We start from the raw sequence: 57671 nt of genomic DNA, 5'->3' as shown, positions 1-57671 counted from the left end.
GCTGGAAGGCATCCGCTTCAAGTCTTCAGCGCTATTCATGCAGGTCATCGATCATTATGCCGAAAGCCTCAAGCGATCCGGGCTGCACTTTCACGACCTTACCTTTCTCGACCGTACGCTGATCCCGTCGGACCAAATCCACGACTATTTCTACTCGCTGGATCCATCACTTCCGATCCCTAATCGGATGAGCCTAGTCGCCAGATGGCTGCTTGCGGAATTGAAAAGGCTCGAACGCACAGAACGTAACAAGCCTTGGGTGGATGATGAACTGGAGCTTTTGGACAAAGAGGATTTCGTCAAAGCCTACCAGTCCTTGCGCCGAAAAAATCAATATCGCGACGACTCCTTCGACGATTTCGACCGTGAACGTGATCTGCTGGCAGCACGAATCGTGACTCGCCTGTTTAAACCACTTCGCGCCGAGATCCAAGAGCTCGGTTTTATCGACTCACAGGCTGTCTATCGTCAGCTGTTCAGCCAGCCTGAGCTCCTCTCGTCCTTTTTGCCCGCTGCGGATTGCCCTGAAGACTGGACTACCATCTGCGCTCATACTTTAGAGCGGCTCGACCATAAACAGTTAGCTTACGAGGATATCCCAGCGTTTCTTTACTTAAAGGAGCGGCTGGAAGGCTTCCAAACAAACACCCTCGTTCGCCATGTCTTTATCGATGAAGCTCAGGATTACTCACCGTTCCAATTTGCTCTGATTCAGCGCCTCTTCCCGCGGGCCAAGATGACCGTACTGGGAGACTGGAATCAGGCTATTTACGCGCATGCCTACGACAGCAGCAGCTTTGAGGGCGTATCCTCCCTCTACGAGCCTGAACAGACCGAGATGTTTTTGCTGACCAAAAGCTATCGATCTACGCGGCCAATCGTCTTGTTTACCAGACAGCTGATCGCTGGTGGAGAACAGATTGAGCCCTTCCATCGAGACGGCCTTGTGCCAAGTATTACCTCGGCTGCCCATGAAGCAGCGCGAATAGACATGATTCACTCACGCATCCTGGAAATGCAAAAGAACGGTCATCAGACCATCGCCATTATTACCAAGACAGCGGCTGAAGCTGAAAAAGCCTATCAGCAACTGCACGAGCTCATTACGCTCCGCTTGATCAGCAGTCATACGATTTCGTTTGATACAGGCGTTCTGATCATCCCCTCCTACCTGGCCAAAGGAGTAGAATTTGACGCCGTCGTCATCTATGATGCGTCTCGCGCACAATACCAGCATGAGCGGGAGCGAAAGCTGTTTTACACAGCCTGCACGCGGGCCATGCACGAGTTGCATCTGTTCTACATCGGGGAGATCAGCCCGTTTCTTCTGGACATATCTCCTGACAGCTACGTCTGGAATCACTAATCAATTATTCAAAAAGGGGAGCAACAGCGAAAACTCACGCTGTACTCCCCTCTTTCTATAGGGCTGGACTATCCCGCACGATCCATCTGTTGGCTTTGCAGCTTTTGCCGTTTGAGATGCACATTTTTACCAATCCAGTAAAAGATCAGACTAAACACGGCCAGAAAAGCCATGAACAAAAACATGGTCGGCCCTCCGTACGCAAACAGGATCATCCCGCCTACCCACGGTCCGAGAAAGCTGCCTAATTCACTGATGCTCTGCGCTCCATAATACGTACCGCGCATCCTCGGAGGAGTGATCTGGTCAATCTGGGCATACTCGGCAGGAAGAATCAGGATCTCACCCAGCGTAAACACGACCATCGCGGTCACGAATCCACTCCATCCTGATGAAAATGCAAAGCCCACCTCGCCTGCTGCCATCAGCACTGCCCCCACTACGATGCGTGAGAAAAGCGTATAGCGCTCCACAAAACGCGTCATCGGAATCTGCAGCAGCAAGACCGTCAGCCCGTTGACACTCATCATCACCCCAAACAAGGCCACACCCTCTGCGATATCGCTGCGCAAATACTGGGATAAAGTAACTGACATCTGGCCGTGTACGGTCACCAGCAAAATACCGCCGATGACGAAAGCGAGCAACGCAGTATCTCGACTGAGAACCTGCCACATCTGTTTGAGCCCTGGCTTCTCCTCCGCCTCGACCGAGGTCTGGGCTGTTTCTTCGTCACCCACCCCGTACTTGCGACATGCCACGCTCAATGCAACGGCAAAGACAATATAGGAGAATCCAGTCAACCAAAAGGTAAGACCGCTTCCTGCAATCCCCAAAAAAGCTCCCACTACCGGACCGATGGTAACCCCCAGGTTGATCGCCATATACCGATTGGAAAAAACGCGAAATCGCTTATCCTCTGGTGTCAAATCTCCCATCATCGCTTTGGAAACTGTACTGAAGAAGGAGCCTGCCAAGCCTTTCAAGAGACTGATCAGCAGCAATGCCATCGGATGAGAGACCAGTACAAAGGCCATAAACGAAACAGCCATCGCCAGCATCGACAGAATCATCAGCTTCCGTCTGCCGAACAAATCGGATAGAACGCCTCCCAAAAAGCCGCCAAACGTTCCTGCCAACGGCCCCGCACCAGCAATGACGCCAATCATAGCAGGACCAAGAGTCGTCGATTCACTCAAATAAATCGCCAGAAAGGGCATGCTCATCATTTGAGTTAGCATGACAAAAACGGTTCCCCCCATCAATAGATGGACAACGGGATGATAAGCCTGCCATGCTTCTTTTATTTTGTTCATCTGGTGTTTCCTCCAATGGCGAGGAAGGTGCGCAGAAGTTGCGGCAACTGTTCCACGAATGATTCTCGCAGGCTGTAATACGAGGCATTCATATTGCCTGTATAATGCGCACGAATAAGACCTGAACGTCGCAATGCCGATACATGATGATGCACCGTGCTTTTTGCAAGCGAAACCTGCTTTTGCAAATCCCCCAATGTGCAGGGCCGTTCTGCCAGACACCGTAAAATGTGCAGTCGTTTTTCATCCGCAAGACATTGGGTTATCGGTAGCAGCTCCATGAGGGGATCTGCATGCTCCCGCGCTGCGTCTGCTACCGGATACAGACAGGTAGCCAAACCGCGGTAGAAGTCGAGGACGGAGGATTGGGCAGAGTGATATTGCGGAACCAATACGACATGCTGCAATTCCTCTGTCGGTTCAATCCAGATTCCCTTCGTCGCATGATCGATCAACGCTATCGGCTCCATCTTATTGGCCAAATGCGCCAGCTCTCTGGCACTCCTCTCCAGATTGCCCAAAATACGAGGCTCCAGCTTGGAGAAGTAATGTTCATTCCAGCGCCGAAGCAAAGACAAACTGCGGTCGCGAATCTCCCCGAGATTCAAGGGAATCGTCTCGACCCAAGGTGCCAAGCGCTCGTAAATCTCTCCAGGCGGAATGCGTTCCAGCCAATCGAGAAAATCCTCTACTCCCGCTTTGGCTGGGGACTGAGCGACTAACAGAACGATCCGATGGAGCACCTCCCAGCGTTCGTCCGCCAGTTCTTGGGCAAAATCCGGGGGCAGCATTCGTGCAGTTTCTTCCTTCCAGCCCAGCCCCATCGGCAGATTCTTACGTTCCTTTTCATAAATGAAAGCATACAGACTGATCACACATTCATACGCGGCAGACCATTCGATTTTTATAGAATACATTTTATCCATTCGATCACCATCGAACAATTATTTTTTTCCAGTTTATCACATCTCATCTCATTCTGTATAGAAAAAAAGAAAAAGAGCCTGACAGCACATGCCGCAGGCTCCAGAAATTCTATCCTCATTCGTTATTTTTCTTCAGTCAGGCTCAAGAATTCATCGATATCGGCTACCGCCAGGTCCACCGCTGACTGCCAGAATTCCACAGTCGTCATGTCTTCGCCCATATGCTTTTGTGCCAAGTCCTCAACCCGCATCCGTCCTGTATCCTGCAGCAGAGCGTCGTACTTGGCCGCGAAGCTCTCACCTTCCTGCAATGCACGCGCATAGACACTCATGCTGAACAGATAGCCAAACGTATACGGGAAGTTGTAGAACGGATACCCGGTAATGTAGAAATGCAGCTTGGAAGCCCAGAAATGCGGCTCGTAATCAGCCAGTGCATCGTCGTATGCTTCCTTTTGCGCATCCAGCATCAGCTGATCCAGTTCGGCTGCACGCACCAGGCCCTGTTTTCGCTTCTCATAGAAGTTTTTCTCGAACAGGAAACGCGCTTGAATGTTCATGAAGAAGGCGATCACGGATTGCAGCTTATCTTCCAAAAGCACCAGTCTTTCTTCGTCACTGGCTGCATTTTTTACCGCTGCATCGGCCAGAATCATCTCAGCAAACGTCGATGCCGTCTCAGCCACATTCATTGCGTAGTTTTGCGTGAGCGCTGGCAGATGCCACATTACCTGCTGGTGGTAAGCATGTCCCAGCTCATGAGCAAGCGTCGATACATTGCTGGCATTCCCTGCATACGTCATGAAAATGCGGGATTGCTGGCTGACCGGAAAACTGGTGCAAAATCCGCCCGGTCTTTTCCCAGGGCGATCCTCTGCCTCAATCCACGCCTCATCAAAAGCTCTTTGGGCGAATTGGGCCATATTCGGATTAAAGCGCCCGAAGTGCTCCACGATCATGGCTGCCGCTTCGTCATACGAAACCTTTTTGGTTTGAGAACCTACCGGAGCGCCTACATCCGCCCAGCCCAGCTTTTCTACTCCAAGCAGCTTTGCTTTACGATTCAGATAAGCGACTAGCTTATCTTTGCGATTGTTGATCGCCTGCCACATCGCATCCAAGGTCTTCTCCTGCATGCGGCCAATCTCCAGCGGCTCGCGCAGGATGGAATCCCAGCCACGATGGCGATAGAGCGCCAGACGAAAACCGCCGAGGTGGTTGAGCGCCATTGCACACAGCTCTGTTTCCTTGCCCCAGGCTTCCTGCCATTTGGCAAATACATGCTCGCGTACTTTGCGATCCGGATGCGACATCAGATTGGCCGCTTGGCCGACTGACAAGTGCTTCGTCTCGCCATCCAGCTCTACTTCGATGCTGATACGTCCAACGATCGTGTTGTACAGATCTCCCCAAGCGTGATAGCCGTCAACAGCTAGGTCACTGGCGAGTACCTCCTGCTCTGCGGGCAGTTTTTCCTTTGCTCTGCGGCGCCGTTCCTGGAGAGAAAAAGCGATTGGCTGGAGTTCTTCTTCAGTCAGCAAAGCACTCCAGTTCTCTTCGTCTATGGCAAGCAAATGCAGCTCCCAACTGCTAAGAGCTGCAGAATACGAGGCCGAAATGGTTTTCACTCGACCATTCAATTGTTTGGCTGATTCGTCTTTCACATTTTGCGCGGTCAGGCAAGAGATGAATGCACCAGCCTGCTTAATCCGAACAGCCAAACTCTGCACCAGCGAAACGACATGCAGGAATGTCTCTTTGTTCTCCAAATGGAGATCTGCTTGTGCTACCTGTGCCTGTAGAGCAGCGATATCTGTTTCCAGCAAACGAAGAAAGGAGGCAAACTCCTCTGATTCACTTCCTCCTGGAAAGATCACATCCAAATCCCATCGTTGCGGCAATTGATTTTCCATTTCCTTCACCTCAGATCCACATTCTTTCCTTTAAACTTTCCTACACGATAAAATAATTTCTTTACAAATCTACGTAATCCTGCCTGTCTAGTATGCGAAATGTTTGTGCAGATGAACCTGCATCGAGAAGCGTTGTTAATGGCGGTTTTTTTGGGTACTGAAAAAATGACCCCCGATGCATGGCATTCAGGAGTCCTTTCATTCGCCTATTCAACTAAGGGCAGGATCACAGTGTCCCCTATTTCTTTCGTCAGAATTCTGCCTTGTTGTGTATCTGCAGCAGCCAGCAGCCGTTGAATCGGCTCTTCCACCGGTTCTCTGGACAACACAAACGTATCCCAGTGAATCGGCACCATCCACCGTCCGCCACTCTCCAAAAACATCTGCCATGCCTGCTCCGGTGTACAATGTGCCTGCTGATAGGAATCAGGCTTGTAAGCGCCGATCGGCATAAAGACGAGATCAATACTGCCATGCTTTTGAGGGAGATCTCTCATGGAGAGATAGGCTGTATCTCCTGGGTATAGAATGCTTACCCCGTTCTTTTCAATCAAATAGCCTTGATAGCCGTAATTTGTATTCCAAGGGTAGCGATTGCCCCAATGTCGGACCGGAATCGCCGTAATCGTTAGACCTTGTGAGGTTTGTACGCGGTGACCAGGCTCCATTTCCTCTATATTGCCAAATTTCATTCGTTTGATCAGCCTGCTGGTGTTCTTCGCTGTAATGACATACGTCTTCGGATCAGCCAGCTGCCTCAGAGTCGGCAAATCGATGTGGTCCATATGTGCATGCGAAAGCAAGATCAGGTCAATGTTGCCTATCTCCTCACGCGTTAATGCAGGAGGTGTAAACCTTTTTGGCCCAATGCGTCCAAGGCCCGGTACGCGTACTCCCAATCCCTCACTCAATACGGGATCCGTTATGATTTTCACACCATACAGATGAAGAAGAATCGTCGAATGGCCGATCCAGGTAAATGTCACTTCATCCTCTCGCCATTCAGACGGTCTAGGCTTGTGATCCAGCTCTCGGAAAGTCGCTTTAGGCAATTGCGACATGTGAAACCAGTAGCCATATAGAAAAAATCCGATCAGTCCAAGAAAAAGGACTGCAACAATGGCACCAATCCAGGCAAATAAAGTAAATAGCATGCAGCAGCTCCTTTACCAGTACCGAAGTTTCTTCATTATAACAAACGACCTTGTGTAAAGCACAAGAGCATACGGTGGAAACTTGCACTTTCAAAAGAAAAGGGCATATTTGATTTTTCCGTAATGGTGAATACAATTCGTTTTTGAAGCTGGATCAGTTCTGCAGAATCCCCCAGCTTTTGCTGCATGTTTTGGACCAGGGCCAAAAACTGGTCAAGTTGCTTTTGATCCAGCTTGTCGATGGTACGGCCACGTTCGATTTCAAAGACAGCTGTTTGCTCCAGCAATCCTTGGACTTTAATCGTATAGGTTTGTACCGTCCCATCCTGTGCGGTTACCTCACGTAATCGTAATGGTATACGTTTTGGTCGTACCGTCTTGCGCTGTGACGATGACCGGGATCGAATTCGCCCCTACGTTCAGCTGTACTTCTCGGGCTGTGCCGCTCGTCGCAGCAGCACCGTTCACTACAGCCGTCTGGAGAAGTGTACAGGGCACCCCTTTCCCCTACTGTGATGAAGGAATTCTTCCCATAGGTAATACCCATGTAACGAACACTCTGATCCAAATACCAGCTAACGCCAGACATATCTTCTGGATTACTGCCGTACGCACGCCAGCCTTTTTCTCCAACAGCAACGATCTTGTCTAGGTCTGGATTGTACGTGATAGCATGAAACTTCTCCTGCAATCGCCCCATTCTCGAGCTTAAAAGAATAGACGGCATTTGGTTGAAAAGGCAGGGGCATGGGGCTCCAGTTTCGAACTGTTTCAATTCTTCCACATCCTCACCCTAAAAAGTCACTATCTGAATGAGTATAAGGAATCGAAGGAATATCCGAAACTACCGAAAGTTAACCGATTTTTTTCAAAGGTTAATCTGCTGCTTGCAAGCTTCCTGCAAACAAAAAAACAGTTCGATAAGGAATATCCCCCTAGTCGGAACTGCTTTTTCGTTACTTGTTTCTTTTATTAAATAGAAAGCTCGCAATCTCGCTTGCATCATCGATCGAAAAATGCGGGAAATCCCCGTACCGCCCATCCTGCCAACAGACAATTCCCTCCACATGGGTTAGCCTTCTCACAAGCTCTTGATCCTCGTTCTTCCGTATAAGAACCAGCTTGGGATACGCTTCTTGCTTGAAGCCTTCCACCAGAACCAAATCGGCTCCCGCCTGCCCCATCCGTTCGATCAAAACAGCCAGCGGAAGAGGACGTTGCTCGATCATGGCTGTCTTGGTCTGCGAGGTGATCGCGACCAGGGATGCACCTGCCTCCCGATAGCGCCAGGTATCCTTGCCAGGCTGGTCGATCTCAAAATCGTGTCCTCCGTCATGCTTGATGACCCCAACACGCAATCCCTTTTGTTCCAACAGCGGAATGAGCTTGGTTAAAAGGGTCGTCTTTCCGCTGTTGGAGTACCCTACCAGCTGCATGACTATAGGTTGGTTGTAATTTGACACCGCCTACACCTCTTCTCGCCAGCTCGGTGCAGCGTGGACGATCACTTCCACCAGCTCTCCGGCCTGCTTGCCTTTGCCGCCAGCGGGTATGACGATCAGACACTCGCTGTTTTTGAGCGTCCCCAAATTCCCTGCCTTGTCATTGAAATCAGGCTGAGCCAGTAAAAGTCCGTCTTTTGTGGCTAATCTGCCTCTCAGGTAACGCGGATAAGGACAAGGTTTTTCATAGGAAATCCCCAGCTTAGCCTTGATCGAGCGATGTGATACAATCGGTTGGCCACCTTGACGCTGCAAAGCAGGACGGGCAAACAGCTCAAAGCCGACGAAGCAAGCTCCCGGATTTCCCGATAAGGCAAGTACGGGTTTGCCTGATAACAAGAGGCTCGTCGTCGGGCTTCCCGGGCGCATGGCGATTCGGTTGAACAAAAGCTCTACGTCAGGGTCATCGACCAGGGAAGCGATAACGTCATAATCGCCTACCGATACACCGCCACTGCTCACCAGCATATCGACCTCTTGGATATAAGCTGTCAGCTTTTCTTTTGCCCCTGCCAAATCGTCCGGCAGTACCGGATATTGTACGGGGATTCCCCCCGCCTCCGCGATCAGCGCAGACAGCATGGTCGTATTGCTGTTGCGGATTTTACCCGGTGTGAGTGGTTCCTCGATTCCGACCAGCTCGATTCCTGTAGAAAGTAGTCCCACACGAGGCTTGCGGATGACACTGACCTGCGTATAGCCAAACGTCGCCAAAATCGCCAATGTTCCCGCATTGATCCGCTCCCCTGCTTTGGCCACCACCGATCCCATCGCGATTTCTTCACCGCGCCGGGAAATGTTTTCACCAGCTCGCATCACCCGTTTGACGCCTACGACCTCCGAGATCTCACCCGGATTTTCGGTTTGCTCAAACATAATGACCGCGTCAGCGCCAGCAGGCATCATCGCTCCTGTCATAATTCGTGTGGCACATCCCGCTTCTAGAGGGATTATCGGTACCTTTCCCGCAGCGACTGTCTCCACGACTCGCAGACGAACCGGTTGTTCTACTGTAGCATGAACAGTGTCCGCGGCTCTCACGGCAAATCCGTCCAGTGGCGAGCGGTCAAAGGGCGGCATATCGCAAGTGGCAACGATGTCATGAGCCAAGATCCTTCCATACGCCTCTTTGATCTGTACCTGCTCCTCATCCAGCGTTGTCAGCTTATCCAATAGCGCTTGCAACGCTTCCTCCACCGTCTTCATTTGTCGCGAAAAACGCATTTCTGTTCCTCCTTCTGTCTTCTCACCAGGTCGCCTATTCATCCGTAATCAGCCCACGCTCACATCGAGATCTTCTATCCGTTTTTCTACATAATTAAGATCCTTGTTCGCGTTAAACGAATCAGCCTTCTCGACTTTGACTGCCGTGTTGTACTCCGGAATACCTGCGTACATCTCGTATACGCCCTTTGGGATCAATACGTTCCCCTCCGGCCAGTAGACCTGGATATTCCCACGCTTGGTTGCTTCGTATTTGGCTCGCCCCTGGAACGTGCCATGCCTGTTGTACACGACGACATTTTCACCCTCGGCAATCCGCAATTCCTTGGCATCGTCCGGGTGGATCAGAACATCGTAGCGATCTGCATTGTTGAACGGATCGGTACTGCTGTACACCATCGAGTTGAACTGCTTGCCTCGACGCGTCGTGACATAGAAATGCCCTTCAGGCTTCGTCAGATCAGGCACCTCAATCGCAAGCAAATTGGCTCGCCCATCGGCTGTAGGACACACGCCGTCTTCACACAGCCAGGCACCGCCCCATTGGAAGACGTCTCCCCTGTTCTTCAAATGCTGTATTCCATCGTAGTTTGGATTTGCCTTCGCAATCTCATCACGAATCTCTTGCGCCGAAGAAAAGTGCATCAAATGCTTTTTCTCAGGATTGACGCGTGCAGCCAAATCTACGTAGATTTGCCACTCCGCCCGTGCCTCCTCAATGCGTGGGCCTTCGATTTCTGCGCTGAAGTAGACCATTCGCTCTGTACTGGTGGAGGTTCCTCCTCCCGGTTGCTCGTAGCGAGTCATCGCCGGCAGGATAATCACCTCTTCCTTGGCATCAACCAGCGTGGAGGTATTGAGAATAATATCCTGATGCACCCGAAGCTCCACACTCTCCAGACATTTCTTCATAAAATCCGGGTTTGGCATCGTCTCCAAAAAGTTGCCGCCACTGGTATAAAACACCCTGGTTTTGCGTTCATGTCCTTCAGGCAAGAGAGCGTTTTCAATACTAATCCCGACGATATCCCCCTGCCATTTGGGAATCTGAAAGCCCCACAGCTTTTCTATTCTCGTCCAGCTTTTTTCTTCAAAATCACCGCCTGGCAGGCTGAATGGGTCAGCTCCCATTTCACCAGAGCCCTGAACCCCTGAGTGTCCGCGAATCGGCATCACACCGCAATTCTTTCTGCCCAGGTACCCGCGCAGGACCGCCAGATTCGCCACTTGCGAAATATTGTCCGTTCCAAATCGATGCTGGGTCAAACCCATGCTCCAGACGAACACACCAGATTTGGCCTTTGCCAGCAGCACGGCAAATTCTTTCATCCGTTCGCGCGTGAGCCCTGATGACGCTTCGAGCTTCTCCCACTCCTGAATCATGACATGCTTTTTCAACTCCGCCATCCCATTGGCATGCTGCTTCACAAATGCATGATCAATCGCAGATCCGGGCTGAGCTTCCTCCATTTCAAACCAATGCTTCATGACTCCGTTCATAAAGGCGATATCCCCGCCGATGTTCACCTGATAAAAATCATCGACGATTTTGGTTCCAAACAGCGCACTGTCCGCTACAGACGGAATCCAGTACTTTTCCATCGCAGGCTCTTTGTAAGGGTTGATCAAAATGATCTTGGTTCCGGCTTTCTTGGCTGCGTACATGTATTTGGTGGAAACCGGCTGATTGTTGGCAGGCACAGAGCCCCAGAAGACGAGCACATCCGTGCCGATCCAGTCCTGGTAGTTGCAGCTGGAGGCGCCTATGCCCAGTGATCGTTTCAGCGCAGTCTTGCTCGGCGAGTGGCAAATGCGAGAGGCGTTATCGATGTTGTTGGTGCCGAGAAAACGAGCCATTTTGGCTGCGGTGTAATACACTTCGTTCGTGATTCCACGCGATGTCAGAAAGAATGCGAGCTGTTTGGGGCTAATGCCCTTGATTTTTTTGGCGATCCGATCCAGTGCCTCATTCCAGCTGATCCGACTGAATTTGTTTTCTCCCGGTTTGCGCGACATCGGATACGGAATACGGCCCAATTGTCGCAGCTCAACGCTGGACATTTTTTGCAAGGCACTGACGTCCTCAAACCACTTGGGCTCAATAGCCGGCATCGTGTTGAGGCGCAGCACATTGAGCCGCGTCGTACACAAATGGGGGCCTGTCAGAGTCTGATCGTACAGACCGGATACTCCGAGAGCGCATCCGTCGCAAACACCTTGGGTCAAAATCCGGTACGCGTAGCCGAGATTATCTCGATTTTCGTACACGACCTTCATCGTATCGCGAATGTGATGGGGTTTGATCTTGCCGAGTCCCATCGGCATCAATGACGCCCACAGGCTCGGCTGCCAAGAAGTATCCAGCTTGATCGGACCCTCATGTTTCGTTTTTCCCATAGCTCATACGCTCCTCGCGCTAGATTTGCCTACTCCACCTTTTCTTTCACGCTGAACTAGAAAAAACCACCATGAAACCGTCCCCCTCCCCCAGGATAAGAGCGTGTTCACGGTGGTTGTCTACGGCAGGTTCGCTACCTAGTCTCAACGTCGTGTCTGTGTTTTGCGAAGCCCGTTATCTAACCGGTGAACAGGGCCGCTGCTTCGTCTAGACTCAGGGTTCGTTCTTGAACTTCTTTTCAATGTCCCGATCAAAAACGAAAATGGACATCCCGAAATCACGTTCAATGTCAATATCGAGGAATAATTCGACGAATTTTGCCCCCAGGAACTCCTCCATGTCTAATGGTTGGTTGTTGCGGTACATTTCCTTGACCATCTCGGTCCGTGCCGCACGCAAGGTCTGCTTTCCGTCTTCCCAGGTAGCAATAAACTTTTCCACCGGAGAGAGATTGCCCTCCATTTCGCAAATCGCCCAGTTCTTGCAAAACGTGGTGTTGATCTTGCTAGGTCCCTTTCCCATATGACGCTTTCGGTACGCTCTGACCAGATTGCTAAATTCCGCTTCGTATTTATTCATCGTGGCAAGTCACCTTTACTTCTTCATTCTTATTATGACTTTACCATTGATCAACTTGCGAGTTCAACTGAGTTTTCTTTCCGTTTGGCTTCTTCTTGCAGTTTTTTAAGGTCAATTCGGATGACCAGAGAGATTACCAGTGCAACGACGAACATCGCTGCGAATACTGTCATCGTTCCGGTATAGCTCTGGGTGGTGTTGCGAACCCACGCTGCAAAAATCGGACCAGCAAGACCAGCTGCAGCCCATGCAGTCAGAATGTATCCATGAATGGCTCCGAGCTGCTTGGTACCGAACAAATCACCAATGTATGCCGGGATTGAAGCAAAGCCTCCACCGTAACAGGTCATGATGATGAACATTGCCACCATGAACAGGATCGGGTTCGTCATATTTGGCAACAGGAAGAACAAAACAGCCTGGATCAGGAAAAATGCCGTATACGTATTCGGACGTCCAATGTAATCGGAGAGAGAGGCCCAACCAATGCGTCCTCCACCGTTGAAAAGTCCGTTCAGTCCAACCATCAGCGCTGCTGTTGCGACAGACATGCCAACCATTTCTTGCGCCATCGGAGACGCGACAGAGATTACCGCAATTCCACAAGTCACGTTGATAAAGAGCATCAGCCACAGCAAGTAAAAACGGCGTGTTTTGACCGCTTCATTGGCAGTCAATTGGCACAAGTCCTTCTTGATCTGCTTTTTACCTTCTGCTGCATCTGCAGAGAAGCCGGCTGGTACCCAGCCTTTTGGAGGCGGAGCCAGATATTGAGCAGACGAAATCATGACGACAAAATAGATGATACCCAGGATAAAGAACGTATTGGCAATACCTACGCTATTAATCAAGAAGTTCATGATCGGGCTGGCTACCATCGATGCAAAGCCAAAGCCCATGATTGCAAGACCTGTAGCCAAACCGCGGCGGTCAGGGAACCATTTTACCAGTGTAGATACAGGAGTGATGTAGCCAACCCCGAGACCAATTCCGCCAAGTACACCGTAGAAAACGTACAAAAGCGGCAGACTTCCAAGGTTGATGGCCAAGCCAGAACCTACGATCCCGGCTCCAAAAAAGAGCGAAGCCAGAATACCCGCTTTGCGCGGACCGTGTTTTTCTACGTAGTGGCCTAGAAACGCCGCTGACAATCCTAGAAAGAGAATAGCGATACTGAATGCCAGCTGAATTTCAGCCAAATCCCAGCCAAATTGCTGCTGGATTGGTTTGGTAAATACGCTCCAGGCGTACACCGAACCGATGGAAATGTGAATCCCGACCGCGGCCAACGCAATCAGCCAACGGTTTTTCACCTTTTGCTCCATAAAATTCATCTCCTTGGTATAAGTTCTAAGAGTGCCCTAGAGCATCTCTTGAAAAAAAGAAAAACTGCCGGGTTCATCCATTGGCTGTATGTCAAAAGACATGGATACAGCCAATGGATGAAACACAGCAGTTAATCATCAGCAGGAACGCTACATCAGCATCAACAAGCAAGTGTTTACTATTCATTTCAGATTGGCACAAAAGAACCGGCGACAGGGTCGCTATCCCGCGTCAATTTGTGTCCAATACATGTAATAATCATGAAAGTATTGTGACAACCCAAACCTCAAATAGTATACTACCATGTAAGCGTTCACTCGACAATATATTCTCGAAAAAAATAAGTTGGTATATAATCAAAACCGCTTGCATTCCATTTCACTCTAGCTTCAGGGAGGTAAACATGTCAGACCTGACCAAAACGATCCGCAGATCTGTCCTCAAAATTTCAACTGACCAGCACGGTTGGGAAGAGGACGAAATTGTTACGGAGTACCCTCTCACTATTTTTTTGAACGACGAGGAATTTGCCACGATCGTCTGCACGCCGGCAGATTTGGAAGAAATGGTCATTGGCTTTTTGGCTGCCGAGGGTGCCATTAAGCAGTACGCTGAGATCAAGCAGCTCACGATCGACGAGGGGCAAGGCTTTGCCTACGTGGACCTGCATCAGGAAACCATCCTGTCGCAAAGCTTTTATTCCAAACGCCGCATCACCTCCTGCTGCGGCAAGAGCAGACAGTCCTTCTACTTTTTCAGCGACGCCCGCACAGCCAAGGCTGTAGAGGAAGGCATCACAGTCACACCTGTGCAATGCATGAGCCTGATGAAGGATTTGCAATCCTCCTCCGGGATTCACCGCCAGACAGGAGGCGTACACAACGCAGCACTCTGTACACCGGATGGTGTCGTCCTGCAATATTCAGACATCGGACGCCACAATGCGCTGGATAAAATTTATGGAGAATGTCTGCGAAAAGGCATCTCGACTGAGGACAAAATTCTCGTCTTCAGCGGGCGCATTTCCTCCGAGGTATTGCTGAAAGCGGCCAAGATCGGCGCTTCCATCATCCTTTCGAAGTCAGCCCCTACTGAGCTCGCCCTGCAATTGGCAGAAGAGTTGAACATCACGGCTGTAGGCTTTATTCGCAATGACAAGATGAATGTCTACACGAACGCCCAGCGCATCCTGCTGGACGCCTAGCTCATACGGGCAAGCGGGACTGCTTATCGCGGTCCCGCTTTTCTTTTCCTCTCTTCCTCGATGGCCATCTGGTATTCCTCAGGCGTGTTGGCATTGAAGACAGCCCATGGATCAAGCAGGCCAGCAGGCGTTTCATGCACACGCAGCTCAGCCAAGGTACTCATCAGCCGCAGCTGCTTTTGCCGCAGGGCATCCTCCCAGAACAGCTGTGTCCTGCGATGATACAAGGCCACAAGAGGATGAAGCCTTCCTTGCTCCTGCACCGCAATGACATCCCAATCCTGCACACCCTTCGCATAATCGAGCAGTCTATGAATCTGTTCTCGGTCCATAAAGGGAAGATCGCAGGAGAGGACGAGCAGCACCTCTTCCGTCGTTCTTCGAAAAGCAGTGACCAGACCGCTGACGGGGCCAGCTGAAGGAACTGCATCCGGAACAATCGTCACACCACGATAATGCGTGATATCTGCTGGCAGCTGTTCAGGATGATTGGAAACGATGAGGCAAGACAGTTGACACGCTGTCACTTCTCTTGCAAGCTCGGAGATCATGGAGCCTCCCCTCCAAGGCAGCAAATCTTTGGGACGTCCCATTCGGCTGCTCTTCCCACCTGCGAGAATGGCTCCACCAATCAACTCTTCTCTCATTTTTTTCTCCTTTTCACGTATAAAGGCTAGTCGCGTTTCCCCACTATCTTTCTCCTAACTCTTTCCCTACTTCCATTCACTTGTCAAGTGTGTTATTTTTTAAATATTCTCACAACTGAAAAGTCAGCTGCTGCTTCCCTGCTTTTTCTTGCAAGTATGCCTGTGCCACTTTTTCCATTTGTAGGAGGGTATAGCCTTGAGTTTATTACGCGACTTTCAGGAAATCACGCAACAAGTAGCAGAGGCGATTTCTGCCGCTTTGCAGATTGAGACCGAGATCGTAGACGATCAGATGACGATCATCGCAGGCACAGGATACTACGAAAAACGGATCAACAGCAAAGAAGAAGACGGGCAGATCGAAGCCGGGTACCTGTACGGCAGAGTCATCACGACCAATCAGCCCTATTTTATCGAGGATGCCAGGAACGATCCTCACTATGATCCCTCCGTGCTGCAAGGAATCACCCAAGAGCTGGCCGAGCTGTGCTCCCCGATCCAGTACAAGGGACAGGTGATTGGAGTCATCGGACTCATCGCCTTCAATGAATCCCAGCGACACCGACTGATCCACAACCGATTGGCCTACCTCACTTTCCTCCAGCGCATGACCGAGCTTTTGACGAGCAAAATCGCCGAACAAGAAGCGTGGAATCAATGGAAAAAGACGTTTGTTCAGCTGGAGACGCTCATCGAATCCATCCCCGAAGGCATACTGGCCATTGACGAAAACGGCATCATCACAACCTGCAACATGACAGCAGAACAGCTCATCCAGAAGCAAAAACACGAGCTGATCGGCACCCCCTTGCATGCCATTTGGCAGCATTCCCCTATGCTGCAGGTTCTGTCCAGCGGAATCGGCTACATCGAGCAGGAAGAAATCTATTCACTTGAAAATCACGACATGCATTTCATCGTCACCGCCCGCCCCATCCGGGTCAACAGCCGTGTCGCCGGCGTCGTCGCCTCTTTTCGCAGGATGGTAGACATGCGCCGTCTGGCTTACGTACTGACCAATGAACATAAAAACCTCTATTTTTCGGAAATGCAAGGTAAGAGCCGCGCTCTCTCACTCGTCATCAAGCAAGCCGAACAGGTAGCGAGGGGTACTTCCAACATCTTAATCACGGGTGAAAGCGGCACTGGCAAAGGGATGCTGGCTGCTGCGATCCACTCCTCCAGCTCGCGCCGCACGGGTCCATTCATCATCGTGAACTGCGGTGCAATTCCGGAAGCCTTATTGGAAAGTGAGCTGTTCGGCTACGATGCCGGAGCCTTCACCGGGGCCAAGCGCGAGGGCAAAGCCGGCAAATTCGAGCTGGCTGACGGCGGTACGATTTTCCTCGATGAGATTGGCGACCTGCCCCTCCATCTGCAGGTCAAGCTGCTGCATGTCCTGCAATCCAAGCAGGTAGAGCGTGTCGGCTCCAACAAGCTGCGTCCCGTGGACATCCGTGTGATCTCGGCGACCAACAAAAACCTGGAGGAGATGGTGAGTGACAAGGAGTTTCGAGAAGATCTGTACTTCCGTCTCAACGTCATTCCGTTGCATATGCCGCCACTGCGAGAGCGCTCAGATGACATCCCGCTTTTACTGGATTACTTTTTGGCCAAGTACAGACAGCTCTTCAATCATCCCGTCCTCGATTTCACACCAGAGGTCAAAGCTGTGCTGCGCCACTACCACTGGCCAGGCAATGTTCGCGAGCTGGAAAACGCCGTAGAATACGCCGTCAATATGGAAACCTCTCCCTACATCGGTCTGGAAAGCATCCCTGCACGCATCAGACAGCACCAAAGCATCAGTGCGATCGCCACTCCAGGAGAAAGCGAGCTCCCGCTTAAAGAACGAATCCGACGTCACGAACGACAAATCCTCTCCTCCCTGCTGGAACAGCACGGTCAATCTCTGGAAGCCAAAAAGCATATCGCCGAAAAGCTAGAGATCGGACTCGCTACTCTGTATCGCAAGCTGGAAGGGCATAAACTTCTCAATGATGAGAAAGTTTTCTAGTTTTCAAGAAATGGAGAATGGCTGGATTGACTGGTTTGCGCGCTTTTCCGGTTGGAAAAACCTTTGCTCACGTTGGCATTATTCTTGCTAGTCTTAATTTTCAGACATAGGTAAGGGAGGATTCTCATGAGTGGTCTCATGGTAAAGCTGCAGCACCTGGTGAAGCAATTTGGTACTCAGACCGTAGTCCAAGATCTGTCCCTCGATATTGAGAAAGGGGAATTTCTCACTCTGCTGGGACCAAGCGGGTGTGGGAAAACGACCACCCTGCGGATGATCGCCGGTTTTGAGCACCCCACCTCTGGCGAAATCATGCTGGACGGTCAGTACGTTCATAACCTTGCCGCCTATCAGCGTGACGTCAATACGGTCTTTCAAAGCTATGCCCTTTTTCCTCATCTCAATGCTTATGACAACGTCGCATTTGGACTGCGTGTGAAGAAAGTTCCAAAACAAGAAATCGAGAGGCGCGTAAAGGATGCCTTGAAGCTGGTCCAGCTCGAAGACTACGCCCGGCGCAAGCCCGATCAGCTCAGCGGCGGGCAGCGTCAGCGCATCGCTATCGCACGTGCCCTCGTCAATAATCCGAAGGTTCTCTTGCTCGATGAACCGCTCGGCGCTCTCGACCAAAAGCTGCGCAAACAAATGCAGGTAGAGCTGAAGCATCTGCAGAAGCAGCTCGGCATCACCTTTGTCTTCGTTACCCATGACCAGGAGGAAGCTTTGACGATGTCGGACCGGATCGGCGTCATGAACCAGGGCTTTTTAGAACAGGTGGGGACCCCTGCTGAAATCTACGAGCGCCCTTCTACGCGCTTTGTAGCAGAGTTTATCGGCGAGACCAACCTGCTGAACGGAAAAGTTCGGTCTCGTGACCATCAGCATATGCTGATCGAATGCGAAGGGATGCAGGTAAAGGCACCATCAGCAGCCGTCACGGAAAATGAATCGGTCACGGTCGCCATCAGACCGGAAAAATCGGTGCTTTCTCTGGAACCTGCCCACGATGCAGAGGTCGTCTCGCTCAGCGGCAGATTGACAGAGCGGATCTACTGTGGAGGTTCTACCCGCACTGTCGTCACCCTACGTAACGGTCAACAGTTCATCGCGCTGGAAAAGACGGACCAGCTCCTGCCGGCAGCCGTAGGAGATGAATTGTTTGTTCACTGGCAGCCCAGCCACGGGGTGGTGGTCACGCGATGAACCCTCCGGTTATCGAAAGTGCTCCATCACCCGAGTCCCCGGCTAAACCAAAGCTTAAACGCCATATCGACTACGGTAGAGCCTGGACGATTGGGCCTGTATTTCTCTGGATGGTTCTGCTGTTCCTATTGCCGATGGTCCTTGTTTTTGCCGTCAGTTTTTTTACACGGAGCTCCTTTGGGGGTATCGAATTCCCTCTGACGCTGGAAAATTATACGCGCTTCTTTGACCCCCTCTACTTCAAGATCATCTGGATATCGTGTGTTCTTGCCTTTTTTACGACGATTTGCTGTCTCGTGCTGGGATATCCCTTCGCCTACATCATCGCTCGCTCTCCCATGCAATACCGCAACCTCCTGATGCTCCTCATCATCGTACCCTTTTGGACCAACTCTCTGATTCGAACGTATGCCTGGATCGTGCTTTTACGGACAGAAGGCGTCATCAATACCTTTCTCTTGCAGCTCGGACTGATTGAGCAACCGCTCTCTCTGTTGTACAACGAAACTGCCGTCCTGATCGGCCTTGTCTATACCATGCTCCCGTTCATGGTGCTGCCTCTGTACGCTTCCATCGAAAAGCTGGATCGATCACTCCTGGAAGCATCCAAGGATTTGGGAGCCAAGCCCTGGCAAACCTTTGGGCGTGTAACACTGCCGCTCACGACCCCAGGTATATTGGCTGGTTCCCTGCTGGTCTTCATCCCGTCACTCGGCCTGTTTTTCATCCCGGATCTGATGGGCGGAAGCAAGACCATTCTGATCGGCAACCACATCAAAAACCAGTTCCTGACTGCCCGGGATTGGCCCTTTGGATCAGCCAGCTCGATCATCCTCATGGTCCTGACGCTGGTGTTTATCGCGGTGTACATCATGATTACCAAAGACAAACAGGGAAAGGAGCTGGTGTAAATGCGCTTCTCACTGGGAAGCAAGCTTTCCTTTCTCTACGCGTCCCTGATCTATCTGTTCCTGTATATGCCTATCGCCATCCTGATCCTTTACTCCTTTAATCAATCCAAGCTCAATGCGGTCTGGACAGGCTTTACCTTTGACTGGTACCTGAAGCTGATGCAGAACTCCGAGGTTCTTGAGGCGATGAAGACGTCACTGGTCGTGGCACTAATCAGCACCATTGCGGCCACCATGATTGGCACTCTCGCTGCCGTCGGGATGTATCGGTATCAATTTCGCGGTAAGACAGCGCTGGATGCTATGCTCTACCTGCCGATCGTCATTCCGGAGATCGTCATGGGCATCTCTTTACTGGCCCTGTTCTCCCAATTTGAGATTCCGCTTGGCTATTTCACCCTGATCGCCGCCCACATCACCTTTTCCATCCCATTCGTCGTGGTCGTCGTACGCGCTCGCCTGGCTGGATTTGACCGAAGCATCGAGGAAGCCGCGATGGATCTCGGCGCGACTCCTTGGGAGACCTTCGTCAAAGTCACGGTGCCCATCATCGCCCCCGGTATTCTGGCGAGTGCGCTCCTAGCCTTTACCCTATCGATTGATGATGTGATTATCAGCTTTTTCGTCGCTGGTCCATCCAGCTCGACTCTGCCCTTGAAGATCTTCTCGATGGTCAAATTCGGAGTCAGCCCCGAGATTAATGCCTTGTCTACCTTGATGTTAATCGTCACCTTATTTCTGGTCATCATTGCGGAACGCATCCGCATGAGGAAAAATTAGAGAAAGCTTACAGGGGGGCCAAAATGGTAAAGAGTTGGAAAAAAACCATCGCGTATTCTGTAGTAGCCGTAGCGTTGGCTGTGACTGCTGGCTGTAGCTCATCCTCCACTTCAGGTGGTACAACAGCAGACGGGCTGGACAAGGAACTGAACGTATTCAACTGGTCTGAATACCTACCCGAAGCCGTGATTAAAAATTTTGAAGAAAAGCATGGGGTCAAGGTCAACTACAGCACCTTCTCCTCCAATGAGGAGATGCTGGCCAAGGTTTCTGTCGGCAAAGGCATTTACGATCTGACAGTTGCCAGCGATTACTACATTCAACCGATGGCCAAGGAAGGGATGATTCAACCCCTTGATCTGAACAACATTCCCAACTACAAAAACCTGGCCGCTGAGTACATTAACAAGGACCACGATCCTGGCAATCAGTACAGCATTCCTTACATGGGAAATACGGTATCGCTCGGATACAATCCGGACAATATCAAAACAGAAATCACAAGCCTAGCTGACTTGTGGAAACCGGAGCTGCAAAGACAGATCGTGATGGTAGACGACCAGCGCTTTATTCTCGGCATGGTACTGAAGACACTTGGTTATTCAGGCAATGAAACCGATCCTGCCAAGCTGGAGGAAGCCAAGCAAAAAATGCTCGCGTTGATGCCCAATATCAAGGCTTTTGACAGCGACAGTCCCAAGACCTTGATGGTCAATGGCGAAGTGAACGTCGCCTTCGTGTGGGGCGCGGAGATCGCCTTGGCCCAGCGTGAAAAACCGCAATTCAAAACCGTGCTGCCCAAGGAAGGCCTGATGATTTCCTTCGACAACTTCGTCATCCCTGCCGGCGCCAAACACAAAAAAACAGCGGAGGCCTTCATCAACTTCCTGCTGGAACCGGAAATCAGTGCCGAAATCTCGCAGTCCTTCCCATACATCAACCCGAACAAGGCCGCTCACCCGATGATTGACAAGGAAATCATGAGCAACATTGCCATCTACCTACCTGAAGAAGAAATGAAAAAGGTAGAGACGGTAATGGATATCGGTGACGCAATCAAGCTGTACGACCGCGTCTGGTCTGAAGTAAAGAGTTCTCAATAATGAAAAGCAGAAGCCAGGGCATCCCCGGGCTTCTGCTTTTCTTTGCTTACAATTCTAAGTCAATGTCATCGACATTTACGCCGCCCTGGTCGGCATTTTGCGCTCCACGGTCTGCCATTTTACCGCCTTGATAGGCATTCTGACCGCCTCTGTCTGCTGCTTGACCTCCTTGGTCCGCATTTTGGCCGCCCGTACTAGCCGCTTGTCCTCCTTCATCAGCAGCGTTACCTGATGGATTTGCATAAATGTAGATATAAAATGTGATTCCGTCATTCTCTTAATTGCGAAACCAACCACTCGGCTGTACCTGCAGATTCACATTGATCTGCTTGACCTCTGTGTACGCCTCATAGCCGAAGGTCCCTAGCTCGCGTCCGATGCCGCTCATCTTGTACCCGCCCCAAGGCGCTTCGTTGAAAGTAGGATGATACGTGTTGATCCAGGTAATTCCTGCCCGCAGCTTTCGGATGACGCGTTGCGCTTTTGCCCCGTCACTGGTAAAAACCGCTCCAGCCAAACCGTATTTCGTGCTGTTAGCCAGACGGATCGCCTCCTGCTCTGTCGAGAATTTCTGCACGACGAGGACCGGACCAAAGATCTCCTCCTGCACGATTCTCAGATCATTGCGATCGGCCGCGAATATCGTGGGCTCGATGTAGTAGCCATTTTCTCTGCCTTGATCTGTCAGTCGATTTCCTCCGCAGAGAAGCTGCGCTCCTTCGTCACGTCCGAGTTGGATATAGGAAAGCACCCGCTCCATATGCTCTGCTGAGATCAGTGGCCCCATTTCCGTCTCGGGATCGGCCCCGTCGCCTACTACGATTTTTTGTGCACGCTCCACCAAACGAGCGACGAATGGCTCGTAAATGCTTTCCTCCAGAATCAGCCGGGAGCCAGCGGAGCACACCTCCCCTTGATTGGCAAAGATCGCAAACAGCGCATAATCGACGGCGGTCTCAAAATCAGCATCGGCGAAGACGATATTGGGTGACTTGCCTCCCAGCTCCAAGGAGAGCTTTTTCACCGTGTCTGCTGCATTTTTCATGATGGCGATCCCGGTCTCGGTGCCTCCGGTAAAGGCTACCTTGTCTACCAGCTCATTGCGGGAGATCTCATCTCCGACGACGCTTCCCGGTCCCGTGACCAGGTTGACTACTCCAGGTGGAAATCCGGCCTGTTCCAAACATTCAAACAGCATGATGGTCGTTAGTGGCGTCAGATCAGCCGGTTTCAAGACCAGGGTGTTCCCGGCTGCCAGTGCGGGTGCCACTTTTTGCGCGTTCATCACCAACGGGTAGTTCCAGCAGGTGATGGCGCCTACGACACCGATGGGCTCGCGAACGACCATCGCTTGAATCTCATCCGGGACATCATAGGTCTGTCCCTGCGGTTTGGTGCAAAGTCCGGCATAGTAACGAAACTGGTTGACAGCATCCGTCACGTCATAGCGGGATTCACGCAATGGCTTGCCGTTGTTGCGGGTATCTGTCTGGGCAAACTCCTCTGCGCGCGCTTCGATCAGATCCGCTACCTTCCACAGCAGCTCGGCCCGATCCCGTGCTTTGCTCCCCCCCCAACCGCCTTCATCGAACGCATAACGCGCTGCCTCGATGGCTCGCTTCGTGTCTTCACGCGTTCCTTTTGCCGCCAGGGCGATCACCTTACCATTTGCGGGATTGCGTACCTCAAACGTTTCTCCTGAGGAAGAAGCGACCCATTCCCCATTGATAAAAAGTCGGTTTGCCTTGTGTGTCATCAGCCAAGCCTCCTTTCTCGCACGCTCCTGATTAACGGGCTACTTTCATTTCTTTCGCCAGCTGGGCAATCCCTTCCTCGATGCAGGCAAGCACGTAATCCAGTTGCTCGTAGCTGATTACGGCTGGCGGCTCAATCCGGATGACGGTCGCGTTGTTGATCGTACCGCCGACGAGAATTTTCTTGATGAACAGCATTTTGGCCAGCGTATAGCCCAGGCTGTTGTTGGCGAATTCCATGCCGATCAGCAAGCCTTTGCCGCGTACCGCAACCAGTACTTCTGGGTACTGCTGCTTGATTTCATCCAAGCGCTGCATGATGTAATCGCCTTTTTCCTTGGCCACTTGCGGAATGTTGTCTTCGAGAATCGTCTTGATTCCCGCGATCGCTCCCGCGCAGCACAGCGGATTTCCACCAAAGGTGGATGAACCTAACAGGAAGGGGTTCTCTTCCATTTTGCCCCACCATTTTTTCTTTGCGACCATCGCGGCAATCGGCATCACGCCACCGCCGAACGCCTTGCCCAACGTCATGATGTCCGGTACGACATTCCAGTGATCGACACCAAACATGGTGCCTGTGCGTCCCATCCCCGTCTGTACTTCATCGACGATCAAGAGGCATTCGTAACTGTCGCAAATCTCGCGCAGACGAGGCAGGAAATCATCAGGTGGAATGTTGACGCCGCCTTCTCCCTGAATCGGTTCCACGATGACTCCTGCGACGGTCTCTCCAGTCGCGATCAGCATGCGAATCGCCTGATCGACCGCATCGGCATCGCCGTATGGAACGTGCTGGAATCCGGGAACAAGTGGCGAGTATGGCTCGCGGAACGTCGATTTGCCAGACGCGGACAATGAGCCCATCGTTTTGCCGTGGAAGCCTCGCTCCATCGAAATAAAGTATTTCTTCCCTGTCGCCAAACGAGCCAGCTTCAAGGCCATTTCATTTGCTTCCGTACCACAATTGACCAGATAGGTGTGCTGCAGATCCCCTGGTGTAATGGCTGCGACCAGCTTGGATAGGTAGCCGCGCAGAGGATCGACCATCTCCTGACTGTGCAGGGCGTAGCGCTTGAGCTGTGCTTCAACCGCCCTGACTACATTGGGATGGCGATGGCCCAACAGATAGACGCCGTAGCCGCCGAGACAATCGACGTACTCGTCGCCCATCGTGTCGCGAAATACGGCTCCTTCATCCTCCCACTCTACGACGGAGAAGTCGGTAGAGACGGATTTGCGGTGTGTCAGGATCGCCTTGGTTACGTGATTGGTGAAGTTCTCCACGGAATCTGAAACGATTTTTTTCTTCTGTTCAATCGTAAGCGTCTCGCTCTCAATCAATTCCAGCATCTCTGTTGCCATAGCCAGCGACTCTTCACGGGATTTATGATGCATCATATCCACCTTCCTTGGTCTCTATTTTCATTCTTTTATCAAAGCAAGAACGATGCCATCCGCAATGGACCCAGAGAAGTGCGGAAAAAGCATAGAAACGCGAGAAAAATGGACTTCAAATGAGAATCTTTTCTCAAAATTGAGAACGAACATGCATGTAGAAGAAATACCGTTAACACGTTACTAATAGTGTCAATGAACGACTCGTGAACTTCTGCTCCAAACTACACCGATATGCCGACCTTTATGATACGATTAACTGGAATTAATATCCTCATCAGGATAATGATTCAATCCATATTAAGGAGGAATGGGGTATGCAGAAAATGCGTCAATCATCGAAAAGTGAAATCATTATTCCTGAAAATCCTGTTTCACATTTCCTGTTTACCAGCACCAAATCGGCTTGGCTTTGGCTGCTCATCAGGCTGTATGTCGGATATGCCTGGCTCACAGCCGGGTGGAAAAAAGTCCAATCCGATGCCTGGACGGGTGATAAGGCAGGTGAAGCTGTCCAAGGATTCGTGCAAGGATCGCTGGCTAAAGCAGCAGAAGGCAAGGATGTATCCTCCTGGTATGCCTGGTTTTTGGAAAATGCCGTATTGCCCAACGCCAAGCTGTTCGGTTTCATGGTGGCCTACGGAGAAGTGCTTGTCGGCCTGGGCTTGATTCTCGGCCTACTGACAGGAATCGCAGCTTTTTTCGGCGGCTTGATGAACGTCAGCTTTCTTTTCGCAGGGACGGTCAGCACCAATCCGCTGCTCTTTGTTTTTGCCACCTGGCTCGTCATGGCTTGGAAGGTAGCCGGTTGGTACGGCTTGGACCGCTGGGCGCTCTCCTATCTCGGAACGCCATGGACGAGAGCTTCATCCAAAAATCACAGCATGCCTGTCCAGCGATGAGTCCAATATCCTTTGGGCGAGCATACCTCCCCTAGTAGAACAAAAAGAGACTGTCCCCTCAGCTCATTTCTCTTGAGGGACAGCCTCTTGCTCCTTCACACGAAAAGCTTGAAGGATGGCATCTGTAACCTTCTGTTGCTGCTGAATGGATACGTGCATGGTACATTGATTCATTCTGAGTCCTTCTTTCAGGTAAACGTATGTAAACAATGGGCTTTTTGTTATGAATCTCCAAATATGGTATTCAAGCCCTGTTCCGCATTGACGGACAAAGCCAGCTGAGACGAAAACCCTTGGCAAGACATGCAGCCGCAATATTTGGACGCCATCACCTCTGTTTTGGGTCCGGTGAGCAAGTATTACGGGATCGATGGCGGGCACTGGCCACCGAAGGCAATGGTGACGATCGAGAAAGGAAATGTCACCTATGTCGTAACGCTCGGGGTCTCTCTCGTGCCCCAGCCCAAGGTCGAGCAGTATACGGAGACACCGGAACGCTTGCGCAGATTTGAACTTGCTTTTGCATGTGAAACCCACTGGCTGGCCAAAAACGAGAGTCAGCTGCTTGCCTATATAAGCGGACAAACCTCTCTGCCTTGGTCTTATTTGACTTTCCTTGCCCAAGGACACACCATTCCGTGCCAAGAGATCAGTCAGGTGAACAATCTGTTTACTTCGATTCTGCTCGCAAAGCCAGAAAATGCTCCGGCTATTCCTTTTCCGCTCGTGGCGGGTGATCCTGTCAATGTATTATGGATGATACCGATTACTTCCCGGGAACAGCAATTTGCCGAATCAAACGGATCGGAACAGCTGTTTTCAAAGTCAAAAGGAGGTCGCGCGAATGAGTGGATTTTTAACGGGGAGCCCAAGTTTTTGGCGGATTAACGGGATCGATCTGGGCGGGCAATCTAGCCATGCATGTGAAGGAATAAGCGATTTCTATTGACATTTTCCTGAAATAGATTATAATAATTATAAATAAATAATTATTATTAAAAAGGAGAGATTCTACTATGGAAAACAAACTTTTTGAAGCTTTAAATAAACAAATTGCCAACTGGACCGTTCTTTTTACCAAACTTCACAACTACCACTGGTATGTAACAGGTCCTCACTTTTTCACCCTGCATCCGAAATTTGAAGAGTTCTACACCGAAGCGGCTGCCCATATTGACGAATTGGCCGAGCGTGTCCTGACTTTGGGAGGCAAACCTGTAGCCACGCTTTCCGGCAGTTTGAAAGTTGCCAGCATCGCCGAAGCGACTGGTGAAGAAACGGCCGAACAAATGGTGCAAAGCCTGGTCAACGATTTCTCCACCATGGTGGAAGAGCTGAAACAAGCGATGGAAATTGCCGATCAGGCCGATGATGAAGAAACGTATGACATGCTCTTGGCCATCCGAGGTGGACTGGAAAAACACAACTGGATGCTCAAAGCATTCTTGCAATAACCTTCTCATCAGAAAACTTGGCTACGCCAATCTTTTGGCGTAGCCTTAGTTGTACTTATACTATCTTCCGCTAAACATTGAGCGCTTTAGCGCAAATAAACTTTCTGATCGCCCTTGTTGCGTCTTCTTGAAATCGTTTTTTACAAAGAAAATATCAGCTTTCTTCCTGACTTTTCGACTTTCACTTGCGGGAGCAGCTTCAACGTTTTTTGAACGCCGATGTAGGGACTGGAAAACTCGACACCGTGCCGCTCTTTCAATACATCACATAATTCTCCCAATGACATCGGAGACATGTGCTCCCCCAAGATTTCCTTGATTTGCTCCGCTACGATCTGATAATCGTGGCGAATATGCGCCTTTCGCACCTTTATCCGTTGGAGGACATCTGCTGGAATTTCTTCCGCTGCCGCCGCTGCCTCATCTGCATATTCGCTTGCGCCCATTCCTTCTTCCGAATCTAATTCACGAATTCTCATCAGCAGCTGCTTGATGTCGGCACCGAGTTGCTTGTCCTGATCTACATATTGCCTGCGTAGTACCATTCGTTGGTCCAGTAGTGCCTGTAATGTCATCTGCAACGCTTTCCGTTCGTTAAACATTGCGTTGTTCCCCTTTTTGATGAAGTGTACTTTGACATAATCATAATCTATTTGCAAGTCTTTTTTCTACTTTTCAATGACAATTTCCTCCTTCTTTTCTCTCTTCAAGGATCCGTTCCGTTTGCTCTTCTTTTCTTCCTTTTTTCCACATGCTTCGGTACAATATGCTTGTAGATCCACAGAAAGGACTGGCGCACACATGCTAGCGCAGCGATTACGTGCAGCCCGCAAGGCACAAGGACTGACACAGGAGGATTTGGCAGAGCGGGTGTCGACGACCAAAGCCACCATCAGCAATTATGAGAATAACCACAGCACTCCCTCCAATGAGATGCTGATGAATTTGGCTACTGTCCTGCACATCTCAATCGACTGGTTGTTAGGTCGCACGGATGAGAACATCTTCTATGCTCCAGCCGTTCCCGCACAGCGCCGTTCGCTGGACGAGCTTCTGCAAGAAAAGATAGAAGACCCGGACGACTATTTCTTTCTAGACGGGTATCTGGACGCTTCTGCAGAAGAAAAAAAAGAAATCCGGCGATATTGGTACAACCTGAAGAAGCAATGGAAAGAGCACAAGGTAAAAGAATCTCGCCCACCTTCTCTCTTTGAAATCACCGAAGATTTGAAAAAGCGGGATTAAGAATTTCCTTTGCTTTTTTGTGCAAATAAGTAAAATATAGGTATACACCCCCAGCAGCTGGGGTTTTCTTTTTCAAGAATACACGAACATTCGTTCTCTTTGTTGGAGAATTCAAGGGGTGATCAGAATCGAATCCATTTTGAAAAAGATCAGCGAACCGCAAACCTGGCTGGAGGATCGGGTGTATCTCCTCTTGCAGCATCATGGGATCCGAACGCCAGAGCAAATAGACCTGCATCAGCTATGTTCCACCTATAGAATTGAAATCCAGATGATCAATGGGCGAAGTCGAACACACGCCCATCCGATTTATCCAAATCGCTCTATCATCGCCATCGATGAACGGCTGGAAGCTGCCGAGCAACGGGTCAAAATCGCACATGAATGGGGACATCTACTCTTGCATGAAGGCATTCAGCCACAAAACACCGAGTGGATGATCGAATGGCAGGAAGCACAAGCCAATCACTTCGCTGAGCATGTGCTGATGCCATTTTACATGGTTGGCCCTCTACTCATCGGAGTGCCTCGCTACGATGCCCACCACTATCTTGCTCAGCTTTTTCACGTCCCGCTTCCCTTGGCCAAACAACGCTATGATCGCTTTCTTGCCCGGATGCACGACAAGGGCTTCCCCGTCTATATGTAGCCACACTAACAAACAGAAAAAGGGAGATAGGATGAAGCACGTATTTGTTGCCGGCGATGCATACAGCTCGCACTTTTTCGAGATGAACATCGAAGCAGATGAACAGCTCTCCCTCTCGTCCTTCCTGCTGGTTGCCAGCTATCATGTGGCGCGCTTTGCCCTGATCATGCGGGACGATGGATTGCAGGGACTAGGAATCATGCCAGGTGATGCGCTCTTGATCGCAGACCATTCCCTGGAACCCGTCAAGGACAGGCCTGTCCTCATCAGACGAGAAGGAGAATTCATCGTTCGGATTGCTACAGATGTGAATCCGCATGAATGTACATTTACCACGACTCGTGCAGGAGATGCAGCGATTCTTTTGCCTTCTGAGAACATTCGCATCACCGGTGTGGTCTCCGGAATCATCTTCAATCCGGTCCTGCATGCGGCGAAGCAGTGGTAAGTCTCAACGCAAATGGGAGAGCAGCATCCACTGCTCCAGCGCTGCCGCTGTCTGCTGCCACTGCTCCTGGGGCGTAATGGCGGCTGGATGATCCCCTTCCTGTACCCCGTAGCTGCCAAACTGAGCGTGGTTCCCTCCTTCGATACTCATGTATACGGTCTCTTCGGGCAAGTACGTCTTGCCCTTTTCGTAATGCTCCCGATTGACGATGCCATCCCGCGAGCCCAGCAAGGAGAGTACCGGCAATTCTGTCTCACGGAGATCTCCTTTGCGATCGGGATAGGCTCCCAGGAAAAAAACACCTTCAAACCGATCCGGGTGCAGCGAAGCATAGCGGCTTGCCATCGCCCCACCAAGGGAGTGACCTCCGATGACGAACGACTGATTCGGCAGATTTTTGATCAACTGATCCGCTCGCTGAAAATCGGTAACAGCCAGTTGAAACGGCATCCGTGCGATGAACACCCGGTGACCGTACCCGGCCAGAAGTCTTGCCAAAGGTGCATAGCTCTCTGATTTGACCCTTGCACCCGGATAAAGAATAATCGCTGGATCGTAGTTTTTTCCTCCCTCTAAAATGATCCACTCTCCTGTATCCGTGACAGTGATACCTTCTCCTCCCTGCATGGCTTGCATCGCCGCTTCCTCAACCGGGTATGGACGCAGATACCAGATGGCTAGGCAAGCCGCAACAAGCAAGACCAGGATCAGCCCCTGCACCCATCGCCGCCGAAATCGACTCATCGTCATCCCTCATTTCCGTGCTGCTCGTATACTTTGAATGGCCTTCTTCTCTTATTTTGATCGCTATTTGAACAGTTCAAGCAAAAAAGGGGGAAGCGATCTTTACGCTTCCCCCTTTTCTTTTTGTCGCTCGCGAAAGCGGCGCACTTTCATCAGGTTGCCGCATGCCTTGTCATCGCACCAGCGGCGGACCCGGTTGCGGCTTTCGTCGTAGTATACCCATTGGCAATCCTGATTGTCACATATTTTCAGCCTGCGCTTCTCCTGGTGAACGAGGAGATCGGCAAAGGATTCCACGATCCGTGCCATGACCAGATTCCAGCCCATGGTGTCGCTCACCTGCTCCAGCCGGTACTCATTCTCCCGCAGCTCAATCCGTTGATGCGACGGAGCCATCGCCATCACCCGGTTCAGCTCCGCCAAGTCTTCGGAAGTGATGTCTTCTCCCCTCGCTACTGCCTCCACCATCCGCCGCAGGGATATGCGAAGCTCCACTAGTTCCGCGATCTGGGGATCATCTGTAGAATGCGGTAATGGAGCCTGCAGTCCCCATGCTTCCAAAAAGGACTGAAGCCACTCTGTCTTTCTCAGCCTGTCCTCCCTGCGTCCGGAACCACGCCAATCACGCCAGTCACTGTTCAAAAAATCAATGCATAGACTCTCCATTTGAGTTCCCCCATCCCACTCCATAGACCCATTTTCCTTTTCCTTGCATGATACACCAACAAATGGTATATTCCAATTGTAACCATCAAATATCAATTTAGTGGTTACAATCTCAACTAGTATCTTACCTGTAAACCAGATGCTACACAAATGAGGAGGAGACTGATGAACGTCAAAGAGTTGCTCTTGCATGAATGGACGTGTGCCTATGACCAGGAAGACTGGTATCCGCCATTGCGCGATGCCGTATCCGGTCTCGATGCTGCTCAGGCCAGCTGGAAGCCAGCTGGAGAAGCATGCAATACGATCTGGGAAAACCTGAGCCATCTACTGTTCTACAAAGAACGCTTTTTACAACGCCTGTCTGGTTCGAGATTATCTCCTGAAGACACTTCCAATGAAGACACGTTTGCTCCATCTGGAAGTGCCGATGACAACGACGCCTGGCAAGCCACCCTGCAACGCATGGAGCAAGTAAATCGGGAAATCTTTGATAAACTCTCCTCCTTGACCGAAGAAGAGCTTCATCAAGCCCTGCCTACGCATTCCATCCTCAAAAGTGCCATGAGTCTGGTCCTGCATGACGCCTTCCACACCGGGCAAATTGTACAGTTGCGCAAACTCCAGGGTTCATGGCCAGCCCAACGCTCTTGAAGGATTTTCCAGAACCTCCCTCGAATATGCAAATAATTAAGTTTTTCGAAGGGAGGATATAGAATGTCTCGAGTTGTTCTCTTTGAGTTGAACAGTCAGGACCCTGAACGGGCTTCCGCTTTTTACTCTGCTGTATTTGGCTGGCAGGTGGCAGCACCACATTGGGGCTATCGCGAGGTCACGACAGGCTCCGATCAAGAAGCGGGAATCAACGGCGGGATAGCACAAGGTCCCCAGGATTACCCCCACGGGACGCGAATCGTCATTGAGGTTGCGTCAATCGATGCGACAATCAAGACCGCAGTCGAGAACGGTGCTCAAATCGTCCGGGATAAAATGGAGTTCGACGCTTTCTATCTCGCCTATCTCGTCGATCCGGTCGGCCTTGGCATCGGCTTGATTCAGCCAAAATTGTAAATCGATTGTAAAGGCATCCTTTCTAGGGTGCCTTTTTCATATTTACTTGAAATATATACATCTGACTAAACACTTGATTTCAATCAAATTTTTTATATACTTTATGAGTAAAATAATTTCATACATGATATCCTCATCTTTCACGATGAGGATAGAGGTCGCGGCTTTTATAGGATTCTGTACGAGATTCAAAAGAGATCCAGGACTACAGATGAGGGAAAAGCTGCCGAAGCCTGCGGTGTATCTTTTGTACAAGCGGGCTGGGGCTGTACCCGAAAGGGACAGAACTGTCACGTTTGCCTGTCTAAGCTAACGTGTTGAGCTATCTTCCGTGAAGGTTTGGTGGGGATTGGATTATACCGCCCTTGGCCAATACTTGGCTAAAGGCGGTTTTTCGTTTCCGACCTTCCTTCCAGAAAAATGTCCCAGCGAAAGGTCGTGTTTCATCATCATGTCGAATCAACAGCAACTCAATCGAGGATTGAAAGCCCGCCACCTGTCGATGATTGCCATCGGCGGCTCCATCGGGACGGGGCTTTTCCTCGCGAGCGGCGGCTCTATTCACTCTGCCGGGCCGGGCGGAGCTTTAGTCGCCTATATAGCCATCAGTATCATGGTTTACTTTTTGATGACCAGTCTGGGAGAGATGGCATCCTTCATGCCAGTTTCAGGCTCCTTCAGTACGTACGCGACCAAGTTCGTCGACCCATCTCTGGGTTTTGCACTGGGCTGGAACTACTGGTACAACTGGGCAATCACGATCGCTGTCGAGCTGTCGGCCGCAGCACTGATCATGAAATACTGGCTGCCTGACGTGCCATCGATGATCTGGAGTGCCTTGTTCCTCCTGCTTATGTTTGGATTGAATCTATTATCTGTAAAAGGGTACGGTGAATCCGAATATTGGTTTGCTTTGATCAAAGTAGTAACGGTCATTCTCTTTATCATTTTTGGGATACTGATGATTTTTGGCATCATGGGCGGTGAAGCAGTCGGATTCGAAAACTTCACCAAAGGAGACGCTCCGTTTAGCGGTGGCTTCATGGCCATGTTGGGGGTCTTTATGATTGCCGGGTTCTCGTTTCAGGGAACAGAGCTGGTCGGTGTCGCGGCAGGGGAAAGTGAAGACCCCGCTCGCAATATCCCGAGAGCCATTCGCCAGATCTTTTGGCGCATCCTGCTTTTTTACATTTTGGCGATCCTGATCATCGGTCTTCTGGTTCCTTACGACAATCCCAATCTGATCAGCGGGGAACTGACCGACATCGCGATCAGTCCATTTACCATCGTTTTTGAAAAAGCTGGCTTTGCCTTTGCAGCGTCTGTCATGAATGCAGTCATTCTCACATCGGTTCTGTCAGCCGGAAACTCGGGGATGTACGCCTCTACACGTATGCTCTGGAATCTGGCGAAGGATGGCAAAGCGCCGAAGATTTTTGCCAAGCTCACACGGAATGGTGTGCCGATCAACTCCCTGATCCTGACCGCATTGATTGGTGCCTTCGCCTTCCTGGCTTCCCTGTTCGGAGATGGTGTCGTCTACGTCTGGCTGTTGAATGCATCCGGGATGTCCGGCTTTATCGCCTGGCTCGGAATTGCTGTCAGCCACTACCGTTTTCGCAAGGCTTACGTCGCTCAAGGACGCGACCTGAGCGAATTGCCTTACCGCGCGAAATGGTTCCCGTTTGGCCCGATCTTTGCTTTCATCATCTGTATGATCGTGATTATCGGACAGAATTACGGAGCGTTCATGGGTGATACGATCGACTGGTACGGCGTTCTTGTATCCTACATCGGACTGCCGCTCTTCCTGATCGTTTGGCTCGGGTATAGATGGGGCAAAAAAACCAAGATCGTATCCTTGGACAAGGTGGATTTCGATCAGTAGAAAAGCTGGGGATGTTCTATGAAAATAAAGTTTTAGACGGAACCCTAAAAATAAACAGCGGAGATCTAAGAGATGAAATCAAAGTCTTAGACTTCCGCTGTTTTTATTGAACGAACAATCCCGTTTGCTGAATAGACAGCAAATAAGCTTCAATCCACTCGTCAAAGCCTTTAGGCGTTATTTAGGCATCGTCATACTCTCGTGTTGCCGTCTGTCCCCGGAAGATAATCTTCAACAGGAAGGGCGTAATCAATGTGGTCAAGATAACCACAATAACCAAAATTGTGAAGTAATCGGGATTCAGCAGCCCGCTCTCCATGCCGATCGTTGCAATGATCAATGCCACTTCCCCGCGCGACACCATGCCTGAACCAATCCCTAAAGAGGAACGTGTCGAAAAACCCGTAAGTCTTGCTCCCAATCCCGAGCCAAGCAGCTTGGTAAGAATAGCAATTACGGACAAAACAGCAATCAACCCTAAGTGTTCGCCAAGTCCTTCAAAGGAAACAGAGAAGCCGACACTAACGAAGAAAATGGGTACAAAAATCGCATAGGCGATTGGTTCCAGCTTATGCTCCACTTCTTCTTTATACTTCGTTTGCGAAATGGCCAATCCAGCCGCAAACGCACCGATTATGCCAGCTACGCCCAACTCTTCAGCGACAAAGGCCAGTAAGAAGCATACGATCAATCCAGCGCTTATAACCGACTCGGTTACACGGAGAGGAGCAAGCCATTTCATAAACCATTTTGCGCCCTTCCAAATCATCAATCCAGCGATAATGAAAAATATAAATTTCTTGCTAATTACAAGCATCAAATTGACTTCTTCGCCGCTATAAATACTCATAACGAACGCAAGAAGAATAACCACGAGAATATCGTCCAGGATCGCGGCTCCCAATATGGTGGTGCTTTCCCGACTATTCAGCATATTGAGTTCCTTTAAGGATTGCACGGATATACTGACTGAGGTTGCCGATAACAGTAAGCCTAAAAAAATGACGTGCGAGGGCTCCATTCCAATCGCTGTACCGACTAAGTAGCCACCTACAAAGGGAAGAATTATTCCACCGATTGCTACGGCTGTTGAAGATTTGAACGAGCGTTTAAGCTCGTCGATGTCTGTCTCCAGTCCGGCAATAAACATCAACAGCAAAACACCGATTTCGCTCAATTCATCAATGATTTCCGAGTTTTCTACCCAGCTGAAAATGGCAGGACCGATGATCACTCCGATGATTAGCTTTCCGACTACGGCCGGCATACCTAATCGAACACTGAGGTCTCCGGCCAGTTTGGTTGCAAGCAAAATGATGAGAATCGTGAAGAAAAACATGTATGCCCTCCCCCTTGCTATTATTGACCGATGTTATTATGCCCAATAAAGACAAAAAGAGCCGGCGATGTGCAAGCTCCTCCATTAAAGAATTTATTCAAGATTAGACAACGGTAGTGTCTGATCCATACTTTATTTATTCCTGGGCGGAATCCGAGGAATTTACAGTAAAAGTCGGTGAATCCATACGCTTCAAGGCGGACCGGCATCATGTGTACCATAACTCTGGGGATTCCATTACCCGTGTAAGCATGGTGATTCACTATCCCCATTAATTTCAATCGTACTTAAGAGCCGGAGTATTGACTAGCATCCATGCAAAAAACACCTGGTCCCTGTCATTCGTGACAGAGCCAGGTGTTTTTCCCCATGTAGGCTACTTCTATGTATGCTTTAATAAAAGCTCAAACCATTCAGCCTGCCGGACGGCGTCTTCCCAGCCTTCTGTATTTTCCCCGAGATGCCACCAAGCTGAGAGGATGGAATGACTGAGTCCCCAAGCCAGCACTCTATCCCGCTGCACATCCAGTCCTTTCACCAGATGCTCGACACGTCTTCGCAGCGTATCCTGTTCATCACCTTTTGGTAGATGATTGCGCAAATAGGCGATGCATTCATACTCTGTCTCCCCGATCACCCCTTTGGGATCAATCGCCAGCCACGGTTCACGGGCAGCTGACAGGATATTTCCGTGATGCAGATCGCCATGCAGCAGCCGGGGCTCTCGAATCGTGGAGATCAGCTTGGCAGACCATGCTTCAGCCAGCTCGACCAGTTTTTCCGGCAAGGGTCCTGTTCCTCCGTGAAAATGCTCGCGCATCCGCCCCAGACCTTCGAACCAGTCTGCAACGGTCGGGAACAACGCTGAGGCTGAGTTGGTTCTACGCAGTCTGCCGAGGACCTCCACCGCAGCCCTCGTCTGTTCTTCCTCCTGCCCTACAGCATCCAGCGTCACGCCAGGCATGACCTTCTCCAGCAGCATAAGGCCCTGGTCGGGATCAGCGTCCAGGAGCCGCACCATTCCCTCTCCTGCGAACATGCTCAGGGCTTCGATCTCGGTATTTGCCTGGCACACCAAGCTTTAGTACGGCTGGCGCACCACCAGGGAGTACGACCGGTGTGACGTAGTTGTAGCTGAGCGTGTAAGGTGTTTCATACTGGATTTCCAGCGCCCACCTGTGTTCACATACCTGGAGTAAAAGGCCGAGCTGTTCCAGCCACTTTTGCCCCTCTTCTCCGTACACCCCGCAGATCGTCTCCGGAAAACGGGGAGGTAACACGATTTTTTCCAATCTTTTCACCTCCCACATGCAGTCTAAGACAATCGGCTTACGAAATGCTCCATTCGATCCAGCGCCTTCTTCAGCTGCTCCATCGAGGTAGCGTACGAGCAGCGGATGTGACCATGACCGCTCTCACCGAACACATCTCCCGGCACCACGGCAACCTTTTCTTCCATCAACAGCTTCTCTGCAAAGTCTGCTGCCGACAGTCCGGTAGGGGCGATCGACGGGAAGGCGTAAAAGGCTCCTTCCGGCTCGTGGCAGTCAAGTCCGATGTGGCGGAATCCGTCTACGACGTAATTACGCCGCTGTCTGTAGCTCTCCACCATCCGCTCCATGTCACTGCGACCGTGACGCAAGGCTTCGAGCGCCGCCATCTGTGCCATCGTCGGGGCACAAAGCATCGTGTACTGATGAATTTTCAGCATCCCTGCGAGCAGCTCCGGCTCGGCACAGACGTAACCGAGACGCCAGCCTGTCATCGCAAAAGCCTTGGAGAAGCCGGAGATCAGGATCGTCCGTTCCTTCATTCCTGGTAAGGCTGCAATGCTGTCATGCATCCGACCGTAGGTGAGCTCTCCGTAGATTTCGTCGGAGATGACGAGCAAATCATTTTTTTGCAGGATCGGCAGCAGTGCTTGCCATTCCTCTGCGCTCATCGTGCTTCCAGTCGGATTGTTCGGATAGCAGAAAATAATCGCTTTGGTGCGTGCTGTAATATGCTTCTCCAGCTCTTCTGGAGTCAGCTTGAACTGGTTCTCCATTTTGGTTTTCAAAAATACGGGCACGCCTCCAGCGAGTCGGATGACCGGTTCATAGGAGACGTAGCACGGTTCTACGACCAGCACCTCGTCGCCCGGGTCCAGGATCGCACGCAAGGCAATGTCGATCGCTTCGCTGGCGCCGACCGTCACGAGAATCTCTTTATCCGGGTGATAGCTGACCGAAAAACGCTCCTCCAGATATTTCGCAATCTCGACTCGCAGCTCCAGCATCCCGGCATTGGAGGTGTAAGCCGTATAGCCACGCTCCAAGGACGAAATCGAAGCCTCTCGCATGCGCCAAGGTGTGACGAAATCAGGCTCCCCGACTCCGAGGGAGATGACGCCTTCCATCGAGGCTGCCAGATCGAAAAATCGGCGGATACCGGACGGCTTCAAGGATGCAACGGTAGATGACAAACGACTTTTGACTGATACTTGTGTACTCACGGCGTTACCACCATTCTGCGATCTTCATCACGATCTTCTAATTCAATGCCATCGTGTTTGTAGCGTTTTAATATAAAATGGGTTGCTGTCGAAATAACGGAATCCAGCGTCGCCAGCTTTTGCGAAACAAACGATGCTACCTCGCGCATGGTCTTTCCTTCCAGCACCACAGAGAGATCATAGCTTGCACCTGACATCAGATACACGGCTTTTACTTCAGGGAAACGGCAGATCCGCTCTGCTACCTCGTCAAAGCCCACATCCCGCTTCGGCGTTACTTTTACATCGATCATCGCATTCACATAGGGATGATCGTCCATGCGTTCCCAGTTGATCAGTGCCGGGTACTTCACGATAATTTTCTCATCTTCCAATGCCGCAATCGCCTTCTCTATCTCTTCTTTTGGCTCTGCCAGCATCTTGCCCAGCTGTTCGGCGTCCTGTCTGCTATCCTCTTCCAGAAGACGCAGCAGTTCCATCTGTTTTTGTCGATCCATTCCCACCACTCCATTCTCTTTTTCAATATAAAAACGCCCCAGCAATCGGTCCGATTCTTTCACTCGGTTCCGATTGCTGAGGCGATCGTTCGCGGTACCACTCAGCTTTTTTGCCCCTTTCACAAGAGACAAACTCGTGCAGTCAAAACGGTCGTGACCGTTTTTGTTGACTGACGCCCGATAACGTGGGCTACTCGCTGCTTTCTACTACGAGATTTCAAAAGCAGTGCTCCAAGGTGGCGTTCAAAAAGAGTTGGCGGCAGCCCTCTCAGCAATCAGGCAGCTCTCTGGTCGTCAAAGCTCTTTTCTACTTTCCTTTTCACGGCAGTTCAGTTTATAGGTTACTCACTTTGTCGAATGACTCAGATTATAGAAAGGTTTTCACTCCTTGTCAACCGACTTCTTTTTTGGATTTGTCCGTATGGCGCGAAGATGGCCCCAGAAATTGGGCGAGCATGAAGAGAGCTTGTGCCAGAAAACACGCCTGCTGTCAGAGCCAAACCTTCCTGTTTCCGAGGGGCAAAATCACTAAATTTGCCATTTGAAAAATGATTTATTTTTTATCCTTTTCTTTTTGCTTTCTTTTTCTCCACTTTCAGCATGCGGATATAAATCACCAGCAAAATCAGGAAAACAGCCAGAACCCCGCCGATCAACCAGAGCGAAATATTCCCTACCATCTCGTCAAAACCGGTCTCTTTCGCAACTATTTCGTCCACTTGCACCGTGAAAATATCATTCGATTTGCTCATCACCACAATCTGACCATCTTCATGGGCATTTTTCAGATATTGCAGCAGATCTGCGTGAAGGAAGCTGCCCTGACCCGCCTTGCTTTCATCTGCGTCTTGGAAGAAGCTCATAGTCCGCTGCGGATTCCAGATCGAGGGCTGGACCCACGCAACATAGCGGGTGGTTTCATTGACGACATGGTACTGATTCAACGGTTTGATCTCGTTGACCAAGAGCTGCCCCTCAGCCTGCAGCAAGGAAGGATAGTGCTCCAAATCCCCCATCGCAATCACGTGGTACGAAGAAATCGCCTGCACATCCTTTTCTGTCAGCGGTTCCTGAAAGATCATGAAGGCATTCCCCTGCGGATGGTCTGCCTCCTTCAGCATTTCATTGAGCAGCATCGAGAACTGGGTCAAATACTCGCCTGTCCACTTTTCTGGCAGAAGAAAGGCAGTGTTCTTCATGCCGTCGTCCTGGACAAATGGAGCAGGCCAATACTGAAAGCTGTTTTGCGCCGGAACTTCATGTGGAACATCCAGGGTACTTTCCTTATCCACAAAGATCCAGCGTCCCTTGTTGTTTTCTGGTGCACAGGCATCTCCCTTGAGGTCCATGGAAGCCGAGAAAGCAACCGTCAAGATATGGTTTGCCTCCTTCAACACAGCCGGCGAAATAGGGACGCGAACCTGGTAGCCGTCATTTTTATCCACTGGCTTCAGCTGCTGAAGCAAGACCGTGTGGGGAACGCCATTTACCGTTACTGTCAGCTGGTGCTGCGGCTTATCCTCTCCTTCACTTTGCATCAGCAAGGGAGAGATTTTCATTTGCAGATCGAGCGAGACATCGCCGGTAATTTTCCAATGGGATGGAATCTTCAAGACCACCTGCTGGGTACCGCTATTTCCGTGCTCAAGCATGATAGGCGAATAGCCAGCTGAAGCCAGTGACAGTATATGGGATTGAGACTTTCCAGCAGATTGGCCTGGAGCCTGCTTTACTACCAGCTGATTGCCAGCCAGCTGCTTGTTCATTTCCTGATCCGTCAGCAGGTGAATCGTCTCGGCAAAACTCGATTCTTTGCCTCTCGTCACCAGGAGCAACAGCTTGGCAGCAGGCGACTGATTGACTCTCATCTGGTAGTAATCCAGTCCCAGCTTCTGATCCCTCTCAGCAATCCCCTGGTCAGCAACCAGCGTCTTGAGTGGACCATTCCATGCCTCAGGATTTCCGATCGCGATTACGTGGCCCAAGTCTCCCTTTGCCTTCCATTCGCTCTCCGGTACGATCGGGATCGGGCGATGAGTCGCAGTTTGGGCGGATAGCGAGGTGGCTACCTTCAAGGCAGCTGCCACTACATCGGGCTGCGCGGCATCGGGAACCACGATTTTGGTATACACCTCAGTCGAATTGCCCGGCTCCACGAATGGCAGCGGATACTCCTTGAGCAGATCTGAAGACGATGCTTGTGCCTGTGTATCCAGAAAAGCAAAGGAGCTTTTATCGATTTTCACCCAATTCGCAGGATCGTGTTGATCGTCGCAAATGTTGTCAGTGAGCAAGCTATGCTTGGTGATCGTAATCTTGTGAAAGCCGAATGCCGTTTCGGCTGCGCCCAGCGGGATTCTGATTCTTCCATGCTGAGCGGTCTCCTTGGTCAGGAACACACTTTTCATCGGTTTGTCATCCACACTCACCGTCAACGTAGAGCGTGTGGCGTTCAGCAGCTCAGAGTGACTAAACGCGATTTCCAGATAGTTGTTGCTCCCGACCGTTGTGCGCGGAACGCTGTAGTAATAGTCAAAGGACTCGTTCACTCCGCCCAGCGTAACGGGCTCACTCGCTAGTCGAAGAACGGTTCCCAGCGTTTGATCGGGTCCATTGGCTGCGTATACAGCATGGGCTTGGCTGGCTAGGCTTGTGAAGGTAAACACAGGCGATTGGGGCGATTGGGGCGACTGGCCCTGCGACGCAGCAGTCCCAGCCCCTGGCGGCACTGCCTGTCCTTGTGCAGAGACTGATCCTGCTCCTTGCCCAAAGAGGAGTGTGGTGACCGTCAAAAGCGCGAGCGCCGGTTTCCAATTTTTTCTCATGTTCTACACCTGTCTTTCTGATGGCGGTACGGACTTTTTATCAGCTGAAAAGCGTTCTGTCTTGTACCACTTTAGTTCTTGTCGAAAAAGGACACGCTTGATCTCCAGGTACAAAGCATAGACGACCAACACGATCCATAGCTGCGAGTAAGTAAAATACATCAACAAAACTATCAGGAAATTTTTAACATTCAATTCTGTTCGCTCGATACTAAGGGCAATCATCACTTCAGTGACGTACAGGAAGTAGGCGAGAACCCAGAGGATCATGGCGACAATCCCTACCTGCAGCTGCAAGTCGACGAACAGATTAGTCACAAACAGCACGTCCGATACAATCACGCCGAGGAAGAACAGGAAGTAAGTAAAGAAAAAGTAGATCAAATCAAACATGATGCTCTTCTTGCGCAAGGAGAACAGTCTCCACATGAATTTGAGGACGACGTACTGATTGCCCCTCGCCCATCTGGTCCGCTGCTTCCACCAAACCTTCCAGCTTTCAGGCTCTTGCTCCCAGGTGATCGCAGCCGGAAAAAAACGAATAAAATAACCGGCGTTGTAGACGCGAATCGTCAGCTCGGTATCTTCCGCAAGGGCTTTCTCATCCCACCCGCCAAGCTCCTCCAGCAGACTGCGGCGGATCGCAATATTGGTGCCGGGAATCGTCGTCACCCGAAACCAGAAGTAGCGACCTGCCTGTGCCATCCACTGGAAGCAGATCGTCTCGATGTTGATAAAGCGAGTAAGCAGATTTTTAGCAGCATTCACGACTCTAAACTTGCCGACAACAGCCCCTGCCGTAGGATCGTTTTGCAGGGCCAGAACGAGATAATGGACAGCCTTGCGCTCCGGTGTATTGTCTGCGTCATACACGATGATAACTTCTCCGGTGGAATGAGCCAGCCCCTGGTTGAGCGCACCCGACTTCCCTTTTCCAGCATGCGGCGGCTTGGTATGGACCACCTTTACATACCCGTATTTATTTGCGTAATCGTCCGCGATTTCACCAGTCCGGTCCCTGGAGTTGTCATTGATCACGACAATTTCCAGCTTGTCTTTCGGATAATCCAGTCGCAGCATTGCCTTGATGGTCCGCTCGATGACCATCTCTTCATTGTGAGCGGGTATCAAAATGCTAACCTTGGGAAGCGGCTTCTCGTTTTTCTCCCATTCCGGAATGGATCTTCGATAGCGCAGGTAGTGAAAATATCCGCCCTGCATCAGGAACATATGGTACAAAAGCATCATCCAGATGACGGACAAGGATACATAGAACAAGGTATTAGTCATCCAGATCACGCTCCATAAAAAGTTGTTTTCGCAGATTGGCTCGATTGCGCCACGTGTACAGCAGAAACAGCATCACCATGCACGATACCAGCACGGCAATGCCCCACAAAACAAGCTGTACCCCACTATTTTCCCGCAAGGAAGACATGGCGCTATGATACAGCTCTGATGCAGACACGGTTCCCGCTTGCTTTTCTGACTCCGGTACAGCTGGATCGTTGCTGGTTTCCCCTCCGCTATCCACGCTGATTTCCTGCCCGCTCAGCCTGCGCACGTCCATCCACTGCAGATCAGGCATCGTCTCTGTGTAGGCGATCATTTCTTTCAGAGGGGCCACGCCCAAGTACGGATGGAAAAACATCCCGATCACTCCATCGCGCACAAAGCTGACCTGCCTGGCTTTGTCCCTGATATCCTGCATGGGTGTAAGCGAAGCGGGATTGTAATACCCTACCGTTTCCGGGAGAATCGTCATTCCGTGCAAAAAGGCTGGCTTCGACACAAAAGGAGGCGCTCCCATGTGTCTCCAGTCATTGTCGTTAAACTGAATCTGCCCCAGCACGAAAGAAAAATGGCGAGCCATTACCTCGTACCCTTTTTGACTCATCGTGTAGTGCGGGGCTTCAAAAGCGACGGGGGCCAGGCCCAGCTCGGTCAGCTCTTGGATTCCGCTCGCCATGCGCGTCTGCATGTAGTTTTTCTCATATTGTCTCAGCGACTGCTCATAGTCTTCATACGCTGACTGAGATGACCATTCATGCCTTTTTTTCAAGGGCGTCTCATCATCCGGAGCTTTGGATATGGATGTGTTGTTCTCAATGTCCCAAAATTCCGAGCCTTCCCCCGTCTCTGAATTGCGATATTGGTGCATATAGCCGTGCAGGATAATACTAGCTCCCCTTTTCTGCAATTCCCGAAGTACCTTGACCATTTCCGGCTTTTCCTTCAAATGCACGATTTCTTTCGTCCCGGAATTGACGTATACCGGGATCAACGCGATGACGTAGGAAATCCCTTTTTCCGCCAAATAAGTCCCGGCTTCCAAAACCAGCTTTGGATCAGAATGAGGATGTACGTCCTCCAAGCGCAGCAAAGCTTGACGTCCCTCTTGATGTGCCTGCTGAAATACTTCGTGCAATGCTTCTGACACGAAGATGGAGAAGGGAGAAGTAAAATTGGCGCTTGCAAAATAGGCAGTACGATCGTGCTGCACCATCAAGGGATAGGAATAAACGCCTTTCCATCCCTCCAGCAAGACCTCGCCCTGGACAAGCGAAATACGCTCCACCAGAAAGTTGTCGTCAAGCAGCATCGGATCGATCCCCTGCGGTTTGGATACCATCTGAATATCTACCTGCCCATTCCGCTGGAGAAAGGCTAATCGAGCTCCCAGCTGTTCGACGTTTTTTCCTAACACCAACAAATGGCCTTCAAAGCCCTGCAAAATCTCCCTTGTCGAACTGGACAATTCACTGGAGATGCCCCCGTAATAGACGAGATGTGTGATTCCATTCAGATTCCGTCGGGTCAAAGCCTCGTCCGTCACATAGAAGAGCTTTGAGCTGAAATGACCCAGCACCAGATCAAGCATGCGGACTTCGTCAGTCAAGACCCCGTCCCCTGTCGTATAGACGACCAATATCCTGGGCACAGAATCTCGTCCTAGCCCTTGGGCAGCGTTCAGGCTGGTCCCTGCCATCAGCAATAGTACCGCAAGCAAAGAGAGGACGATGCGGCCAGGATTATTGAATATATTGATCCAGCTCTTGTTTGGCACGTTGCACCATCTCCAAGTGGTCACTTACATCTTCCGCATAATGACTGATGCCAAAACCGATCGTTAGTGTGACCTGCTTTTTGTTGTTTTCCAGCGTGTGGACACGGAGGAGCTTCTCCAGCTTCTGGACGACCACCTCAGCTCCCTCCTCATGACTGTTGCTTAAAATAACAGCAAAGGTGCCCGAACCTTGCTCGCTCAGATCGAGGCGAAACTTGCGGTCTGTCAGCCTCGTGTTGTTGCGCAATAGGGCAGCCAAGGAGCTAAGCAGGTAGTCCCCTTCCTTTTGTCCGTACAGACGAAAATAGGAGTCCAGATAGTTGACTTCGATCAGCATCAGCGAAAAAGGAATACCCGTCCGGCGTGATCGACTGAACTCTTCCTCCAGGTCAAAAAGCAGCCGCTTTTCGTTTGAAAATCCCGTCACTTCATCGATCGTAACCAGCTCGTCAAACTTCTCTACCATCTCCTGATGCTCGGCTACTGTCTGGCTCACCAACCGATGAGTCAGACCGGTAAGAATGGCTGCGATGAGAAAGAGTCCCATCCAGATGACGATATCGGTAACGGATAGCGGGATCGTCCAGCCGGCAAACATCCCCCAAATCAACAGACTTCCAAATAGAAACAGACTGAACAGACTCAGCCCCAAGCTGGCCAGCAATCCAAACAAAATGCCCGTCAGACTGATGATCAGCGTCCAGCCGATCAGAATGGCCGGGATCAGCTGCATGGAAGGAAAACCCGCTGCGAACAGGATGAGCAGGAGAATGAAAAACAAAAATGTCACTTGATAGCCGATAAATATCCCGTTCTTATTGGAGCGCCCCATCATTGAACAGCCTCCTTTCTGCAAGCAGTGGAAGCAAATTGTCAAAGGAATGCGTATCCATCCGACTCATGTCCAAATAACCGCCGTAGAATGCATGTTCCGGTCGCCGAATCTGCTGGCGAATCATTCGTTCGTACAAATCCATGGCAAAGGAATGATCTCCAAGCTCGCTTGCAGTCAAAATCGCCAATCCGTATACGGCTGGAGACTCGTACGCGACCACAGGCTGCTTCGTCACTGCATCATACCTTCCATACAGAAGGCCATGTTGCACGAACTCTGCCTTCAAAAACGACCAAAGCTCTGGCGACGCAATCCCTGCTTGTGCCCGATGATACGCGATATACAATTGATCGATCAGATTCACTTCCTGCTGATACACATACTCTTTCTTGGCCAGCTGGTAGGAAAATGGGAAAAATCCTTGCCGGGTCGGCAGCTTGTCCAGAAAAGTACGTACTTGCTGATCGAGCTCCTCACTAACCTGCTGATGCTCCTTCATCATATGAATAGCTGAAGCGTTCAGATAGGAGAGCGTAAGGTGATCACTGGACAGCTGATGCTTCCGATCGTAAAAATCGACCAAGAGACCGCCCTGCGCTTGATGCTCCTTGACGCTTTGTCCGATTTCGTTGGCGAGCTGGGTGTACTTTTCGTCTCCCCATTTTTCTGCTGCCAGATAGAGAGCCTCAGCAATCCTCAGATCATCGACGAGTGCATTGGTCGAGACAGTGGCATTCTTCTCTCCCCCTGCTTTCCAGGCGATCCAGCCATCTTGGTAATAGTGGGCTTGCAGGACGTCTACATTTTGAGCAAACAAGGCATGATCCCCTTTTTCCACTGCGTACATCATCCATAGACCCAGTGACTCTGAAAGGGTTTCATCCCCTTGTGCGACATTCTCGTCTTTTGTGGGAGAAGCCTGAAGATTGGTCTTCAGGGTCAGATCTTCATTCGTCAGATGCTCCCTGATAAAAAGCTCACCTGGCAAAAGTCTGGTAAATTCGGGTGTGCTGGTCACCTGCTCCGTTCTCTTCGCAAATGGCACACCAGGCAGGAACCATCCAATCAAAAGGAGGAAGGCCCCTGCCGCAATGAACAAGCGAAAATCTTTCAAACGTGTTCCCGCCTTTTTCTCTTTTCGTTGGTCTACTTTTTCTACCGTTTATCCTTGTACTCCAAGTTTCCATGTATCAATCTATCACACCTGATTATCAATACAATGGTTTTTTTATGTAAACTTCTTGAACTTGTGGTCGTTGTATTGAATGTTGCGTCCTTTTTGGATTAAATACATAGTAAGAGCTTCCAGCTTCTATCCAAAGGAGAGGAAAATCATGAAGACGCCGTTTCACGAACTCTTTGATGAAACCCGTATCGGACGTACTTCCGAAGTCCGTTTGAATCATCTGCTCCAAAAAGCAACCCAGGAGAACATCTCGCCAGCTAGCGCTGACAAACGGAAAACGCTGTTTCTGGCTATCGATATGCAAAATGATTTCATGGAGCAGGGAGAGCTCGGCGTACCAGGGTCCCACCTGGACGTATCGCGCGCTGCCCGATTCCTGTACGATCATATGGAGAAGATTACGCAGGTCGCAATCTCTTTGGATACGCACCAGCCTCAGCAAATCTTTCATCCTGGCTGGTGGGTCGATGACAAGGGCAATCATCCAGCCCCATTCACCATCATTACGCATGAAGACGTGCAGCTTGGAAAATGGCGAGCCCTCACCCATCAGACAGAAAGCCTCGACTATGTAAGCCATCTGGCGCAAAACAGCAAAAAAGAGCTCTGCATCTGGCCCTACCATTGCCTGGAGGGCAGCTTTGGAGCCGCTTTGGAAGGCCAATTTGCGAATATGGTTTACTATCACTCCGTTGCAAGGAAAGCCGCCCCTCTGCGCATCGTAAAAGGCAAGGACCCATTAAGTGAAATGTACGGTATTATCAAGCCAGAGTATGGTCCGCATGCAGCAGAACAGCTCGACTTTTTGGAGAGCTTGAGGACGTACGAGTACATCTTCGTTGTAGGGGAAGCCAAATCGCATTGCGTGTTAGAGTCGCTGCGTCAAATCCTCGAATACTATGAAGCCGATCCGTCTGTAACCTCAAGGATCGTGGTTTTGGAGGATTGCATGAGCAGCATTCCTGGTTTTGAAGCAGCCGCAGAAGATGCCTTCACTGCCTGGCAGAAAGCCTACAAGATTTCCGTGACGCGATCCACCGATTTTACATGGTAGCCAAAGACCTGTTTGCTCTGCCGACTTAGGAAAGGAATGAATCCGATGCGGATTGGTATATACGGAAGCAGTTTTGACCCGATCACATACAGCCATCTGTTCACAGCAGCAACGGTAGCTCATCGAAAGCGTCTCGACAAGGTCATTTTTGTGCCGTGCTCGTCCTTGCGCCATGATAAAAAGCTGCAGACCGAAGACCACCATCGCTTGCAGATGCTGCGCTTGGCGCTGGCCACCTCCAGCCACAAGAAAAATCGCTTTGGTGACCCGCTTTTTGAGATTTCTACAGTAGAGATGGATGCCTTGCCGGGAGAGACCTACACCTACGACACCATGATCCACATGCGCAAAAAGTATCCTGAAGATGATCTGTTTTTCATCATGGGCTCTGATCTTCTGGCTGGCATGTCCAACTGGGGCAATGCTGAAAAGCTAGTCACACAATTCAACTTTATCGTGATGTCAAGAGAAGGCTATGCATCTGCCGATATGATCGCGGACGATCCGCTGCTGCGAAACAACGATGAGCATTTTCTGATCATGAGCAAGGGAATCAATATGGGGATCAGCTCGACCTACATCCGGGACGAGATCCGCAAGGGCGGCGATCCCAGCTTTCTGTTGCCAGAAGTATGTCTGCAATACATTTATGAGCACGGCTTGTATAAGCGGATCTTAAATGAGTAGTGCAGCGAGATGAAGAATGGGTGTCCACTAGTAGTTGAGCCTACTTGAGGACACCCATTTTTTCATTAATATAGAATGTGGCCGCTTGCGGTCTGCAAATAAACGGTCATGATCGTTTACTGCATGCGCAAATATTCGTCGAAATCGCTTTTGGCCAGCGGTTTGCTGAACAAGTATCCTTGTCCGAGTCCGCAGCCGTTTTGCTGCAAGGCTTCCACCTGATCGGAAAGCTCGATTCCCTCCGCAATGACATTCATGTTCAGACTCTCCGCGATCGTTACGATGGCTTTTACAATCGCTTGGCTTTCCTGGTTATGGTGCACATCACGGATGAAGGAGGCATCGATTTTGATCGTATCCACAGGCAGGCTCTTGATGTAGCTGAAGGAGCTGTACCCCGTGCCAAAGTCATCGATGGAAATCTGAATCCCCTCTTCCCGGATTTGCTGCAAGACACATGTGGCTTCTTCCATTTTCACGAAAATGCTCTCCGTGATCTCCAGCTCCAGCCATTTCGGGTCCAATCCGGTTTCTGTAAGAGTCTGCCTGATCATCGCCACCAAATCCTTTTGATAGATTTGTCTGGCGGACAGATTGACTGATACCTTCAGCTCAAATCCCTGATCATGCCACTCCTTGTTCTGTCTACAAGCTTCGTGCAAAATCCATTCACCCAGCGGCAGAATCATTCCGGTTTCTTCTGCGATCGGGATAAAGCGATTGGGAGGAATGACGCCCAGTTCAGGATGCATCCAGCGGACGAGCGCTTCCATTCCAGTCAGCTTGCCCGTGCTGATATCCATTTTCGGCTGGTAATAGATTTGGAAGTGTTTTTGTTCAATCGCTTTTCGCAGTTCATTTTCCAACAGAATCCGTTCCAGAGATTTGGCTTCCATCGTCGGATCAAAGAAATCGAAACCGTTTCTTCCCCGCGATTTGACTGTGTAGAGCGCGGTGTCTGCACGTTTCAGCAAATCTTCTGCTTGGTCACCGTCATCTGGATACAGCGCGATCCCGATACTGCAGGAAATGTTGAATTCATTGCCATTAAAGGCAAATGGCTTCTGCAGCTCTTGCATAATATGACCGGCGATATCCGCTGCTTCCTGGCGTCCCGTGATTTGCGTCAGCAGAATGGTAAATTCGTCCCCGCCGAGCCTGCCTACCATATCTCCAGTCCTCACACATTTCTGCAGACGTTTTGCTGCTTCGACTAGCAGCAGATCCCCGACATCGTGACCGAAGGAGTCATTCACATCCTTGAAGCGATCCATATCGAGAAAGAGGACTGCCAGATTGGATTGGAAGCGCTTGGCCGAAATGATTTCCCTGTTCAGATGCTGGATAAACATCCGGCGGTTCGGCAGATCGGTCAGGGCATCGTGATAAGCCAGGTGGTGAATCGTCTCTTCGGACAGCTTCCGCTCCGTAATGTCGCGTGTGACCAACAACAGCCTCTTTACATCTCCATGCTCGTCCAGCACCGGATTCAGCTTGGTTTCTGTCCAGACAGTCGTATTTCGATTCGTTTTCAGACGGCATTCCGCCATGTATTCTTTTCTTGTACTACTCGTGTAGAGAATCGCGTACGCCATAATTTCGCGATCCTCCTCAACGACAACATCAAGCAGGTTGATGATCTGCTCATCTGGCACATGATGATCCAATATGTTCCGATGAGAGGGAGAGAGGTAGAGACATTTTCCTGATTTATCGATCATGGAAATGATATCAGATGTATTTTCAGCTATGATGCGGTACTGCTCCTCGCTTTTTCTCACTTCTTCTTCCATTTGCTTTCGATCCGTAATATCGCTGCGAATGGATACATATTGATAGATCTTCCCCTGCTGATTTTTAAACGGGACGATCGTAGTGTCTACCCAGTAAAAGCTTCCGTCTTTTGCGCGGTTGCGTACTTCCCCTCGCCATATCTTCCCTGAACCGATCGTAGCCCACATCTGCTTGAAAAAACTCGCCGGATGTGTACCTGAATTCAAAATCCGGTGGTCTTGCCCGATCAGCTCTTTTCGCTCGTACTTGGAGATTCGGCAAAACTGATCATTCGCGAATAGAATCTGGCCACGATGATCCGTGATCGCCACAATCGTGGATTGATCCAATGCATGTCTGACATCAGCGAGCTCTCGCAACGCTCGCTTCAATTTTTCATCTTTTTCATGCAACAACTCTTCCCAGTCCTGGTCAGAAAGTTGCACGATCGTATCATTAGCCATAATGGGTTCCTCTCCAGAAAAAGCGATATATTCGATTTAGTAAATGATGTCTATCAAGTTGTATATCGGTTCGATTATATCATGGAATGGAAAAAGATGAATGTTCATAGGGATACGAATGCTGACATTTTTGCAAACGATGTTGACAAGCTGTCATCCTTTTTTTCACAAAAAAATGCCCTCTCTTTCAGGTGTTCTAGAAACAATCCGTTATCTTTTTTCTGTTAGACGGATATAGTAGCCGTCCGGGTCGACAATCCGAAAATCCGTAGCTCCCCAAGGTCGTCTGGCTAAAGCACCATGTACGGGGTAGCCCAGCTCCATGATGCTGCGGTAGTAGGCTTCGATCGCTTCAACCTCCAGTACGATCTCTACCCCTCCCCCTTTTCGTTCCTGTTCGGATTGAGGTTTCAGGTAATGACCATCCGGCAAATTCTCGATAGCACCAAGACCGATGGATGCATCCCCCTTTCTCACAGACATGTAATCGTCCGATTCTTCTCCACTGACAAAGCCCAGCACTTCGGAGTAAAATCTAGCTGATGCTCGCACATCCTTCACGAACAATTCCATTCTGAATCTCATGGTTAACAGCCTCCTGCCCAATCTAGCTACTGTGTGACGTCCGCAAAAGCCGCTTTGGTCGCTTTTACGAGGTTCTCTACCTGAAGTTCGATCTGAACGCCAATTTGTCCTCCGCTGACAATCATCGTTTCCAGTGTCTGTGCCTGCTCGTCAATCAGCGTAGGAAACTGCTTTTTCATTCCAATTGGCGAACAGCCGCCGCGTATCAAATGGTTACCCTCTTCTACGAAACCGTGCATACGGTGAATGCTCGTGATTATTCACAAGAACAGTTGCAAGTCTGGGCGCCAGAAGACGAACGGGAGACGAAAATGGCGCAATGGGGCGATACCTTTCGTAGTCACATCACCTATGTCGCAGAAATAGACGGATGGCTTGCAGGCTTTAGTGACATAACCCATGATGGGTATCTCGATCGGCTTTACGTTCACAAAGATTATCAGGGACGTGGAATCGCCAGCGCTTTGGTTCGTCAGCTCGAGTCGGAGGCACTCAGGCTTGGACTGCAACAGATCTGGACAGAAGCAAGCATCACAGCCAAACCGTTCTTTGAACGTCATGGAGGAGCAAAAAGACCACCCTGTTACAGGATGGCCCTCGACTCCTATTAGATAATCTTCTTTTCTTCCAGCTCCCGGATCGTTTCTTCCGAGTACTGCAATTCCTCCAGCACTTCCTTGGTATGCTGCCCAAGCAAAGGGGCCGGACGCTTCACCTGTCCCGGTGTTCCGGACATTTTGGCAGGAAAGCCCAGACTCTGGATCTTCCCCGCTAACGGATGTTCGTACTCCATCACCATCTCGCGGGATCGGATGTGCGGGTCATTCAAGGCCTGATCATAGCTGTAGATCGGGCTGGAAGGCACCCCCGCCTCGTCCAGACGAGCAAGCCAGTATTCGGAATCCGCCTGCATCAAACAATCCTGGATCACCTGCTCCAGCTCATCCAAGTGATCGCGCCGATCCGTATTGGTCAAAAAGCGGGGATCATGGATCAGCTCTTCACGCTCGATGACTTCGCGGCAAAACTTTTCCCACAGCTTCTGGTTGCCCGCTCCGACGAGAATATGTCCATTCTTCGTCGGGAAGCCTTGGTACGGCGCTGTGACGCGATGTGCGGAGCCGTTGGCTGTAGAAACCTCTCCCGCTCCGAAATAAGCTGCCGACTCCCATACTGTCCAGGCAAGGCCGGAGTCCACCAGGGAGAGGTCGATATACTGTCCCTCTCCTGCTTTCATCTTGTGAATGTAAGCTGCCATAATCGCATAGATCGCGGTCATTCCAGCTGCGATATCATGGATGGCGATTCCGTTTTTCACCGGACGTCCGCCCTTTTCTCCGGTCATGCTCATCATCCCGGACAGCCCTTGCGCCATAATGTCGTAGCCACCCTTGGAGCTGTATGGCCCCGTCTGTCCATAACCCGAAATCGAGCAGTAGATGAGGCCCGGATTGATCTCGCGCAAGGTCTCATAGTCAATGCCCAAGCTTTTGGCCGTACCAGGACGAAAATTCTCAATAAAGACATCAGCGGTCTTCACCAGATCGTAGAGGATGTCCTTTCCCTGCTGCTCTTTGATGTTCAGGCGAATTCCCCGCTTGTTGCGATTGGCCGCCATGAAGCTGTAGCTTTCCTGCTCAAAATAAGGACCCATGATCCGGCTGTCATCCCCGTTTGGGTACTTCTCGACCTTGATCACGTCCGCTCCCAGATCACCCAGCACCATCGTGCAGTAGGGTCCAGCCAAAACCTGCGTCAAATCGATGACCTTCATGCCTTGTAACGCTTGTTGCATGCCAAAAGCCTCCTGGATGTGTATTAGAGGCGTGTCAGGATGCTTCGGTTCAGATCTGCAATCGAAGTGCTGCCTGAAAGAGCCATCGTGACATCCAGCTCGTTGAGCAAGGTATCAATCACGCTGGCCACGCCTTGTTCGCCGGCAACTGCCAGCCCATAGACAAACGGTCGACCGATCAGGACGGCATTCGCTCCGAGCGCGAGCGCCTTCACGACATCGGGGCCTGTCCGTACGCCGCTGTCCAACAACAAAGGAATCTGTCCTTTTACCACTTCTGCGATCGCAGGCAAAGCATCCAGTGAAGAAATCGCGCCATCCACCTGACGTCCACCGTGGTTGGAGACGATGATACCGTCTACGCCATGTTCCAGCGCCAGCTTGGCATCGTCCGGATGCAGGATGCCTTTGACCAAAATCGGCAGCTTTGTATGCTCACGCAAATACGCGATATCGTTCCAGTTCAAAGCCGGTGTATAGATCGTGCGCAGAATTTCCTCTACCGCATTCTCCGGCGTCACTTCTGCGAGACGGGAACAAAAAACGGGGTCGCTGATGTAGTTGGCCATCCCATAGCCCTCGCGAAGTGGCGAGTACCCGTTTTTAAAATCGCGACGCTTCCATCCCAGCATGATCGTATCTACCGTCAGTACGATAGCCGAGTAGCCTGCCGCTTCAGCCCGTCTGACCATGCTCGCGCTCACTTCGCGGTCTGTTGACCAGTACAGCTGATACCAACGAGGAGCATCGCCCATCACCTCAGCGATTTGCTCCATCGAGTGCGACGATACCGTGCTCACCACCAAGGGTACGCCTGCTGCGGCTGCTGCACGTGCTGTAGCCAGCTCCCCTTCTGGATGGGAAATCTTCTGCATGCCTACAGGTGCGAGCATGACAGGTGTTTTCAACTGCTGATTGAACAGCGTGATCGCCATCGAACGATGGGTTACGTCACGAAGCATGCGGGGCACAATCGCCCAGCGAGAAAATGCAGCGCGGTTGGAAGCGAGCGTCTGCTCCTCTACAGAGCCTCCTGCTGTATAGTCAAAGGGTCCGGCTGGAACCATATCGCGCGCCTTTTTTTCCCAATCCTCATAAGAGATCGGGAGAGACTCCGTAGATTTATCTACTTTGGTGAACAGCAGCGTTTCTTTGTTTTCTGTAAAAGACATCAATGACTACTTCCCTTCCTGGTTAGCGAAAACGTGGTTTTCTCTTCTCCAAAAAAGCTTGCACACCTTCCCGGTGATCAGCGGAGTCAAAGGATTGCAGGACCAGCTCAGCCAACTGAGCGTCCTCTTCGATCCTCCCGTCCAGGACAGCCTGCACCATCCTTTTGGTACCGCGCATCGATACCTGTGAGCCTTCACTGAGCTTTTCTGCGAAAGTGTACGTCTCACGTTCGAGCTCTTCTGTACTGTAGATGCGATCGACCAGACCGATGCGGTACGCTTCGCTCACATCGAGGGTGCTCGCCGTGTACAGCATCTCTTTGGCTCGCGACGGTCCGACCAGATCAACAAGCCGCTTGGTGCTGGTCAGATTGTAGACGATCCCCAGCTTGGCTGGCGTGATGGCGAACATTCCATTGTCTGCGCTGAAGCGAAAATCGCAAGACAGCGCGATGTCCAAGCCTCCGCCTATGCAGGTTTGATGAATCATGGCTATCGTCGGTTTGGGAAAACGATGCAGGCGATCGACCGACTCCATTGCCGGATCGTTGTACGCTTTCGCCTTTTCGGCAGATGAACGGTTTTCCAAAAACTCACTGATATCCGCTCCTGCGGCAAAAGCCGTTTCGTCCACACCGCGAATGACCACGACTCTTGTTTCGTCATCTGCTTCCAGCTGTTCGAGAAGTTGGGACAACCTGATCCACATGGCCAGATTGAATGCATTCCGCTTTTTTGGACGATTGAGAAAAATCGTCGCAATCGCTCCTGTTTTATTTACAAATAAATAATCCTCATTCATCTATTTTCACACCTCCCTGTCGCAATTGCACTAATCTTTTTTATACTTGGCTGCTAATTTATTCCCTATTGACTGCAAGCATTGCACCATCAGGATCAAAATAAATACGGTGACGTACATCACATCGACCTCGTAGCGCAGATGCCCGAAGCGATAAGCCAGGTCGCCCAGACCGCCAGCCCCGACCAAGCCTGCCATCGCCGTAGCGCCCACCAGGTTGATGACTGCAATGGTCAATCCGAGGATAATCGTCGGTCTGGCCTCACGCAGCATGACGTGCCAGATGATGTGACGTGTTCGAATCCCCATCGATCGGTATGCCTCAATCACGCCGCTATCCACCTCCACCAGTGCATTCTCCATCAGGCGCGCGATGGAGGGCGCAGCGTGGACGATCAGTGGAACGATGGCTCCTTTGATCCCGATCGATGTGCCGACAATCAGCTTGGTAAACGGCAGGATGAAAAAGAGCAGGATAATAAATGGAATCGAACGGACGATATTGACAAACACATTTAGCACCTGGTAGACAATGCGGTTTTCCAGTGCATTCCCCGGACGCGTCAGGATCAGCAGAATGCCAAGCGGCAAGCCGATCAGGACAGAAATGGCGAGCGAGACGGAAACCATCTGAAGCGTCTGGACCACAGACTCGCCGATGATAGGCAAACGCCCTTCAATGAATTGCTGGATTTCACTCATCTCCTACTTCCACTCCCTCTACCTTTACGCCCTGGTCTTCCAGATAGGCGATTGCCTTTTTCGTCTCTTCCGGATCTCCATTCAGATGGACCACCAGGGTGCCGATCTTCTCTTGCTTCAGCTGGATAATCCCCCCTGCCAAAATGTTGGGCGATACCGGAAAGAGGGCGCTTACCTGCGCTAATACAGGCTTGCTGGTACTTCCACCGACAAACGAGAGCCTGACCACTGGACCTGTCTCTTTCAATTCTTGCAGCAGGGAAGGGGGCAGTTCCTTGTGATAGGTACTGTTGACAAAACGTCTGGTCGTCGGATGCTTGGCCTGGGCGTAGATATCGACCGTCTTGCCCAGCTCGATCACTCGCCCATTCTCCATGACAGCCACCCGGTCACAGATTTTTTGAATCACATTCATCTCATGGGTGATCAGCATGATAGTGATACCCAGCTCAGCGTTGATCTTGAGCAGCAGCTCCAGGATGGACTCGGTCGTCTCCGGATCCAGGGCGCTCGTCGCCTCGTCGCTTAGCAACAGCTCTGGTTCCTGGGCCAAGGCCCGCGCAATCGCAACCCGCTGCTTCTGCCCGCCGGACAATTGGCTTGGATAGGCGTCGTGCTTGTCTTCCAAGCCCACGATCCGCAGATATTTGGTGACACGCCCGTCTATTTCATTTTTGTCTACATCTGTCAGCCGCAGTGGAATCGCAATATTGTCATAGACGGTCGCTGTCTTGAGCAAATTGAACCCCTGAAAAATCATGCCGATTTTGCGTCTGACCTGCATCAGCTCCTCCGCAGGCAGGTTGGTTACTTCTTTGCCTTGAATGACGACAGAACCGGAAGTAGGTGCTTCCAGCAAATTGACACACCGGATCAACGTACTTTTCCCTGCGCCGCTGTATCCGATCACGCCAAAGATTTCGCCCAGTTTTACTTCGAGTGAAACATCCTGAATCGCATGAACCGTTCCTTTGGACGTGCGGAAAGATTTTGAAACATTCGACAATGTAATCACGTCTGAGCTGAACCTCCTTCAATCTCCCGAGCAGTTAGACATTTGCAAGCGGAATGAACAAAACGTGGCCCCACCCATTGTGGGCGGAGCCTTTGCGGTTTACCAAACTGGGATAACCGAACCTTCGAAATGTTCCTCCACGAACTTCTTCACTTCGTCGCTTTGATATGCCTTCACCAGTTTTTGTACCGCGGCGTCATCCTTGTTTTCTGTTCGGACGACAATGACGTTGTGGTGCTTGGAATCCTTTTGCTCCAGGAAGATTGCGTCTTTGCCAGGATTCAGGTTGTTTTTGATCGCATAGCTCGTATTGATCGCTGCTGCTGTCAGATCATCCAGCTGCTTGGCGATTTGTGCTGCATCCAGCTCGATGAACTCCAGCTTCTTCGGATTTTCTGCGATATCGAGAACAGTCGCGTCATCACCCACGCCGTCTTTTAGCTTGATCAGTCCTGCGCTCTGGAAGACCAGCAAGGCGCGTACGCTATTCGTCGGATCGCTCGGCAATCCGATCTTGTCTCCCTCTTTCAGCTCGTCCAAGCTTTTGATTTTGTTCGAGTACACACCCATCGGGTTGAGGACGGTCTGCCCCACTTGTGTCAGATCTGCATTTTTTTCTTTTTTATAGCTCTCCAAAAACGGAATCGTCTGGTAGCTGTTCGCGTCAATTTCTTTTTCAACCAGTGCAATGTTTGGCATTTGGAAGTCCGAGAATGCTTTCAACTCTACTTCCAGACCATCCTTTGCCGCTACTTCTTTCACCTTTTCAAGGATTTCTTCATGAAGACCAGACGTTACACCTACGACGATCTTATTCTCGGGAATCGCGGCACTTTGCTGCGCTCCTCCCCCACACGCTGTCAAAGCCAATACAAGCAACCCTGATGCAAAAAGACCCAACACTTTTCTCATGCTGAACTTCCTCCAATTCCATCTATACAACTGTGTTTAGTATGAATAAAACTTATAGAAAATCCACATGATTACACTTTCGGTAAATCATACATGAGGAAATTCTATCCTTTATTCAACGTTTGATCATGTGAGTTATCGTACTACGCAATCTATATCCAAGTCAATTAATAGGTTTTATCGGATTTGCAAAAAATTTTTTATAGACCCTCAAATCACATTTCATCCTGATTAGCTCGTTCTATTGACAATGTTCACCTAGGTAATATAGACTATTTTCGACACGAATTATCACTATTCGACACAATTGATTAGGTTATTTCTCCTAGCGAAACAACCAGAATCTATAGGTACATCGTCTGAAGGCAAAAGAGAAATTTCCACCTAGCGTGCGTGGTCGGTATCGCGTCATTCTCCAAAAGCATCATTTTGAGCCATTATCTCTATCAATTTTTATTCTTTCTAACTGATTTAGGACAATTTTTTTTAGCTCTTCACTACCGTACGCACCTGGAGTTATTATATTATCCTCTAACCAATACGATAATAGGACACTCGATTTATCACTTAAATGCAATCTTAGGAAATATCTTTCTCCCAAAGTTCCTTTCTCATTATAAATTTGATTGAAATCAATAATTTCTAATTTTAAATACTCGAATCAATTTCATAAATCTGA

The 57671-nt window shown here is 50.5% G+C and carries 55 protein-coding genes, 1 pseudogene, 1 riboswitch and 1 other annotated feature (1 of these 58 running past the window's edge); of the genes and pseudogenes, 19 read left to right on the top strand and 37 right to left on the bottom strand.

The window, feature by feature from the left end:
• A protein-coding gene (helD, locus tag EDM52_RS19335) for an RNA polymerase recycling motor HelD (RefSeq protein WP_122910583.1) crosses the window boundary here: on the top strand, nucleotides 1-1366 show its 3' portion. Its footprint begins 986 nt before the window's first position; 1366 of the gene's 2352 nt are visible here — the last part of the coding sequence; its start codon lies beyond the left edge, outside the window; it ends in the stop codon at nucleotides 1364-1366.
• A gap of 68 nt (nucleotides 1367-1434) precedes the next feature.
• Here helD and EDM52_RS19330 read toward each other — a convergent pair whose 3' ends face one another.
• From EDM52_RS19330 to EDM52_RS19280, 11 genes are all read right to left on the bottom strand, one after another.
• Entirely contained in the window at nucleotides 1435-2682 is a 1248-nt protein-coding gene (locus EDM52_RS19330) for an MDR family MFS transporter (protein WP_122910582.1), read from the bottom strand.
• Nucleotides 2679-3608, bottom strand: a complete 930-nt coding sequence (locus EDM52_RS19325; protein WP_122910595.1) for an ArsR/SmtB family transcription factor — start codon at nucleotides 3606-3608, stop codon at nucleotides 2679-2681. Before EDM52_RS19325 ends, EDM52_RS19330 begins: the two co-directional genes overlap by 4 nt.
• A gap of 122 nt (nucleotides 3609-3730) precedes the next feature.
• A complete protein-coding gene (locus EDM52_RS19320; protein ID WP_122910581.1) occupies nucleotides 3731-5521 on the bottom strand; it encodes a M3 family oligoendopeptidase in 1791 nt (596 codons plus the stop codon).
• A 206-nt stretch (nucleotides 5522-5727) separates the two neighbouring features.
• The gene (locus EDM52_RS19315) at nucleotides 5728-6675 is read right to left on the bottom strand and encodes an MBL fold metallo-hydrolase (RefSeq protein WP_122910580.1); all 948 of its coding nucleotides are present in this window, start codon (nucleotides 6673-6675) and stop codon (nucleotides 5728-5730) included.
• Nucleotides 6676-6710: 35 nt separating this feature from the next.
• Nucleotides 6711-6962, bottom strand: a complete 252-nt coding sequence (locus EDM52_RS19310; protein ID WP_122910579.1) for a hypothetical protein — start codon at nucleotides 6960-6962, stop codon at nucleotides 6711-6713.
• A 52-nt stretch (nucleotides 6963-7014) separates the two neighbouring features.
• Nucleotides 7015-7173, bottom strand: coding sequence for a cadherin-like beta sandwich domain-containing protein (locus EDM52_RS19305; RefSeq protein WP_122910578.1), 159 nt, complete (start codon nucleotides 7171-7173; stop codon nucleotides 7015-7017).
• A 458-nt stretch (nucleotides 7174-7631) separates the two neighbouring features.
• A complete protein-coding gene (mobB, locus tag EDM52_RS19300) occupies nucleotides 7632-8111 on the bottom strand; it encodes a molybdopterin-guanine dinucleotide biosynthesis protein B (RefSeq protein WP_122910594.1) in 480 nt (159 codons plus the stop codon).
• A gap of 30 nt (nucleotides 8112-8141) precedes the next feature.
• Nucleotides 8142-9401 carry a molybdopterin molybdotransferase MoeA gene (locus tag EDM52_RS19295; RefSeq protein ID WP_122910577.1) on the bottom strand — a complete coding sequence of 420 codons (1260 nt, stop codon included), beginning with the start codon at nucleotides 9399-9401 and terminating at the stop codon, nucleotides 8142-8144.
• Nucleotides 9402-9449: 48 nt separating this feature from the next.
• Nucleotides 9450-11798 carry an FdhF/YdeP family oxidoreductase gene (locus EDM52_RS19290; RefSeq protein ID WP_122910576.1) on the bottom strand — a complete coding sequence of 783 codons (2349 nt, stop codon included), beginning with the start codon at nucleotides 11796-11798 and terminating at the stop codon, nucleotides 9450-9452.
• 214 nt (nucleotides 11799-12012) lie between these two features.
• On the bottom strand, nucleotides 12013-12378 hold the full coding sequence (locus EDM52_RS19285; protein ID WP_122910575.1) for a Na-translocating system protein MpsC family protein: 366 nt from the start codon (nucleotides 12376-12378) through the stop codon (nucleotides 12013-12015).
• Between the two features lie 50 nt (nucleotides 12379-12428).
• Complete coding sequence (locus EDM52_RS19280) at nucleotides 12429-13703, bottom strand: L-lactate MFS transporter (RefSeq protein ID WP_122910574.1); 1275 nt, start codon at nucleotides 13701-13703, stop codon at nucleotides 12429-12431.
• 404 nt (nucleotides 13704-14107) lie between these two features.
• Between EDM52_RS19280 and fdhD the strand changes: the two genes are divergently transcribed.
• The gene (gene fdhD / locus EDM52_RS19275; protein ID WP_122910573.1) at nucleotides 14108-14908 is read left to right on the top strand and encodes a formate dehydrogenase accessory sulfurtransferase FdhD; all 801 of its coding nucleotides are present in this window, start codon (nucleotides 14108-14110) and stop codon (nucleotides 14906-14908) included.
• Between the two features lie 23 nt (nucleotides 14909-14931).
• Here fdhD and mobA read toward each other — a convergent pair whose 3' ends face one another.
• A complete protein-coding gene (gene mobA / locus EDM52_RS19270; protein ID WP_122910572.1) occupies nucleotides 14932-15555 on the bottom strand; it encodes a molybdenum cofactor guanylyltransferase in 624 nt (207 codons plus the stop codon).
• Nucleotides 15556-15751: 196 nt separating this feature from the next.
• On the opposite strand from mobA, the gene EDM52_RS19265 reads away from it, so the two are divergent.
• The 5 genes from EDM52_RS19265 to EDM52_RS19245 all read left to right on the top strand — a co-directional run bounded on the left by EDM52_RS19265 (nucleotide 15752) and on the right by EDM52_RS19245 (nucleotide 21569).
• Entirely contained in the window at nucleotides 15752-17572 is a 1821-nt protein-coding gene (locus EDM52_RS19265) for a sigma-54-dependent Fis family transcriptional regulator (RefSeq protein WP_122910571.1), read from the top strand.
• Between the two features lie 126 nt (nucleotides 17573-17698).
• Nucleotides 17699-18775, top strand: a complete 1077-nt coding sequence (locus tag EDM52_RS19260; protein WP_122910570.1) for an ABC transporter ATP-binding protein — start codon at nucleotides 17699-17701, stop codon at nucleotides 18773-18775.
• The gene (gene potB / locus EDM52_RS19255) at nucleotides 18772-19686 is read left to right on the top strand and encodes a spermidine/putrescine ABC transporter permease PotB (protein WP_122910569.1); all 915 of its coding nucleotides are present in this window, start codon (nucleotides 18772-18774) and stop codon (nucleotides 19684-19686) included. Before EDM52_RS19260 ends, potB begins: the two co-directional genes overlap by 4 nt.
• Nucleotides 19687-20466, top strand: a complete 780-nt coding sequence (locus tag EDM52_RS19250) for an ABC transporter permease (RefSeq protein ID WP_122910568.1) — start codon at nucleotides 19687-19689, stop codon at nucleotides 20464-20466.
• A gap of 23 nt (nucleotides 20467-20489) precedes the next feature.
• A complete protein-coding gene (locus EDM52_RS19245) occupies nucleotides 20490-21569 on the top strand; it encodes a polyamine ABC transporter substrate-binding protein (protein WP_122910567.1) in 1080 nt (359 codons plus the stop codon).
• 75 nt (nucleotides 21570-21644) lie between these two features.
• On the opposite strand, the gene EDM52_RS24795 is transcribed toward EDM52_RS19245, so the two are convergent.
• The 3 genes from EDM52_RS24795 to EDM52_RS19235 are packed head-to-tail and all read right to left on the bottom strand — an operon-like array spanning nucleotide 21645 to nucleotide 24721.
• The gene (locus EDM52_RS24795; RefSeq protein WP_183185198.1) at nucleotides 21645-21812 is read right to left on the bottom strand and encodes a hypothetical protein; all 168 of its coding nucleotides are present in this window, start codon (nucleotides 21810-21812) and stop codon (nucleotides 21645-21647) included.
• A 34-nt stretch (nucleotides 21813-21846) separates the two neighbouring features.
• Nucleotides 21847-23325 (bottom strand): aldehyde dehydrogenase family protein, encoded by a 1479-nt coding sequence (locus tag EDM52_RS19240; RefSeq protein ID WP_122910566.1) that lies wholly within the window; start codon nucleotides 23323-23325, stop codon nucleotides 21847-21849.
• A gap of 31 nt (nucleotides 23326-23356) precedes the next feature.
• Entirely contained in the window at nucleotides 23357-24721 is a 1365-nt protein-coding gene (locus EDM52_RS19235) for a putrescine aminotransferase (RefSeq protein ID WP_122910593.1), read from the bottom strand.
• A gap of 317 nt (nucleotides 24722-25038) precedes the next feature.
• On the opposite strand from EDM52_RS19235, the gene EDM52_RS19230 reads away from it, so the two are divergent.
• The 3 genes from EDM52_RS19230 (at nucleotide 25039) to EDM52_RS19220 (ending at nucleotide 27077) form a co-directional block, all read left to right on the top strand.
• The gene (locus tag EDM52_RS19230) at nucleotides 25039-25623 is read left to right on the top strand and encodes a DoxX family membrane protein (RefSeq protein ID WP_245997145.1); all 585 of its coding nucleotides are present in this window, start codon (nucleotides 25039-25041) and stop codon (nucleotides 25621-25623) included.
• A 303-nt stretch (nucleotides 25624-25926) separates the two neighbouring features.
• Nucleotides 25927-26511: a suppressor of fused domain protein gene (locus EDM52_RS19225; RefSeq protein WP_245997142.1), complete on the top strand. Its 585-nt coding sequence runs from the start codon at nucleotides 25927-25929 to the stop codon at nucleotides 26509-26511.
• Nucleotides 26512-26639: 128 nt separating this feature from the next.
• Nucleotides 26640-27077, top strand: a complete 438-nt coding sequence (locus tag EDM52_RS19220; RefSeq protein ID WP_122910565.1) for a Dps family protein — start codon at nucleotides 26640-26642, stop codon at nucleotides 27075-27077.
• 140 nt (nucleotides 27078-27217) lie between these two features.
• Here EDM52_RS19220 and EDM52_RS19215 read toward each other — a convergent pair whose 3' ends face one another.
• On the bottom strand, nucleotides 27218-27679 hold the full coding sequence (locus EDM52_RS19215) for a hypothetical protein (RefSeq protein WP_122910591.1): 462 nt from the start codon (nucleotides 27677-27679) through the stop codon (nucleotides 27218-27220).
• A gap of 199 nt (nucleotides 27680-27878) precedes the next feature.
• Between EDM52_RS19215 and EDM52_RS19210 the strand changes: the two genes are divergently transcribed.
• From EDM52_RS19210 to EDM52_RS19200, 3 genes are all read left to right on the top strand, one after another.
• Nucleotides 27879-28322 (top strand): helix-turn-helix domain-containing protein, encoded by a 444-nt coding sequence (locus tag EDM52_RS19210; protein ID WP_122910564.1) that lies wholly within the window; start codon nucleotides 27879-27881, stop codon nucleotides 28320-28322.
• Nucleotides 28323-28440: 118 nt separating this feature from the next.
• Nucleotides 28441-28971, top strand: a complete 531-nt coding sequence (locus EDM52_RS19205) for an ImmA/IrrE family metallo-endopeptidase (protein ID WP_245997140.1) — start codon at nucleotides 28441-28443, stop codon at nucleotides 28969-28971.
• 31 nt (nucleotides 28972-29002) lie between these two features.
• Nucleotides 29003-29419 carry a LexA family transcriptional regulator gene (locus tag EDM52_RS19200; protein ID WP_122910563.1) on the top strand — a complete coding sequence of 139 codons (417 nt, stop codon included), beginning with the start codon at nucleotides 29003-29005 and terminating at the stop codon, nucleotides 29417-29419.
• A 3-nt stretch (nucleotides 29420-29422) separates the two neighbouring features.
• On the opposite strand, the gene EDM52_RS19195 is transcribed toward EDM52_RS19200, so the two are convergent.
• Nucleotides 29423-30163: an alpha/beta fold hydrolase gene (locus EDM52_RS19195; protein WP_122910562.1), complete on the bottom strand. Its 741-nt coding sequence runs from the start codon at nucleotides 30161-30163 to the stop codon at nucleotides 29423-29425.
• Between the two features lie 102 nt (nucleotides 30164-30265).
• Complete coding sequence (locus EDM52_RS19190) at nucleotides 30266-30829, bottom strand: CGNR zinc finger domain-containing protein (protein ID WP_122910589.1); 564 nt, start codon at nucleotides 30827-30829, stop codon at nucleotides 30266-30268.
• Between the two features lie 165 nt (nucleotides 30830-30994).
• On the opposite strand from EDM52_RS19190, the gene EDM52_RS19185 reads away from it, so the two are divergent.
• The 3 genes from EDM52_RS19185 to EDM52_RS19175 all read left to right on the top strand — a co-directional run bounded on the left by EDM52_RS19185 (nucleotide 30995) and on the right by EDM52_RS19175 (nucleotide 33788).
• The gene (locus EDM52_RS19185; protein WP_122910561.1) at nucleotides 30995-31483 is read left to right on the top strand and encodes a DinB family protein; all 489 of its coding nucleotides are present in this window, start codon (nucleotides 30995-30997) and stop codon (nucleotides 31481-31483) included.
• A 63-nt stretch (nucleotides 31484-31546) separates the two neighbouring features.
• Complete coding sequence (locus tag EDM52_RS19180) at nucleotides 31547-31900, top strand: VOC family protein (RefSeq protein WP_122910560.1); 354 nt, start codon at nucleotides 31547-31549, stop codon at nucleotides 31898-31900.
• Nucleotides 31901-32044: 144 nt separating this feature from the next.
• Nucleotides 32045-32233, top strand: a riboswitch (Lysine riboswitch).
• A 118-nt stretch (nucleotides 32234-32351) separates the two neighbouring features.
• A complete protein-coding gene (locus tag EDM52_RS19175) occupies nucleotides 32352-33788 on the top strand; it encodes an amino acid permease (protein ID WP_122910588.1) in 1437 nt (478 codons plus the stop codon).
• A 181-nt stretch (nucleotides 33789-33969) separates the two neighbouring features.
• On the opposite strand, the gene EDM52_RS19170 is transcribed toward EDM52_RS19175, so the two are convergent.
• From EDM52_RS19170 to EDM52_RS19120, 10 genes are all read right to left on the bottom strand, one after another.
• The gene (locus tag EDM52_RS19170; RefSeq protein ID WP_122910559.1) at nucleotides 33970-35127 is read right to left on the bottom strand and encodes a cation:proton antiporter; all 1158 of its coding nucleotides are present in this window, start codon (nucleotides 35125-35127) and stop codon (nucleotides 33970-33972) included.
• Nucleotides 35128-35509: 382 nt separating this feature from the next.
• Nucleotides 35510-36145: an aminoglycoside phosphotransferase family protein gene (locus tag EDM52_RS19160; RefSeq protein WP_183185196.1), complete on the bottom strand. Its 636-nt coding sequence runs from the start codon at nucleotides 36143-36145 to the stop codon at nucleotides 35510-35512.
• Nucleotides 36126-36419 (bottom strand): hypothetical protein, encoded by a 294-nt coding sequence (locus tag EDM52_RS19155; RefSeq protein WP_122910557.1) that lies wholly within the window; start codon nucleotides 36417-36419, stop codon nucleotides 36126-36128. The genes EDM52_RS19160 and EDM52_RS19155 overlap by 20 nt, the downstream gene beginning before the upstream one ends.
• Before the next feature lie 23 nt (nucleotides 36420-36442).
• Nucleotides 36443-37621, bottom strand: a complete 1179-nt coding sequence (locus tag EDM52_RS19150) for an aminotransferase (RefSeq protein WP_122910556.1) — start codon at nucleotides 37619-37621, stop codon at nucleotides 36443-36445.
• On the bottom strand, nucleotides 37618-38118 hold the full coding sequence (locus tag EDM52_RS19145) for an Lrp/AsnC family transcriptional regulator (protein ID WP_122910587.1): 501 nt from the start codon (nucleotides 38116-38118) through the stop codon (nucleotides 37618-37620). Before EDM52_RS19145 ends, EDM52_RS19150 begins: the two co-directional genes overlap by 4 nt.
• A 74-nt stretch (nucleotides 38119-38192) precedes the next feature.
• Nucleotides 38193-38450: a binding site (T-box leader), on the bottom strand.
• Nucleotides 38451-38678: 228 nt separating this feature from the next.
• Nucleotides 38679-40943: a cellulose biosynthesis cyclic di-GMP-binding regulatory protein BcsB gene (locus tag EDM52_RS19140; protein ID WP_122910555.1), complete on the bottom strand. Its 2265-nt coding sequence runs from the start codon at nucleotides 40941-40943 to the stop codon at nucleotides 38679-38681.
• A gap of 3 nt (nucleotides 40944-40946) precedes the next feature.
• The gene (locus tag EDM52_RS19135) at nucleotides 40947-42233 is read right to left on the bottom strand and encodes a glycosyltransferase family 2 protein (RefSeq protein ID WP_122910554.1); all 1287 of its coding nucleotides are present in this window, start codon (nucleotides 42231-42233) and stop codon (nucleotides 40947-40949) included.
• The gene (locus tag EDM52_RS19130) at nucleotides 42226-44010 is read right to left on the bottom strand and encodes a polysaccharide deacetylase family protein (RefSeq protein WP_122910553.1); all 1785 of its coding nucleotides are present in this window, start codon (nucleotides 44008-44010) and stop codon (nucleotides 42226-42228) included. The genes EDM52_RS19135 and EDM52_RS19130 overlap by 8 nt, the downstream gene beginning before the upstream one ends.
• Nucleotides 43976-44845, bottom strand: a complete 870-nt coding sequence (locus tag EDM52_RS19125) for a GGDEF domain-containing protein (RefSeq protein ID WP_122910552.1) — start codon at nucleotides 44843-44845, stop codon at nucleotides 43976-43978. Before EDM52_RS19125 ends, EDM52_RS19130 begins: the two co-directional genes overlap by 35 nt.
• Nucleotides 44826-45959: a glycosyl hydrolase family 8 gene (locus EDM52_RS19120; RefSeq protein ID WP_122910551.1), complete on the bottom strand. Its 1134-nt coding sequence runs from the start codon at nucleotides 45957-45959 to the stop codon at nucleotides 44826-44828. Before EDM52_RS19120 ends, EDM52_RS19125 begins: the two co-directional genes overlap by 20 nt.
• Before the next feature lie 220 nt (nucleotides 45960-46179).
• Between EDM52_RS19120 and EDM52_RS19115 the strand changes: the two genes are divergently transcribed.
• Nucleotides 46180-47085, top strand: a complete 906-nt coding sequence (locus EDM52_RS19115; protein WP_122910550.1) for a cysteine hydrolase family protein — start codon at nucleotides 46180-46182, stop codon at nucleotides 47083-47085.
• Between the two features lie 45 nt (nucleotides 47086-47130).
• On the top strand, nucleotides 47131-47772 hold the full coding sequence (gene nadD / locus EDM52_RS19110) for a nicotinate-nucleotide adenylyltransferase (protein WP_122910549.1): 642 nt from the start codon (nucleotides 47131-47133) through the stop codon (nucleotides 47770-47772).
• A 116-nt stretch (nucleotides 47773-47888) separates the two neighbouring features.
• Here the strand turns inward: nadD and EDM52_RS19105 are convergent, their stop codons facing one another.
• From EDM52_RS19105 to EDM52_RS19095, 3 genes and pseudogenes are all read right to left on the bottom strand, one after another.
• Nucleotides 47889-50009 (bottom strand): sensor domain-containing protein, encoded by a 2121-nt coding sequence (locus EDM52_RS19105; protein ID WP_122910548.1) that lies wholly within the window; start codon nucleotides 50007-50009, stop codon nucleotides 47889-47891.
• Nucleotides 50010-50219: 210 nt separating this feature from the next.
• On the bottom strand, nucleotides 50220-50594 hold the full coding sequence (locus tag EDM52_RS19100; RefSeq protein WP_122910547.1) for a VOC family protein: 375 nt from the start codon (nucleotides 50592-50594) through the stop codon (nucleotides 50220-50222).
• Nucleotides 50595-50620: 26 nt separating this feature from the next.
• A pseudogene (locus tag EDM52_RS19095) lies at nucleotides 50621-50800 on the bottom strand (YbaK/EbsC family protein); the annotation flags it as partial.
• 36 nt (nucleotides 50801-50836) lie between these two features.
• Here EDM52_RS19095 and EDM52_RS19090 point away from each other — a divergent pair.
• Nucleotides 50837-51205 carry a GNAT family N-acetyltransferase gene (locus EDM52_RS19090; protein WP_245997138.1) on the top strand — a complete coding sequence of 123 codons (369 nt, stop codon included), beginning with the start codon at nucleotides 50837-50839 and terminating at the stop codon, nucleotides 51203-51205.
• Here EDM52_RS19090 and EDM52_RS19085 read toward each other — a convergent pair.
• From EDM52_RS19085 to EDM52_RS19060, 6 genes are all read right to left on the bottom strand, one after another.
• On the bottom strand, nucleotides 51202-52389 hold the full coding sequence (locus EDM52_RS19085; RefSeq protein WP_122910544.1) for a CaiB/BaiF CoA transferase family protein: 1188 nt from the start codon (nucleotides 52387-52389) through the stop codon (nucleotides 51202-51204). The two genes, EDM52_RS19090 and EDM52_RS19085, sit on opposite strands and share 4 nt — an antisense overlap.
• Nucleotides 52390-52412: 23 nt before the next feature.
• Nucleotides 52413-53561: an alpha-hydroxy-acid oxidizing protein gene (locus tag EDM52_RS19080; RefSeq protein WP_122910543.1), complete on the bottom strand. Its 1149-nt coding sequence runs from the start codon at nucleotides 53559-53561 to the stop codon at nucleotides 52413-52415.
• Nucleotides 53562-53583: 22 nt separating this feature from the next.
• Nucleotides 53584-54363 carry an enoyl-CoA hydratase/isomerase family protein gene (locus EDM52_RS19075; RefSeq protein ID WP_122910542.1) on the bottom strand — a complete coding sequence of 260 codons (780 nt, stop codon included), beginning with the start codon at nucleotides 54361-54363 and terminating at the stop codon, nucleotides 53584-53586.
• Between the two features lie 30 nt (nucleotides 54364-54393).
• Complete coding sequence (locus EDM52_RS19070; protein WP_122910541.1) at nucleotides 54394-55065, bottom strand: methionine ABC transporter permease; 672 nt, start codon at nucleotides 55063-55065, stop codon at nucleotides 54394-54396.
• A complete protein-coding gene (locus tag EDM52_RS19065) occupies nucleotides 55058-56080 on the bottom strand; it encodes a methionine ABC transporter ATP-binding protein (RefSeq protein ID WP_122910540.1) in 1023 nt (340 codons plus the stop codon). The genes EDM52_RS19070 and EDM52_RS19065 overlap by 8 nt, the downstream gene beginning before the upstream one ends.
• Nucleotides 56081-56179: 99 nt before the next feature.
• Nucleotides 56180-56992: a MetQ/NlpA family ABC transporter substrate-binding protein gene (locus EDM52_RS19060; protein ID WP_122910539.1), complete on the bottom strand. Its 813-nt coding sequence runs from the start codon at nucleotides 56990-56992 to the stop codon at nucleotides 56180-56182.
• Between the last annotated feature and the right edge of the window lie 679 nt (nucleotides 56993-57671).

It is taken from the genome of Brevibacillus invocatus (assembly GCF_003710915.1).
Lineage (GTDB): Bacteria > Bacillota > Bacilli > Brevibacillales > Brevibacillaceae > Brevibacillus > Brevibacillus invocatus.
The sequence above is the reverse complement of the archived record's forward strand: the minus strand, read 5'-3'. Positions and strand labels throughout refer to the sequence as shown.

Excerpts from the sequence above, each read along its gene's own strand:
- EDM52_RS19330 (WP_122910582.1), bottom strand. The coding sequence starts at position 2,682 with ATGAACAAAATAAAAGAAGCATGGCAGGCTTATCATCCCGTTGTCCAT.
- EDM52_RS19325 (WP_122910595.1), bottom strand. The coding sequence starts at position 3,608 with ATGGATAAAATGTATTCTATAAAAATCGAATGGTCTGCCGCGTATGAA.
- EDM52_RS19320 (WP_122910581.1), bottom strand. The coding sequence starts at position 5,521 with ATGGAAAATCAATTGCCGCAACGATGGGATTTGGATGTGATCTTTCCA.
- EDM52_RS19315 (WP_122910580.1), bottom strand. The coding sequence starts at position 6,675 with ATGCTATTTACTTTATTTGCCTGGATTGGTGCCATTGTTGCAGTCCTT.
- mobB (WP_122910594.1), bottom strand. The coding sequence starts at position 8,111 with ATGCAGCTGGTAGGGTACTCCAACAGCGGAAAGACGACCCTTTTAACC.
- EDM52_RS19295 (WP_122910577.1), bottom strand. The coding sequence starts at position 9,401 with ATGCGTTTTTCGCGACAAATGAAGACGGTGGAGGAAGCGTTGCAAGCG.
- EDM52_RS19290 (WP_122910576.1), bottom strand. The coding sequence starts at position 11,798 with ATGGGAAAAACGAAACATGAGGGTCCGATCAAGCTGGATACTTCTTGG.
- EDM52_RS19285 (WP_122910575.1), bottom strand. The coding sequence starts at position 12,378 with ATGAATAAATACGAAGCGGAATTTAGCAATCTGGTCAGAGCGTACCGA.
- EDM52_RS19280 (WP_122910574.1), bottom strand. The coding sequence starts at position 13,703 with ATGGAGCAAAAGGTGAAAAACCGTTGGCTGATTGCGTTGGCCGCGGTC.
- fdhD (WP_122910573.1), top strand. The coding sequence starts at position 14,108 with ATGTCAGACCTGACCAAAACGATCCGCAGATCTGTCCTCAAAATTTCA.
- mobA (WP_122910572.1), bottom strand. The coding sequence starts at position 15,555 with ATGAGAGAAGAGTTGATTGGTGGAGCCATTCTCGCAGGTGGGAAGAGC.
- EDM52_RS19260 (WP_122910570.1), top strand. The coding sequence starts at position 17,699 with ATGAGTGGTCTCATGGTAAAGCTGCAGCACCTGGTGAAGCAATTTGGT.
- potB (WP_122910569.1), top strand. The coding sequence starts at position 18,772 with ATGAACCCTCCGGTTATCGAAAGTGCTCCATCACCCGAGTCCCCGGCT.
- EDM52_RS19250 (WP_122910568.1), top strand. The coding sequence starts at position 19,687 with ATGCGCTTCTCACTGGGAAGCAAGCTTTCCTTTCTCTACGCGTCCCTG.
- EDM52_RS19245 (WP_122910567.1), top strand. The coding sequence starts at position 20,490 with ATGGTAAAGAGTTGGAAAAAAACCATCGCGTATTCTGTAGTAGCCGTA.
- EDM52_RS24795 (WP_183185198.1), bottom strand. The coding sequence starts at position 21,812 with ATGCAAATCCATCAGGTAACGCTGCTGATGAAGGAGGACAAGCGGCTA.
- EDM52_RS19240 (WP_122910566.1), bottom strand. The coding sequence starts at position 23,325 with ATGACACACAAGGCAAACCGACTTTTTATCAATGGGGAATGGGTCGCT.
- EDM52_RS19235 (WP_122910593.1), bottom strand. The coding sequence starts at position 24,721 with ATGCATCATAAATCCCGTGAAGAGTCGCTGGCTATGGCAACAGAGATG.
- EDM52_RS19230 (WP_245997145.1), top strand. The coding sequence starts at position 25,039 with ATGCAGAAAATGCGTCAATCATCGAAAAGTGAAATCATTATTCCTGAA.
- EDM52_RS19225 (WP_245997142.1), top strand. The coding sequence starts at position 25,927 with ATGCAGCCGCAATATTTGGACGCCATCACCTCTGTTTTGGGTCCGGTG.
- EDM52_RS19220 (WP_122910565.1), top strand. The coding sequence starts at position 26,640 with ATGGAAAACAAACTTTTTGAAGCTTTAAATAAACAAATTGCCAACTGG.
- EDM52_RS19215 (WP_122910591.1), bottom strand. The coding sequence starts at position 27,679 with ATGTTTAACGAACGGAAAGCGTTGCAGATGACATTACAGGCACTACTG.
- EDM52_RS19210 (WP_122910564.1), top strand. The coding sequence starts at position 27,879 with ATGCTAGCGCAGCGATTACGTGCAGCCCGCAAGGCACAAGGACTGACA.
- EDM52_RS19200 (WP_122910563.1), top strand. The coding sequence starts at position 29,003 with ATGAAGCACGTATTTGTTGCCGGCGATGCATACAGCTCGCACTTTTTC.
- EDM52_RS19195 (WP_122910562.1), bottom strand. The coding sequence starts at position 30,163 with ATGAGTCGATTTCGGCGGCGATGGGTGCAGGGGCTGATCCTGGTCTTG.
- EDM52_RS19190 (WP_122910589.1), bottom strand. The coding sequence starts at position 30,829 with ATGGAGAGTCTATGCATTGATTTTTTGAACAGTGACTGGCGTGATTGG.
- EDM52_RS19185 (WP_122910561.1), top strand. The coding sequence starts at position 30,995 with ATGAACGTCAAAGAGTTGCTCTTGCATGAATGGACGTGTGCCTATGAC.
- EDM52_RS19180 (WP_122910560.1), top strand. The coding sequence starts at position 31,547 with ATGTCTCGAGTTGTTCTCTTTGAGTTGAACAGTCAGGACCCTGAACGG.
- EDM52_RS19175 (WP_122910588.1), top strand. The coding sequence starts at position 32,352 with ATGTCGAATCAACAGCAACTCAATCGAGGATTGAAAGCCCGCCACCTG.
- EDM52_RS19170 (WP_122910559.1), bottom strand. The coding sequence starts at position 35,127 with ATGTTTTTCTTCACGATTCTCATCATTTTGCTTGCAACCAAACTGGCC.
- EDM52_RS19145 (WP_122910587.1), bottom strand. The coding sequence starts at position 38,118 with ATGGATCGACAAAAACAGATGGAACTGCTGCGTCTTCTGGAAGAGGAT.
- EDM52_RS19140 (WP_122910555.1), bottom strand. The coding sequence starts at position 40,943 with ATGAGAAAAAATTGGAAACCGGCGCTCGCGCTTTTGACGGTCACCACA.
- EDM52_RS19135 (WP_122910554.1), bottom strand. The coding sequence starts at position 42,233 with ATGACTAATACCTTGTTCTATGTATCCTTGTCCGTCATCTGGATGATG.
- EDM52_RS19125 (WP_122910552.1), bottom strand. The coding sequence starts at position 44,845 with ATGATGGGGCGCTCCAATAAGAACGGGATATTTATCGGCTATCAAGTG.
- EDM52_RS19115 (WP_122910550.1), top strand. The coding sequence starts at position 46,180 with ATGAAGACGCCGTTTCACGAACTCTTTGATGAAACCCGTATCGGACGT.
- nadD (WP_122910549.1), top strand. The coding sequence starts at position 47,131 with ATGCGGATTGGTATATACGGAAGCAGTTTTGACCCGATCACATACAGC.
- EDM52_RS19105 (WP_122910548.1), bottom strand. The coding sequence starts at position 50,009 with ATGGCTAATGATACGATCGTGCAACTTTCTGACCAGGACTGGGAAGAG.
- EDM52_RS19100 (WP_122910547.1), bottom strand. The coding sequence starts at position 50,594 with ATGAGATTCAGAATGGAATTGTTCGTGAAGGATGTGCGAGCATCAGCT.
- EDM52_RS19085 (WP_122910544.1), bottom strand. The coding sequence starts at position 52,389 with ATGCAACAAGCGTTACAAGGCATGAAGGTCATCGATTTGACGCAGGTT.
- EDM52_RS19080 (WP_122910543.1), bottom strand. The coding sequence starts at position 53,561 with ATGTCTTTTACAGAAAACAAAGAAACGCTGCTGTTCACCAAAGTAGAT.
- EDM52_RS19075 (WP_122910542.1), bottom strand. The coding sequence starts at position 54,363 with ATGAATGAGGATTATTTATTTGTAAATAAAACAGGAGCGATTGCGACG.
- EDM52_RS19070 (WP_122910541.1), bottom strand. The coding sequence starts at position 55,065 with ATGAGTGAAATCCAGCAATTCATTGAAGGGCGTTTGCCTATCATCGGC.
- EDM52_RS19060 (WP_122910539.1), bottom strand. The coding sequence starts at position 56,992 with ATGAGAAAAGTGTTGGGTCTTTTTGCATCAGGGTTGCTTGTATTGGCT.